We start from the raw sequence: 57,671 nt of genomic DNA on the forward strand, positions 1-57,671 counted from the left end.
TTAAGCTGGAATAAAGTTAAACAGGTAATAGCGCCCCATCCATTTTCCTTTTCCCGAGGATTTTCCTGCTCCAAAAAGGCCCATGGCTGTAATAGATCATACTGCATGCTTTGATTTTTGGGTAGGTCTTCGATAACAGCGCTCACTTTTAAATCGATCCTGTTATCGTATTTAATGCGCTGCCCTATTGGGTTTTCATCTCCAAACAGCTTTTTAGCGGTAGATTGACTAATGAGTACGTTATTAGGTTCAGCTAACGCTGTATTTGGATCTCCATAAATAAATTTGTGATTGAGGATCTTTAAAAAATCAGGATCGACATTCATTCCTTGTAATTTAAAATTATACTGGTTATGGCTATATAGCCTTTGCCCGTTATTCATCGATATGCGGGCTGCGCTTTTAATGCCCGGCAGTTCTGCAACCCCTGCTTTCGCCAATTTATTCGGAACCGCCATGGTAGTAGCCAGTTTGCCGTTAAACTTTAAATTTAAGGCAGCCAAATATACCTTATCGGCATTTTTATATTGTTTATCGAAGCTCCATTCGTAATATACATACAGCAACAACATTAAACAACAGGCCATGCCGATTGCCAGTCCGCCAACATTGATCAATGTAAAGCCCTTGTTTTTCCAAAGGTTACGCAGTGCTATTTTTAGGTTGAGTTTAAACATATTTTTGAGGTTTTAGCGTAAAGCGTTTGGCGATGGGCGAAGCATAAACGCTGATCGCCAAGCGCTAACCGCAGATATTATTCGTATTTAAGTGCATCAACAGGATTGGCATGAGCCGTTTTATAAGCCTGGAAACTTACGGTAACCAATGCCATCAATAAGGTTCCCAATCCGGCAAGTGGCATAATCCACCATGATATTTCGGTATGAAACTCAAATTTCATCAGCCATTTATTCATTAGAAAATAACTCAGCGGAATGGCGATCACAATTGATACCACTATCATTTTTACAAAAGAGAGTGATAACAACTGCATGAGGTTGAATAAGGAAGCGCCTAATACTTTGCGCACGCCAAATTCTTTTGTTCTTTGCTCGGCACTATAAGCCACCAGACCAAAAAGGCCTAAACAGGAAACGAAAATCGCCAAACCACCGAAAAGGTTAGATAGGATGCCTAAAGTTTTTTCGGCATTGTATTTTTCAGCGTATACGTTATTTAAAAAATTAATTTCTAAAGGATAAGCTGGATTTAAAGCTTTTGTAATCCTACTGATCGTTTCGATATTACTTTGGATGCTGTTGTTTTCATTTAAACGCATGGTGATGTTTCCCGTTCGTTTCTTATCAAAAAATACCACCATCGGGTTATTCGATTTGTAGGGCGAATCCCATACGTAATCATCGAAAATGCCTATAATATTAAATTTATCATCATTAATAGTAACCGTTTTACCAACCGGATTTTTATACCCAAAAATTTTAACTGCAGAAGCACTTACCATCACCGCACTGGTATCGGAAGCGAAATTTTCAGAAAAATCCCTTCCACTAGTCAATTTGATACCATTGGTTTTGGTAAAATCGTAAGTAGTAATTACCTGGTTGAACATTTGGTTATTTGTGGCTTTCAACATTCCTTCCCATTCGATACCGGAAAAATTGCGACCTCTGTGTGATAAACTTACTGACGATTGGAACATGGAGGTAACCGCACCTGATTTTAGTAATTCCGACCGCAGCAATTCATATTTTGTTTTCAGTTCGCCATCCTGTGGCATCTCAACCAGGGCATTTACATCGAAGCCCACAGGTCTGTTTTTAATATACTGGATCTGTTTGTAAATCACCAAAGTGGAAATGATGAGGATAATAGCAAAACAGAATTGTCCCACGACCAAAACCTGTCTTAAACTCACAGAAAAGAAAGTTTTCGATTTAATTTTTCTTTTTAAGGTTTGGATCGGATTAAAAGAAGATAGGTAAAATGCAGGGTAACTACCTGCAATTAGGCCAGTAGCGATAACAATCCCTAAAATACCTACCCAACTGCTGCTGTTGAAATATGATACGTTCAACCTGATATTCAGCAGGTTATTAAAAGCTGGCAAAAAGATTTCGAGAATGGCAATGGAAAAAATCACCGCGACAAAAGTCAGCATCATCGATTCGGTTAAAAACTGGACAATGAGTGAGCCGCGGTTAGCACCAATGGTCTTTTTTATACCAACTTCTTTTGCACGTTTTTCTGATTTGGCCGTTGCCATATTCATAAAATTGATACAGGCGATTAACAAGATGCCAAAAGCCAGGCCAACAAACAGATAAATCTGCTCTATAGCACCGCCAGCACTTTTACCATCTTCAAACTTGCCATATAAATGTAATTTAGCCAATGGATACAATACCTGGGTTTGCTGGTTGTTGGTGTTATTTTTTTTCTCTATCTGATTTATTTTTTGGTTAACCAGGTCTAAATTCGCATCGCTTTTTAACATTACAAGTGTTATAAAACTGTAATTGCTCCAGTTTAAATCTTTGGCGCTTTCGTCAATAGTTTCGTATAAAGCCCAGGGCATTAAATAATCAAATTTGTTTGAGCTGTTATCGGGCTGGTCTTTAATTACACCGGTAATATTCAAATCGAACTGATCTTTAAAACGCACCGATTTATTCAACACATCAGTAGTTCCAAACAGTATTTTAGCGGTAGATTCTGTTAAAATAACCGAATTAGGGCTACTCAAAGCGGTATTCTCATTGCCCTGAATAAATTCATAGTCGTACATTTTCAGGATATCGGGCTCAGCGAATTTAGATTGACGTTTGAAAGCGTTCTGTCCGTTGGCAATTAAATTTTTACCTCCGTAATCCATCCTTGCCATATATTTCAGCTCGGGCAGGCCCTGCTTAATTACCGGACCAAATGCCGTGGTTGAACCTTCAAACGTTCCTGAAATTTTACCGTTATCACCTGGAATATTGGTCATAGTAGTATAAACATCGGCCGAATTTTTAGCCTGCTTATCAAAGTTCCATTCGTAGGTAACGTACAACAGCAACGTTAAACAGGCAGCCAAGCCGATGGCCAGACCAATTACGTTAATAAACGAGCTTACCTTATTTTTCCAAAGGTTACGTAAAGCTATTTTAAGGTTTAATCTAAACATCTTTTTAAGGTTGAAGGTAGGAAGGTTGAAGGTTGGAAGGTTGAGGTGTATATACCTTCAACCTCTATTACCATCTTTCTTCTAACCATTATGTCTAATTTTAATATTTTCTAAAACCAGAAAGGTTGAGGGGCTAGGCTTTTCAACCTTCTACCCTATTACCCTCTAGCTTCGCACCATTACTCGTACTTTAAAGCATCAACAGGATTAGCATGAGCAACTTTATACGATTGTAAACTCACAATAACAACTGTAAGTAAAAGCGTAATTAATCCTGATAAAATGAAAGGCAAAACAGGCATGGCTATCCTAAAGGCAAAACCATTAAGCCATTCTCTTAATATGAAATAGGCAATTGGCCAGGCAATTAGGTTTGCCAGTACAATAAGTTTGGCAAATCCTTTATTTAATAAGCCCAGGATATCAAAAATTGAGGCACCAAGAACTTTTCTAATGTTAATTTCTTTACTTCTGCGCTGAGTGGTAAATGTGGCGATGGCAAAAATCCCCATTAAGGCAAGCGCAACCGTAATGATGGATAAAAATGCAACAACACTTCGGAGTTGCATCTGTTTTTGCAGCAGCTTTTCGAATGATTTATCCAGCAAACTATATTTAATCGGAAAATCGGGTTCGAGTTTTGTCCATTCTTTTTCTATCTGCGAAATAACTGCTGCAGATTTTTGCGCAGAAACATTGATCAAAACATATCGAAGCGGATTTCCTTTAATATATTGAAAAACAATTGGCTGATAGGCTTTTTCAGGACTATAATGGTTAAAATCTTTTACCAGGCCAACTACTTTCACATCCCTTGTATGGAATTTAAGCATTTTGCCAACAGGATTTTGAAGATTAAAAGTTTTAGCTGCAGTTTCTGTCAGTATCAGCGAATTCAGGGTATCAGTTGCTATGGCGGCACTAAACGGCCTTCCATCAACAATTTTCATCCCCATGGTGTTAAAATAATCTACATCGATAGAAATAAAATTGGCATTGTAGGTTTTTCCCTGGTTTACATAACTATTTCCACCCATATCTTCACCCGGAATATGATCGGCCCTGCTGATGCTGTTTACACCACTGATATTTTTTAGCGTATTTTTTACTTTCTGGTAATGTGCTTCACTATCATCTTGTAAATTGATGGCCATTACCTGTTGTGGCTTATAGCCCAAATCACGTTGCTGCATGTAGTTCAGCTGATTATTGATGATCCAGATGCCTGAAATAAATAAAACTGCAATGGCAAACTGAAGTACAATTAAGCTGTTTCTAATCCAATAACCATTATTGCTGTTCGCAAAATTCCCTTTTAATACCTTGGCAGGAATGATATTACTAATGAGTAATGCCGGATAAAGGCCCACAATTAAGGTTACCGTTAAAAGCAATAGTAAAACCTGGCCCGCTATCTGGCTGTAATCAGAAAAGTAATTGAGCTGGATAGATGAACCAATGGTATTATTGAAGGCAGGCAGAAAGAGTTCTACCATTATAACGGCCATAACCAGACTTATTAGGCACTGAAAGGCTGTTTCTAAAATAAACTGCATGCCAATCTGCATTTTATGTGCACCTAAAACTTTCCTTACACCAGTTTCTTTAGCTCTTTTTGTGGCAATAGTAATGGATAAATTGGTAAAGTTGACCGCAGCAATAACCAAAACGAGCGTAGCTACAATAAACATCAGGTACATGTAACGCCCCATGCCATTACCTGTAAATTCGTACTCTACATCGGCTTTGGTTAAATGTATCGCTTTTACAGGCTGCAGATAAAGTTTGTTTTGGGTAATAAATTCAGAAAAGCCACTTTTTTCTTCATTTGGTAATTTGGCCAGTTCGGCGTTTAATATTTCTGTACGGTTCTTATTTAATAAATCTGTTGTTTGCGCCAGGTTACTGTTCGCATTCAATTTTACATAAGTGTAAAAGTTATTACTGTAATAATCTTCACTGGCACTCTTTTTAAACCTCCTGATCAATTTAAAATGAAAATGTGATGGAAATTTAGCTTCATCTATCACAGCGGCTACGGTACAGGGTAATGTTTGATCGAGTAGAATGGTTTCACCAACCGGATTTACCCCAATTCCAAAAAGCGTTTCACTCATTGTTTTACTTAAAATCAACGTTTGCGGTTTGCTAAATGCAGTTTCTGCATTACCATAAACCAATGGGTAATTAAATACCTTTAAAAAATTACTGTCAGCAAGTAAAACATCGTTGATATATAAACTTTTGGTTTTTGTTTTAAGCAACAAATCTCCAAACCAGTAATCCTGTATCCGTGTTGCAGCTTCAACCGCAGGGATTTTCTCCTTACTCACGGTTGCCATATTACCAGGGCTTAAAGCAACATTTTCGGTTGTGGATTTATAATTTACGCGATAAATATGCTCATAACCCGAATTCCAGGAATCATATCCTTTTTCATAATTCGCATATAACATGGTTAAAATAAAAATGGTTAAGGCCACGGCCAAACCAAATATGCTGATCATGGCATAACTTTTATTCTTCCAAAGGTTACGTAACGCTATTTTTAAATTGAGTTTAAACATTAGGTTTAAGGTTTAGGGTATACGGCTTAGGGTGTTGGCGTACTAATCATACGCTTTACACCATAAATTCTTATACCTTGTTTATATTCTATCTTTAGGTTTAGGGTTGGCATAATATTGTTAAGCCTTATCCTTACGCCTTATTCATATTGTGTTAATTGGATTTAAGGTATAGCGTATTAACCTTAAACCTTACGCCTTATTCATACTTAAGTGCATCTACCGGGTTTGCCTTTGCCACTTTTACCGATTGGATACTTACGGTAAGTATTGCTATAATAACCGACAGGCTAATGGCAGCAATAAACGGCAATGCAGAAACTGAAATGCGGTATTCGTAACCCGAAAGCCATTTGTTAATAATAATATAGGCCAATGGAAATGCAATTATATTTGCAATAGCAACCAGTTTAATAAAATCTTTATTTAATAAAGTGAGGATGTTGGTTGTACTTGCGCCCAAAACCTTACGGATGCTGATTTCTTTTTTGCGCTGCTCGGCCATAAACAGTGCTAACCCCAGTAAACCTAAGCACGAAATAAAGATGGCAAAACCTCCAAACCAGTTAGAAAGTGTGCCTAACAGCTTTTCATTTCTGAATTTTAATTCAAAATTATCGTCTACAAATTTTATTGTTGCAGGGTAAGCCGGATTTAACCTTTTTACCGTTTCATTAATCTGGTTAACAGACGAGGTAATGTTATTTTTATCGTTTAACCGCATAATGATGGTAGTGGTACGGTTAGGGTTTTGCGCAATAAGCAGTGGTTTGGCTTTTTGATATGGAGATTCCATTACATAATCTTTTACTACGCCAATGATTCTTATGGGCTGATCCCAATCGATCATTTTACCTACCGGATTTTTCATCCCCATAACTTTAACCATTGCTTCATTAACCAGCACATTGGCTGTATCTACAAAATCTTTCGAAAAATCTCTACCCTGCAGTATTTCCATTCCGGTAGTTTTGGTCAGGTCGAGATTGGTAAACCTAAAGTTGACCAGGATTTTATCTTTTTCGTTTTTGCCCGGCCAGTTGATTCCATAAGTGTTGTTTCCGCCACCGGTTAACGACATGCTGTATTCGGTAAAGCCAGTTATAGCGCCTGATTTGAGCAATTCATCCTTTAAAATTTCGCGCTTTTCTTTTTTTGAAAATTCACCTTCGGTAGAAATCTGTACCAGGTTAGCTTTATTGTAACCGATTGGTTTATTTTTGATATAATTTAACTGCTGGTAAATTACTCCGGTACAAACAATTAAACAAGCAGCAAACACAAATTGAAAAATCACCAGAAATTTACGGATAGACAGTGTAGAGCCTCCCGAAATTTTAAATCCTTTTAAAACCTTAACCGGATCGAAAGAAGAGAGGTAAAATGCAGGGTAACTTCCGGCTATAAAAGCGGTTAGCAACGTCAAACCTAAAAATACAGTCCAGAATTTATAATCGCTATAGTTAATATCAAGGGTAATCCCCAACAGATTATTGAAATATGGCAAACTTACTTCAATCAGTACAAAAGCCACCAACATGCTCAATGTGGTTAATAAAACAGACTCGAACATAAACTGACCTACAAGATTATTTCTGGAAGAACCAATGGCTTTACGCACGCCAACCTCCCGGGCCCTCTTTTCTGATTTGGCAGTAGAAAGGTTCATAAAATTAACACAGGCAATTAAAAGGATGCAGAAAGCCAGTAAGAAAAATATCCTTAGCTGATCTATCCTTCCACCAACATTTTTGCCATTTTCGAATTTATCGTATAAATGCCATTTAGAAAGCGGATGCATAAAAGGCTCACCATTCGCTTCTTTATCATGCGCCTTGATCATACCATTTAACTGGTGATTGGCCTGATCAAAAAATGAATTGTTTTGAAGTTGCATAAACATCATACAATAATTATTGCCCCAGCCACTGTTTTTTGTCCATGGATTTAATTTTTCATACAATTTCCACGACATAATATAATCCAGTTCAAGCGTCGAATTTTTTGGCCGGTCTGCAATTACGCCTTCAACCTTTAAATTATCTTTATTATCAATCTTTATTACTTTGTTAAGCGGATCTTCATTACCAAAAAGGTTTTTAGCCAGTGTTTCTGTCAGAATCACCCCATCTATGCTATTCAAAAATGTATTGGCATTCCCTTTCAACACCTTATAATCAAACATTTTAAGAAAATCGGGATCACCAAAAACAGCATTCATTTTAAAGTTGTTCTGGTTGTAAGATAAAAGCATCGGCTCAGGATAAGATAAACGGCTTACCTTTGCTAATCCTGGTACTTTATCTTTTATTTCGTCTTTTAACTGGCCAGGGAAAGCCATAAAACTAAAAGTTTCGGAGGCTGTTTTTTGATTATTGTAAAGCACATATGTTTTATCATAATCGGTAAATTGCTTATCATAACCATATTCATAAGCAACATATAGCAACAAAATCATACAGCTGGCCAAACCAATGGCCAAGCCGCCCAAATTAATCAGGGTAAAGCCTTTGTTTCTCCAGAGGTTGCGGAATGCTATTTTTAGGTTGAGTTTGAACATAAGGTGTAGGGTTTAGGGTGTAGGGGTTATGGTCTGGGCGCTTTAACCTTACGCCCTAAATCTTCTAATCTTCCACCTTATTCGTATTTAAGTGCATCAATAGGGTTTGCTTTGGCTACTTTAACAGACTGGGCACTCACTGTAAGTATGGCAATGAGTACTGACAAAGTAACGGCAACAATAAATGGCATTGCAGATATAGAGATGCGGTACTCGAAAGCTGAAAGCCATTTATTTATAATAATATATGCTAATGGGAATGCTATGAGATTGGCAATGGCCACCAGTTTTATAAAATCTTTATTTAGTAACACGAGGATATTGCCAGTGCTGGCGCCTAAAACCTTACGGATACTGATTTCTTTTTTGCGTTGCTCTGCCATAAAAAGCGCCAGGCCTAATAATCCTAAACAAGAAATAAAAATGGCGAAACCACCAAACCAGTTTGAAAGTGAACCTAGAATTTTTTCATTTTTAAATTTTACTTCAAAAGATTCGTTCACAAATTTGCGGTTAACAGGATAATTAGGTTCCATTTGTTTTACTAAATCATCAATTTTGGCCAGTGATGAACTGATGTTTTGATTTGGATTTAAACGCGCAATGATAACCCGCGCATCGTACTTTCCATTTGACCTAAAAATCATTGGGGCCACTCTTTGGTAAACACTTTCTACCACAAAATCTTTTACAATGCCAACTATAGTCAGCTTTTTATCTCCCCAGAAAGTAATTACTTTGCCAATTGGATTTTTTAATTGCATCATTCTCACAGCCGCCTCATTTAACAATACGCTGGCTGTATCGTTAGGAAATTTCGCAGAAAACTCCCTGCCACTAATCATTTTAGTGCCAATAGTTTCAACAAAATCATACCCTATTGATCTATGGTTAAAAGAAATTTTCTCATTCGGGTTTTTACCTTCCCATTCTACCCCCGTTGTATTATCTCCTCCTTCAGTAAAATCAGTACTAAAAGAAGTAACATGAGTTGTTGCACCAGCTGCTATTAGTTGCGTTTTAAGCAATTCTAGTTTAGCGGCATCGTTCATTTGGCCAACTACTGCTATTTGCAATAAATTAGATTGATTGTAACCAATAGGCTTGTTTTTAACATAATTAAGTTGTTGATAAATTACTGCGGTACAAATAATTAAACCAGCAGCAAAAACAAATTGCCCTACTACCAATACTTTCCTTACCAAAGCTGATGAATCTGTTTTAAGGGTGAAACCTTTTAACACTTTAATCGGCTCGAAAGAAGATAAATAAAGTGCCGGATAACTACCTGCCACAAATCCGGTTAAAAACATTAGCCCCACAAGTGTTAACCAAAATGTGCCATTATGGTAATCGATTGATAAATTAATATCTAACAAACTATTAAAATATGGTAAGCTAACTTCAATTAAGATAAAAGCAAAAACTGTGGCGATAAATGTGATGAGCAGGGACTCTAAAAAAAACTGATATATTAATGATTTACGTGTTGATCCAATTGCTTTACGAACGCCAACTTCTTTTGCCCTACGTTCTGACCGTGCTGTAGATAAATTCATAAAATTTACACAGGCAATTAATAAGATGCAAAAGGCCAGTAATAAAAATATTTTAAGCTGATCTATTTTTCCACCTACCGATTTACCGTTTTGAAAATCATCGTATAAATGCCATTTGGTTAAAGGATGCAATAAAGCTACGGATGTATTATCTTTTTGATTGCGTTTGTAAATACCCTCCATCAAATCATTTGCATTATTGAAAAAGCTATTATCCTTTAACTGAACAAGTGTTAAACACATATTATTTCCCCAATTGCCTTCCTTTACCCAAGATTGGCGCTTTTCGAACAATGCCCAGGGCATAATACATTCAAAAATTAAGCTGCTGTTTGCAGGAGCATCTTCTATTACCGCTTCTACTTTTAATACTTCCTCGTTTTCGAGCTTTACTGTCTTATTAACAGGATCTTCATTTCCAAATAATTTTGTTGCAAAAGACCTGGTCAGAATAATGGTATTTACATCTTTTAAAACTGTAGACGAATTACCTTCAAGAAATTTATAATCCAATATTTTAATAAAATTCTGATCGGCAAATACAGCATTGCTATTTATCTTATTATCGCCAACGGTAATGAGTTGTTTTCTTGGGTAAGTAGTGTGAGAGGCATATTTAACCCCAGGTATTTTTTCCTGCACTTCTTTAGCCATCACATTAGGTGTCCACGCCCAGCTGAAAGTTTTACCATTTGCTACCATATTTTGATAAACTACATAAGTTTTTTCATGATTAGAAAACTGTTTATCGTAGCTCCATTCGTAGTTCACATACAATAACAAAACCATGCAACTGGCCAAACCAATAGCCAATCCGCCGATGTTGATCAGGGAGAAGCCCTTGCTTTTCCAAAGGTTACGTAAGGCTATTTTTAGGTTTAATTTGAACATATTCGTAGTATCTGGTAATTAGTATCAAGTATCAAGACGGTATCAGTCATAAAGATTCCGGGCAAAATGCTTTGGTCTTTCTTTTTAACTTTTCTTGATGCCGATCCAAAATCTCCCCATCCGGGGAAGATTGTTGGTGGCTATTATTAACTAAACTAAAATCTTTTTTGAGGTTGAAGGCGGGAAGGTGGAGGGTTAAAGGTGATACAACTCGACCTTCTACCTTAAAACCTTCAGCCTTTTGCCCTTTATATCAGCTCCTCGTTCCGGCTTTTGTTAATCTTTTCGGAAATCACATGACCATCTTTCAGGTTAATAATCCGGTTAGAAAAACTGGCATCGTGACTGGAGTGGGTTACCATTACGATGGTTGTTCCGGTTTCGTTCAACTCGCAGAGCAGTTCCATTACTTCGTTACCATGCGAACTATCGAGGTTTCCGGTAGGCTCATCGGCTAAAACCAGTTTAGGTTTGGTTACCAAAGCCCTTGCTACAGCAACACGCTGCTGTTGTCCACCCGATAACTGTTGAGGAAAGTGTCCGCTACGGTTTACAATGTTCATCCTTTCGATGATTTCGTTTACCAGTTTTTTGCGTTCGCCGGCTGCAACTTTATTGTAAATCAATGGCAGTTCGATGTTTTCAAAAACCGTTAACTCATCGATCAGGTTAAAATTCTGGAAAACGAAGCCCATATTTCGCTTACGGAAATTTGAACGTTCCCTGTCGTTTAGCGTTAAAAGCTCTGTATCGATAAACTTATAACTTCCGCTTTCAGGCTTGTCTAATAAACCCATTACATTTAATAAGGTAGATTTTCCACAGCCAGATGGGCCCATGATGGAAACAAATTCGCCTGCTGCCACATGAAGGTTAATTCCGTTAAGTGCAGTGGTTTCTACCTCTTCAGTTTTGTAAACTTTTTCCAGATTTTCTATTTTAATCATCGTATCAAGTGTTATTCTAGTTTTATATCTAGTATCAAGTATTTAGTATCAAGTATCAAGACCTGATTATATTATTATTTATTTTGGTTCATTGGTCATTAGTTCATTGGTACTGCATGATTTCAAATCACAAATCCCAATTTTTCAAAGTCCAAATCTGTTACCGGCTAATTTTAGTTTATTGGTTATTGATTCATTAGTTATTGGTCATTGTTATATTCAACTTAAAACTCCCAACTCAAAACTCCCAACTTATTTATTGATCACCACCTGATCGTATTGGTTAAACTGATCGTATGATGAGGTAATTACTTCGTCTCCTTTTTGCAAACCATCTAATATTTCATAGTAGAGGTAATTTTTTCTGCCAATTTTTACGTTTTTCTTGGTTGCTTTGCCATTGTTTACCACAAATACCCATGAGCCACCCGTACTCTGGAAAAACTGTCCTTGTGCTAAAAGCAACGATTTGCTATTATCCGACAGGGTTAACTTGGTCTGTAATGATAAACCTCTACGTAAGCCTTCGGGTGCAGGACCTTTAAACACCATCTCCACTTGAAACTGACCGGCAGTAACCTCTGGAATTACCTTGCTTACTGTTAAGTTATAAGTTTTGCCATTAAATTCGCAACTGGCAGTCTGGCCTTCTTTAACCCTGTTGATGTAATATTCATCCACACCGGCCTGAAGTTTATAACCTTGCAAAACGTCGATTTTACCGATCATTTCGTTGGAGTTGTATGATTTGCCAATTACGGGATCGTAAGACGATAATTTACCCGAAACCGGAGCTTTGATCGTCATATTTTCAATATTTTTACGGATCATTTCCAAACTTTCGTTCATTTGCCCCATTGATTGGTCGATCTGCGCCAACTGCATTTTTCTGCTCTGGTTTTCCTGCTTAATAGCCTGACGTACGATTTTCAATTTGCCCTGGTAATATTCGTAATCCTGGCTCGATTTATTAAGTTCTTGCAACGTAATTACTTTTTTGGCAAATAGCGAACTATCCAAACGGTATTGGCGCGTTGCTGTTCTCAAATTATTTTCTACATCTAAAACATCCTGATTTAATACCCGCTGGTTTTGTTCTAAATCTAAGCGTGATTTACGTAACTGATTAATCTGCTCAGTAGCAGCAGTTTGACTGGAAGTATAACTCAACATCGCATTTGAGTTCGAGATTCTTAACAAAGGCGTACCTTTTACTACCGAAGCACCATTTTCGGTAAATATTTCGGCAACCGTACCACCTTCTGATGAACTTACAATTACCGAAGTTAATGGAACAACACTGGCATTTAATAAAACTACATCTTCAAAATCGCCGTATTCTACTTTGCTGATTGTTAATTTATCGGCATCGGCGCTGTAAACTTTTTTAAGGGATAAAGTATAGCCATAAATTACAACTGCTACAAAAGCAATCGCCCCCCCTATAATGATGAGGGTTTTAGTGCTAAATCTTTTTTTCTCTATTTTCTTGTCCATGTGTTCGGTTGTACTGTTCGTTTTCCCTTATGCCAAGCTTGTGCCAAAAGCAACAAACATAATTAAAGCACTAATAATCAATTAATTAAAAGTTTTTATAATTTTTATCTGTTCATTATCGGACAGTTCGTGTGCGCGAGCGGACAGTTTTGGTATTTTTGCCCCACCCCTTCATCCCCTCCCCTGGAGGAGAGAGGGCAGGTGCAAAAACATGGTGCAGATTTTTTGAAGAGATAAATAGCCCAAAACCATTATCTTTAATAGGTTAAGTTTAGTCTATTAGATATGGCGGATTATAAGGATAACCTATTTGATGGTGCCAATTCGAAGCTTTTAGAGTTTTCGAAAGCATTAAGGAGAAATCAAACAGAGGCTGAAGAAATGATGTGGCAATGTTTGAGGAATAGAAAAATCCTGAATTTTAAATTTACAAGACAGCATCCGGTAAATAAACATATTGGAGATTTTTACTGCCATGAGCTAAATTAATCATTGAAATTGATGGATGGATACACCACAACCCCGAAAATCAACAATATGATCAAAAGCGTACTGATGAACTTAAAAAGATTGGGATAAAGGTAATCCGCTTTACAAATCAAGCTATAAATAATAACCTGGACGAGGTTATTAATGCTATTAAAATTCACCTTTCTCTTTAAAAATGGAGAAAAAAATAATAAACCCAACAAAAATTGTGGGTTTAAACCACAAAATACCGTTACCACTCCTGCAGGAGAGGGACAGCAAATATATATATATATACTAACTTTAATAGGGAGAGGCTATGCTAGACGCCACAGTTTTAATTATCGATGATGATGACGATATCCTGCTCAGTGCCCGTTTGTTTCTAAAACAGCAGGTAAAGCAGGTAATTACCTGTAAATCGCCTAAAGAAATCAATGTTTTATTGAGTAAAAATGAAGTTGACATCATTCTGCTCGATATGAATTACCAAAAAGGTGCTAGTGATGGCAGAGAAGGTTTATACTGGCTCGAGCACATTTTATCTATCGATAAAGATTATGTGGTGATCTTGATGACGGCTTTTGGAAACGTAGAACTGGCTGTTAAAGCGATAAAAAAGGGCGCTACAGATTTTATTTTAAAACCCTGGGAAAATGAAAAACTTTTCGCCACCATTTCTGCAGCATCCAAACTACGCGAATCGACCCGAAAAGTAAAAAAACTCGAAAAAATACACTCTTCCCTTCAAAAAGACCTTACCCGAGGTTTTGAAAACATTGTTGGTCAGGCCGATGGCATAAAACAGTTGCAGGCCACCTTATTAAAAGTTGCGCCGACAGATGCCAATGTGCTTATTTTGGGAGAAAATGGTACCGGAAAACAGGTTTTTGCTTATGAAATCCATGGAAATTCGCAAAGGAAAAATCAGGTTTTTATGCATGTTGATTTAGGTTCCCTGAACGAAAATTTATTCGAAAGTGAGCTATTCGGTTATGCCAAAGGTGCTTTTACCGATGCCAAAGAAGATAAACCCGGCCGTTTTGAACTGGCAGATGGCGGATCAATCTTTTTAGATGAGATTGGAAATTTAACATTACCGCTTCAGGCCAAGCTTTTAAGCGTTTTACAAAACCGCACGGTTACCCGTTTAGGCGAAAGTAAAGAGCGCAAGGTAAATGTTCGCCTCATTACCGCTACCAATATGCCATTAAACGAAATGGTGGCTAAAAACACCTTCAGGCAGGATTTACTTTTCCGGATCAACACCGTTGAATTGGTGTTACCACCTTTACGCAAGCGCGGAACGGATATTTTACTATTGGCCAATCATTTTATGCAGGTTTTCAGTTCCAAGTATCACAAAGAAATTCGTAAACTCAGCCATAAAGCCGAAGATGTGCTTTTAAATTATAAATGGCCAGGCAATGTGCGCGAATTACAGCATGTTTTAGAACGGGCCGTAATTATGAGTGATGGAACTGAAATTTCGGAAGAAGATTTACAGTTAAGCCCGCAGCGTTTTGCGCAAAATAACTCCATGCCCGATGAAATGGCTTTAGAAGATATGGAAAAAATGATGGTGCAGAAAGCAATCGACAAACACAAAGGAAACATATCAAAAGCTGCTGCCGAGCTGGGCTTAACCCGGGCCGCACTTTACAGAAGAATCGAAAAATTTGGAATCTGAGAGAGGTTTGAGGTATAAGGTTTAAGGCGTAAGGTTATAATGCCGTTCTTCAACCCTAAACCCTATACCTTAAACCCTAAACCTTAACTATGTTCTACCAACGCTTTACCTTCCGTTTAATATTCCGCCTGGTAATTATCAACCTGCTGGGCTATCTCTTATTTTACCTCATCAAAAATACACAGCTCTGGTTTACCATTATCGGTGTTGCGTTAATTTTGCTAGGCACCATTATTTCGCTTTATTATTATATCAATCAGATCCGCTCGGATATTAACCGTTTCATTTTGGCGGTTAAAACGCGAGATCATACGTTAAATTTCAAAAATAAAGTCACAAGAGGTAGTTTTCCTGAGCTTTATGAATCATTCAGTGATATCTTATTAGTCCATAAACAGATCAGACTGGAGCAGGAAGCCATGTTTCAGCTCATCAAAACCATTTTAGAGCAGGTTCCGGTTGGTGTAATTGTGGTGAATAATGCAGTGGAAGAAAAAGGGGAAGAAATCGCTTTTTTCAATCAGGCCGCTTCAAATTTATTGGCTGTGCCCGCTTACAAATATTGGCATAGGCTAAAACAACACCTTCCATCATTTGCAACAGAAATAGAGCAGATTTTAACAGGAGGAAAAAGGTTTCTTGAATTAAAAATCCAGGATAAGCTGATCCAGCTTTCTACCGAAGTGATCCCTTTAAACCTATACGGAAAGAATTATACGATTATCAGTTTCCAAAACATTAAAGACGAAATTGAGCAAAAAGAAACCGAAGCCTGGAACAGGTTGATTGGTGTGATTTCGCACGAGATTTTAAACTCGATAACTCCGATCAGTTCATTATCGGATACGATCAATAAAATGGTAACCGATAAAAAGAACCTCACGGAGGATGAAATGGACGACTTGAAAACTGCCTTACAAACTATCCAAAGGCGTTCGTCGGGTTTATTGGATTTCGTAAAAGATTACCGTTTGATTGCCGAACTGCCAACACCAAATCTCGAATCGCATACCATTGGCGAAATATTGAAACACATTAAAGTTTTGATGCAGCCATTTGCCAAGGTTAAAAATGTGGTACTGGATGTAGAGCAGACTTCTTCAAAAATCACGGTACAACTCGACCTTAAATTAGTAGAACAAGTGTTGATTAACCTGATTACCAACAGCATATATGCCGTCGAAAATAGGGAGATGCCTTATATCAATGTAAATTACCGATTGGAGAACACCAAACTCTACATTGATGTTAGCGATAATGGAAAGGGAATTGATGCCGAGGACCTGGAAAAAATCTTTGTTCCATTTTATACCACCAGAAAAAATGGATCGGGTATTGGATTAACCATTAGTCGCAATATTATGAAAATGCATAAGGGAAGTATTGAAGTCATTTCGACACCTGACAGTGGCACAACTTTTTCTTTGCTGTTTAACTACGTTTAATCATTTGAATGTTTTTTTGGGTTAAAAATCCAAACAAAACCAATTTGATATGCTTTTAATGATGTAGATACATCAAATACAAGCATGAAGACAGTTATAATATCGAACAGACTACCCGTTAAAATCATTGAAGAAAACGACGAATACACGTTTATTCCCAGCGAAGGTGGCCTTGCTACCGGCCTCGGCGACGTGTATAAATCAGGCAATTCCATCTGGATCGGATGGCCGGGAATAGATGTTCCTGAAGAACGTCAAGAAGAAGTTACACAGAAACTCGCCGAATTAAATCTATATCCCGTTTTCCTTACACAATCCGAAATCAATTTATATTACGAAGGTTTTTCTAACGAGGTATTATGGCCCGTGTTTCATTATGTGGTTACTTATGCACATTTTGAGCAGAGCTATTGGGACTGCTATAAATCGGTAAACGAAAAATTCGCGAAAAGTGCCATGCAGGTACTGCAAAGAAGGGATAAAATCTGGATCCAGGATTATCAATTACTCCTTTTACCGGGTATTTTAAGAGAAAAATTACCCAATGCCACCATTGGTTTTTTCCAGCATATCCCCTTTCCGTCATACGAAATATTCAGGTTAATCCCCTGGCGCGAAGAACTGCTAAATGGATTAATCGGTGCCGATTTAATCGGTTTTCATACCTACGATGATGTGCGTCATTTCATCAGTACAGCAACACGATTACTTCCGGTAAATTCATCATCAAACGTGCTCAACAGCAACGAAAGGCAAATTGTGGTAGAGGCTTTCCCAATGGGCATCGACTTTGATAAATTTTCGGGCCTGACTGCTTCCGACGAAGTAAAAAGAGAAATCGATTTTTTCAGAACCGGAAAAGAGAACATGAAAGTGATCCTTTCCATCGATCGCTTAGATTACAGCAAAGGGATTTTAGAACGCCTAAAAGCTTTAGAATTATTGTTGCAGCTTCACCCTGAATATATAGGAAAAATTGAACTTTTTATGATTGTGGTTCCTTCACGGGATACAGTACCGCAATACAGCGATCTAAGAGATCAGATCGATCAGTTTGTGGGTAATTTAAATGCACGCTATCGCTCCATTAACTGGATTCCTGTTAATTATTTCTACCGATCCTTTCCCATCCAGGTATTATCGGCACTTTATGCCACTGCTGATATATGCCTGGTAACCCCAATGCGTGATGGCATGAACCTGGTAAGCAAGGAATACATTGCCAGCAGGAACAATAACGATGGTGTGCTGATTTTAAGTGAAATGGCCGGTGCATCCAAAGAATTAACTGATGCGGTAATTGTTAACCCCAACAACCTTGGCGACATTATGGAGGCCATTGTTAGCGCATTAAAAATGCCATTGGAAGAGCAACAACAACGCATGAAAGCCATGCGTACCATTGTAGAAAAATTCAATGTAAAACATTGGGTAAACAATTTTATTTTAAGATTAAACGAAGTGAAAGATTCTCAAAAATCGTTATTGACCAAACACGCGGTGAATGCCATTAACGAAGTAATAGCCGCTAAATACGCTAAAACAACCGATCGTGCACTATTTTTAGATTACGATGGTACCCTGGTAGATTTTACCGGAAATATTGATGATGCCTCTCCGGATGCGGAACTCTATGATCTGATCGAAAACCTAGCCATTAACAATTCGAATACAGTGGTTATTATTAGTGGCAGAAGACACGAAACTTTGGAACAGTGGTTCGGACATTTAAAAGTAGATCTGATTGCCGAACATGGCGCATGGCAAAAATCGCATGGGGATAAATGGAATTGCCTTCCTTTACTTACCGACCAGTGGAAACAAGAAATAAGAACTTTATTAGAAACTTATACCGATAGAACACCTGGATCATTTATTGAAGAAAAAAGTTACTCTTTGGTTTGGCACTACCGCAAGGCAGAAGAGGGTTTGGGCGATTTAAGGGCTAATGAAATTATTAGCCACATGAAAATACTCGCTGCAGATAAAGGCTTGCAATTAATGCCAGGCAACAAAGTAATCGAGTTTAAAAATATGGAAGTAAATAAAGGGAAAGCAGCTTTAAACTGGCTATATGAGAAAGATCCTGATTTTATTCTCGCGCTTGGCGATGACCATACCGACGAAGATATTTTCCGGGCCTTACCAGATGAAGCTTTCACGATTAAAGTTGGCAACAACATTTCTGAAGCAAAATATTACCTCAACGATTTTAAAGAAGTGAGAAAATTGCTCTGGAGTTTGGTGAAGGAAGAATTTGTAGAGCGGGGGTAAAAATGCACTTTTTCTGTCGTTAAGACAGCGACCGATAGAGGTAACTTCCCTATGAGTTACCGTCATCCCGACCGGAGCGGAGAGATCTGCCCCGGGGCAGATCTCTCCGCTCCGGTCGATATGAAGATTCTTTTTTTGAAATAAATATAAAACCAAATCAGCATCTCCGCAGACCTTTTTTATAATAGCGGAGGTAACTTCCCTATAAGTTACCGTCATCCCGAGCGGAGTGCAACGAAGTCGAGAGATCTATCCCGGGGCAGATCTCTCCTCTCCGCGATGCTCCGGTAGAGATGACGATTCTTTTTTGAAATAAATATAAAACCAAAATCTGCATCTCCGCAGAGCTTTTTCATATAGCTTTGACAACTTTAATGTAGGTTGTTCATATTAAAGTTGTCAAAGCTTTCTTAGTTGGTCGGAATTTACAATCCACCATCTTTACAAAAATATCGGTCTATCCAGTTTAATTGCAATGCGGTAAGCTGCATTCATCAATCCCACATGACTATACGCCTGCGGAAAATTCCCCCACTGGCTACCGGTTTTGGCATCAACATCTTCGCTGAATAAGAGTAAGTGGTTACAATATTTAATGATGTTTTCAAACTCTTTAATCGCCTCATCAGTTCTGCCTACACAGGCCAGGGCTTCAACATACCAGAAAGCGCAGATTAAAAATGTGGTTTTAGGTTTCCCAAAATCATCGGCATGCAGGTAACGGTAAAAAAGTCCGTCTTCCGTTTTTAATTCCTTTTCTAAAGCAATTAGATGATCTTTTGCACGGTCTGATGCAGGGTCCAGGTAGTTCATCATAATTAATTGCAATGTGCTGGCATCTAAATGCGGACTACCAACGGCATTGGTATACACTTTTCTTTCCGGATCGTAACAAGCTTCAATATGAGCCGCTGCTTTATCAATTAAAACCTGTGCCCGTTTCTCAAAATCCTCGTTACCGATTGTTTTGGCCATTTTTAAAGCTGCCTGAGCGCCAGCCCATTGAAATAAATTGCTATAACAATGCACATTGGCAATATTCCTGAATTCCCAGATTCCGGCATCTTTTTCGTCAATCGTGCTTTCTATTTTAGAAAGCACACTTTCTATCCATTTTACTGAATCGCTGCGTTCAGAAAATACAAAACGGTGATCGGTATAAAGTGGTAGCATCGAAATTAAAACCTGACCGTAAATATCATTCTGAATGTGTTCATAAGCCTGGTTTCCAATTCTAATCGGTTGTTCACCTTTGTAACCTTCAAGATGATCTAAAGTGCGTTCGGTAATTTCCCTTTCACCTGCGATGCCATATAGCGGTTGGTATCGCGTATCCTCTGCATGAGAAATATCAGATAGGTAATTAAAATACTTCTCCATTTCTTCAAAATGCCCGATATGGTTTAACGAAGTTAATACATAGTGCGAATCGCGTAACCAGCAATAGCGGTAATCCCAATTCCGCGTACTCCCCGGCGATTCTGGCAAACTTGTGGTACTGGCCGCAATGATAGCACCTGTATCTTCATATTGATGGATTTTTAAAACCAAAGCCGAGCGGATCACAAAGGGTTGGTAAAAACCTGCGATGGAGGAGTGTTTAATCCACAAACGCCAGTAAGCAACGGTTTCACGCAGAAAATTTTCTGCAGTACTTACTACAGGAGCTTCCAGATTTTGTCCGTAAGTCATGATGAGGTATTTCGCCTCATTTAATACAAATGCCTTTTCATCGATGATGTAGGTAAGTGATATATTGGTGCTTAAACGAATATTCTCATCGCAGCCAAGATAATCGATATGATTGCTGCCCCTACTCGATTTCATTTTGCCCTTTCCGTAATCACAAACCGGTTCACATTTTATGGTAACGCGTGGATTTCCCTCCAAAGGTTCAATCTTTCTGATGAACATTAAAGGTTTAAAATAACGTTCGTAAAGGTGAAAACGCGGCGCAAAATCGGTTATGCGGTATTTACCGTCATCTGCGGTGATCTCTGTTCTTAAAACGTTGGTATTTTCGATATAATATTGCGTAGAGGTAAATTCGCCCTGAGGCAGGATCGAAAACTCCCCTCCTTTTTTCTGATCCAATAAACTCCCAAAAACAAAAGGACTATCGAAACGTGGCCAGCAAAGCCATGATATATCTGTATTTTTATTTACGTGTGCAATGAAAGCGCAATTTCCTATAATTCCTGTTTGATAAAGGTGTTGTTCGGCCATAAACTATTTTTTCGTTTATTTACAAACAAGCTCATGGGGAAAATGTTGGGTAGAAAACGAAAAAGACCTTCTAAATTTGTAGATCTTGCAGATTTTAGAAACTTGCAAGGTATGTTTAGCATGGCGAAAAGTTAGTTTTTTTTTGGAAAAGTAAGGTTCTGTGTTCATGGCGGCCAGTTGCCCTGCTATCGCTTCAAGTCCTCACTCGTACCTCGCTCCGGGCTTTCCGCTTTATCAGGTTTACGAAACAAAGGTTCTGCCCAAGCTCATTAAAGACTAAATCTATTTGAAAACGGTTTCTCTCTTGCGTTAGGGATTGTAAGGGTTTAGTACCGATTCTTCATCGGTACCGGAGCGAAGCGCAGCCCTGAAAAGCCCGCCCCTTTCCCGTATTTCCCGGGAATGGGGAACGCCCAAATCCGTTAATAATATTTCACATGCACTTCTTTTATCTGTAAATTACGAGCTGTTGATAGTCATCTCAGGGATTCTTCGTTGAACTCAGAATTACAATCAGACAATAAAAAAGCCAGTCGCGAAAAATCGTGACTGGCCTGACTAATGAGTAATGATTATCTTAAATTACTGTTCCACTTGGTACAACAGCACCTTTTTTAATTACCACGATACCATCCTTAACGGCATAAAGTTCAAAATCTCCATCTTCTAAATGGTCGCCGCCGTTAATTTTCACGTCATTACCAATACGGCAGTTTTTATCAATAATGGCATTATTAATAAAACAGCGGTCACCGATACCGATCAAAGAATTTCCTTTGCTGTTTTCTTCCTGTATCTCTTCCAAAGTCTGGTACCTATCGCTGCCCATAATGTAGGCGTTGGTAATTACCGTATCTTTTCCAATCCGCGATCTGATCCCCAAAACGGCATGTTCTACTTTGCTGGCCTGGATAATACAGCCTTCCGCAATAATGGTTTTATCTAAAGTAGTACCCGAAATTTTTGAAGGTGGCAGCATCCTCGCCCTTGTAAAAATGGCATGGTTACTATCGAACATGTTAAATTTAGGAATTTCATCAGTTAAGCCTAAATTGGCTTCAAAGAATGATGAAATATTACCAATATCAGTCCAGTAACCTTCGTATTGATAACTTAAAACCCTGCTTTGTGTAATGGCCCTTGGCAGAATTTCTTTACCAAAATCTTTTTCCTCTTCGTTCTCATTTAAGATATTGATCAGGTATTCGCGGTTAAAAACATAAATCCCCATCGATGCCAAAAAGTTACGGCCTTCGCCCTGCATTTCTTCACCCGTATCCGAAATCCAATCTTCCAAACCTGTTTTAGGTTTTTCGATAAAAGAGGTGATCATGTTTTCATCATCAGCCTTCAAAATACCAAAATCAGTCGCATCTTTTGCCGTTACCGGAATGGTAGCAATGGTGATTTCTGCATTTGCTTCGATGTGTTTTTCGATCATATCTTTAAAATCCATCTGGTAAAGCTGATCGCCGGATAAAATTAAAATGTAATCGAACTCATGCGAAACAATGTGATGCATGCACTGACGGACCGCATCTGCTGTACCCTGAAACCAACCTGAGTTTTGTACAGTTTGTTCAGCCGCCAAAATATCAACAAAAGCCGTACTAAAGTGGCTAAAGTGATACGTGTTTTTAATGTGTTTGTTTAGGGATGCCGAATTAAACTGTGTTAACACAAACATACGGTGGATGCCTGAATTGAGGCAATTGGAAATTGGGATATCTACCAACCGATATTTACCTGCAATCGGAACTGCCGGTTTTGAACGTGTTTGTGTTAGTGGCGATAATCTAGAGCCCTGGCCACCGCCAAGGATAACGCCTAAAACTTTGTCAGTCATGTTTAAGCTTATTTTAATTTTTGGTATAATTCTATATAATTTAATGCTGCCCTATCCCAAGAATGATCAATTTTCATCATCGTTTTTCTAACAGCTTTAAAGGCTTTTTTATCATTGTATAATTCAACAGCGCGATTAATGGCATGTGTAACATCCCAAATACTTGTTTGATCGTGGCAAATCCCGAAACCATTGTCGCCAATATCAACCACCGTATCCCTCAACCCTCCAACCCTGCGCACAATTGGTACCGTACCATAACGTAAAGCATATAACTGGTTTAAACCACAAGGCTCAACCCTCGATGGCATAATCAGGAAATCTGCACCGGCATACATCTCATGCGATACCTGCTCGTTATAACCGATATAAACATTGTACTTGCCGCCAAAAAGGTCCTTTAACTGGTTTAATCGTCCTTCTACCCAACTATCTCCCGAGCCTAAAACCAGTATATTGATGTTATCGCCGTGCTGTTGCAAAGCCGTATAAAAAATATCTGGTAGAATATCAGCTCCCTTTTCATCAACCAACCTGCCGATAAAAGTAAACAGGGGTTTAGATGGATCTAATTGAAAAACATTGCAAAGTGCCGTTTTGTTTGCCAGTTTTCCCACTTCAACCGTTTTTAAATTGTAATTTTTACCAAGCATCGGGTCAGTTTCCGGATTCCACACTTCGCTATCAATTCCGTTTAAAATCCCGATCGATTTCCAACGCTCCTGCCTCAGCAAACTTTCCAGTCCGCGGGCATTGCCCATCATTTCTTCCAGGTAAGTTGGCGAAACGGTGGTTACCCTCCAGGCGCATTTAATGGCCGATGCCAATGGATTTATCGCATCTTCCCAACCTAATAAACCACCTTTCCATAAATCAAAAGCTGGCAGGTAATAGAGTTTATTCCAGCCAAACTGACCCTGATATTGTGCATTATGGATGGTTAAAACAGTGGGAACGCCACTTATTGGTTTATATTTTATAGAATTTGCTACCATAAAAGGCACTAAACCAGTATGGTGGTCGTGACAATGAATTACATCCGGGCGGTGCTCCCATTGTACAATCCAATCTAAAGTAGCGATCTGAAAAGCAACAAAACGTTCCGTATCGTCGCTATAACCATATACATTTGGCCGATCGGTTAAACCCTGAATATGGATAACATATAAATCGAAACCCAGTTTATTGGTTTTTTCTTTTAAAATGCGGTATTGAAAATGGTGGTTACCATAGTTTCCCCAGGCATCGTAGGTTACTTCAAATTCACTTTCACGGATAAATTTGGTATCGTATGCAGGCACAACCACTTTAGCAATGTGGCCTAGTTTATTCTGATATTTTGGTAAAGCCCCTACCACATCGGCTAAACCACCAACTTTTGCAACAGGGTAACACTCGGCGCTTATATGTATAATTTCCATCAACTATTTGGTGTAGATAACCCAAGTAAGTTACTAATTGTTTTGAGCTTTGCAAATAATGTAAATTATATTTTTAGTTGATTATTTTAGAGAAAAAATCGTCATCTCGACTGAAGCAACGCGCAATGGAGATCTAATTTATAATTTAGGTTGTTTTTATTAGAAAGTGATTGCTCAGTTCTTGGTGGCTGCCTACAGCCCTGCTTTTCGTTGCAAGTCCTCGCTACGCTCCGGGCTTTACACTGCAATCAGGCTTAAAAACAAAGTTGGTTTCTGCTAAATGTAAAAACATATTTTCTTTTGCAATAAGCATCTTAAATCTGCGGGTTTTAGAGAAGCATCGTCATCTCGATTGAAGCAACGCGCAATGGAAAGATCTAATTATATATTGTTTCTTATTAGAAAGTGATTGTTCAGTTCTTCGTGGCTGCCTACAGCCCTGCTTTTCGTTGCAAGTCCTCGCTACGCTCCGGGCTTTACACTGCAATCAGGCTTAAAAACAAAGTTGGTTTCTGCTAAATGTAAAAACATATTTTCTTTTGGGGTAAGCATCTTAAATCTGCGGCATATAAAACGAAAAAACCGCCTAAATCCATAAGCGGTTTTTAACAACAAAACAAATATATTTTTGGTTTAAAAATATCTTAATACTCTTCAGCGATAGTCTCGTAGAAATCGCGGATGGGTTGAAACTGAGGATGAAGTGAAACCACATCACCAAAAACCAATAGCGCAGGCGCATCAATTCTTTTATCTTCAACAATTTCTGCAATGGTATCTACTATACCAATAGCAATTTTTTCCTGCGGGGTAGAGCCATTCTGGATTACCGCAACAGGCAACAGGTTTTTATTTTCAGCCTGAAAAATGGCGGCAATTTCTTTTACTTTTTCTATTCCGTTCAAAACCACAATGGTAGCTTTGGTTTTTGCAGCGATATATAAATCCTCAGAAATTTCGCCTTTGGCATTTGTTCCGGTTACTGCCCAGAAACTTTCGCTCAGGTCTTTGTAAATCATCGGGATTTTCTGCAAACTTGGTGCACCAGTTGCGCTCGAGATACCCGGGATAATTTCGGTTGGAATGCTATACGATTCTGCCGCATCAATCTCCTCATATCCTTTGGCAAAGAAAAACGGATCGCCACTTTTTAAACGTACCACGTGACCATAGTTTAAAGCATAATCAATAATCAGCTTGTTTACCGCATCCTGAGAAAAAGATTCGTCATCAGAACGTTTGCCCACATAAACTTTTGGAATACCATCTGGCGCATGACACAATAAAGCTTCGTTCACATTTGCATCGTATAAAACAACATCAGCTGTTTTTAATGCTTTAACACCTTTTAAACTAAATAAATCCGGATCGCCAGGACCTGCACCTATTAAAGTAATTCGTGGTTCAATGTTCGCTTTTTCTACTTTATTCAAAATCATAACAGATAATTTATGCTCGTTATACGTTTGTTAATTATACAAATATATAAAGTCTATGGGAATAGTAGTAATTTATTTTAAAATAATTTTATTTATCTTATTACGAATGTAATAAAATGTATAGACAGGCAATATAGCTTAGAGGGTCATCATCTCGACTGAAGCGCAGCGGAACGGAGAGATCTACCTCGATAGATTTCTCGACTTCGCTACACTCCGCTCGAAATGACGGTACCTTGTGGTGAAATGTAAAGCAGAGCTTAAAGATCCATCACTGCGTTCAGGATGACAAACTACAGGTTAATAACCAGGCTATATCTCTGTGTTTTCAGCGCTTCCTGGAAAAAATATGAGCGTTTATTTACAATTTACTTCTGCAAAAGTAAATTTACCTGCTTCGTAATTAATCGGTTTGCCTTTCACAAAATACGATCTGCCCAATGTGGTTTCTATCTGCGCAACGCCCATAACTAACTTACCATCTTTCTTTAAAAATGCCAATGGATTAGTAAACGCCTTGGTGGTATCTTTCCCTGTGTTAAATCGATAATCAACCAATAAGGTATCACCATTAAATTTACCTGTTATCTTTCCATTATTCTGGGGTTTGTTGGCATATTTAACCAATAAAGATCCTGTTACTTTACCAGACGACATGGTTTTTACAATCATGGCGGCACTGTCTTTTTCAAAAAAAGCAGCATAACAGTTTTGATTGATTACGGAATCCTTTTTTGCGGTATCAGCCTTTTTTTCTGATTGGTTACAGGCAAAAACAAATGGAACAGCGGCAAAAACGAGGTATAAAAGATTTCTTTTCATGTTTTTTGTGATTAGGATTTATATGTTAAGTGGATGAAAACTTCCAAGCATTTCCATAAATAAATATACAAAAAACCGCATAACGAAAAATGGGATACCATTTGGCATCCCATCGAAATTGCTTTCACTTTAGATGAATCTAAAGCTTTCATTATTATATTTGGTTGTGGTTCTCTACTTTAAGATTTTCAGGATTGTGGGATTTTAGAATCAATGGGTTATTTTATCATTTCTCATAAAGCTGTCGCCATTGATCATTGAAAATTGGTCATTGATTATTTTCTATTATCCATTTTTCCACAATTAAGGAGTTAAGAATATTAAGGTTTTAGCCGTATTTCATGAACCTGTCGCTGTTGATCATTGAAAATTGGTTATTAACCGTTGCCATTTTCCATCTTCCATGCTACTCCACTGCCGCTCTGAACATTAGTGCACCAACTGTTAAATTGGTACGTGCATCAACCAAAATAGCCGAACCATTTGCGCGGTTATCGTCGTATAAATCAAATGCCAAAGCATCAGCTGTTTTCACGATTACACGGCCAATATCGTTCAATTTAAATTCGTGTGCAGCGTGTTTTTCGAGGGTATTGATATCTACTTTATGCAAAATTTCGCTGATTTTACATTTGGTGATCTTGCTGTTATGCTGAATGTTGTACATTATCGAAGTATCCAATGCACGGGTATCCATCCAGCAAAGATCAGCTTCGATCAGTTTTGACTCCTGTGGCAAAGCCGATGCATTTACGATGGTATCGCCACGACTGATATCCACATCATCTTTTAAATGGATAATCACAGATTGACCAGCATGTGCGGCATCAAGTGCTTCATCAAAAAATTCTATTTTCTCTACAGTGGAGCTGGCTCCTGATGGAAGCACAGTAACTTTATCATTTAAATTAAAGGTTCCGCTCAATATCCTGCCGGCATAACCACGGTAGTCGTGCAGCTCTTCAGTTTGCGGGCGTACTACCCACTGCACAGGCATACGGGCCAGTTGCGAACGGTCTAAATGGTCGGTATCTACTTTTTCTAAAAAGTGTAATAAACTCTCCCCTTCATACCAGTCCATATGTTCAGAAGTTTGCACCACATTATCCCCTTTTAATGCACTTACGGGAATGTAGGTTACATCAGCCAGCTTTAATTGCTGCGCTAAAATTTTGTATTTATCTATAATCGAATTGTAAACGGTTTTGCTATAATCAACCATATCCATTTTGTTGATGCATACCACCACGTGTTTAATGCCCAATAAGGAAACGATATACGAGTGGCGAATCGTCTGCTCAACCACACCGTTACGGGCATCGATTAAAATAATAGCCAGGTTTGCTGTAGAAGCACCGGTAACCATGTTTCTGGTATACTGAATATGCCCGGGGGTATCGGCTATAATGAATTTACGTTTCTCTGTTTGAAAGTATTTGTAAGCTACATCAATGGTAATGCCCTGCTCGCGCTCTGCTCTTAAACCATCCGTTAAAATAGCTAAATCTATTGATCCGTCATCATTTTTGCGGTTAGAACTCTGCAAAGCTTCTAATTGATCGGCTAAAATAGAATCTGTATCGTATAACAAACGGCCGATTAAGGTACTTTTACCATCATCTACACTGCCTGCTGTGAAAAATTTTAATATGTTCATGTTATTTATAGTATTAAGATAGAAGTATAAAGTATCAAGACCTGAATGCGATCTAAAAACGCTTATACTAATTAATGGCATCAATGTAAAATATCTGTATTAAGACTCATGTCAATCTTGATACCTGATACTTATTACTTGATACTCCTTAAAAATACCCCCCTTTTTTCCTGTCTTCCATTGCGGCTTCAGAAACTTTATCATCCAAACGGGCACCGCGCTCTGAAATTTTAGACGCGCTGATTTCCGAAATAATATCATCGATTAAAGTGGCATCTGATTCTACCGCAGCAGTACACGACATATCGCCCACTGTACGGAAACGAACCTGTTTGCGTTCTACCACATCTTCATCATCCATATTTAAAAATGGCGAAGCTGCCATCAGTTGTCCATTTCTGGTGATACAATCACGTTCGTGCGAGAAATATATGCTCGGAAGATCTATTTTCTCCCTACGGATATAATTCCAAACATCAAGTTCAGTCCAGTTACTGATCGGGAATACACGGATGTTTTCACCCTTGTGGATTTTACCGTTGTAAATGTTCCAAAGTTCAGGTCGCTGGCGTTTTGGATCCCACTGTCCGAATTCATCACGAACAGAAAAAATACGTTCTTTGGCCCTTGCTTTTTCTTCATCCCTGCGTGCACCACCAATGCAGGCATCAAACTGGTGTTTTGCAATGGTATCGAGCAAAGTTACCGTCTGTAAAGCATTTCTACTGGCATTTTTACCGGTTTGCTCTACAACTTTACCCTGATCAATAGATTCTTGTACTGAACCGATGATTAATTTTTCGCCAATCCGCTCTACCATCTGATCGCGGTAAGTGATGGTTTCTTCGAAATTATGGCCGGTATCTATGTGTACCAAGGGAAAAGGAAATTTTCCCGGACGGAATGCTTTTTCTGCCAAACGAACCAAAGTAATTGAATCTTTCCCGCCAGAAAATAATAAGGCAGGCTTTTCAAACTGACCTGCTACTTCACGTAAAATGTGAATGGCTTCGGCCTCCAGTTCATCTAAATAATCAAAATTATATGTACTCATTACAATTGTTGAAATGTTAAAATGTTGAATGTTGGAATGTTCCAATCATTCAAAGTTATATTTGTTGTTGTTGTTAAAAATTGTTGAAGGTTTAAAGGTTGTAAAGTAAAGATGCCATCATCCCTTTTCCATCTTCCATTTTACATCAGGATGCTGCATGCAAACCACATTCTTTTTTGCTCTGGTCTTCCCACCACCATCTTCCGGCCCTAAAATCTTCGCCTGGCTGTACTGCTCTTGTACATGGGGCGCATCCTATGCTCGGAAAACCTTTGTCGTGCAAGGTATTATACACAATATTGTTTTCCTTAATGTAGGTTTTCACATCCTCTAAAGTCCAGTCGAAAATTGGATGGAATTTAACCATTTGGTTGCCTTCGTCCCATTCTAAATCGTGCATATCCTCGCGGTTGGCACTTTGATCGGCCCTTATACCTGTTATCCAGATTTCGTTTCCTTTTAATGCTCTTTTTAAAGGTTCGATTTTTCTGATGTAACAGCACTCTTTTCTATTTTCTACCGATTCGTAAAAGCTGCTCGGGCCTTTTGTATTTACCATATCCTGCAATAGCTCATTTTGCGGATAATAGGCGTGAATCGGTTTGTTATAAATTTCTAAAGTACGGTTCCAAACGTAATAGGTTTCTGGAAATAAACGTCCGGTTTCTAAGGTAAAAACCTTGATTGGAATGTTATTGGCAAAAATTAAATGGGTAATCGCCTGATCTTCCCAACCAAAACTGGTCGAAAATATAATACGACCGGCATATTGATCTGCCAAAAATTTCAGTTTATCAATTGTACTTAAACCTGCCAGTGCTGTCCTTATCTCTTCTAGGTTCTTCATCACTAAATTAATTTTAAAATAAACATAATCACACTGCGCAAGCTTACCAGCATTACAATAATCCCAACGGCTACCATAATGGTTTTTGCCGAAATTTTGTTCGATACTTTTGCTGCTATGGGTGATGCAATTGCACTACCAATAATTAAGCCTAAAACGGCTTCCCAGTGTTTGCCACCTAACATGGTAAAAAAGGTAAGCGAACTTAAAGTGGCAATAAAAAAACGGCTGATTTTTACCGTTCCCAAAGAAAACAAAGGATGACGGCCGCCTGCAATTAAGCTGGATAATACGATTGACCCCCAGCCACCACCAAAAGCAGCATCGATAAAACCGCCAAAAAAGCCCAATAAACCAATTTTCTTGATTTTTTGATCGGCCTTTTTCCTTTTGATGTTAAAAGCTTTCATTAAAATAACAGCACCTAAAAATAGTGTATAAACGGCTACAACCGGTTTTACATAACTGCTATAATGTTCTAACGATGATAAAATATAGGCACCCAATACCGCACCAACGATTGCCGGAAGAATTAATATTTTGAACAATTTCCAGTTCACATTTCCCATGCGGTAATGCATCCAGCCCGCAATACCATTGCTCATTACTTCCGAAATATGAATGGCCATACTTGCCGATGCAGGCGGTAAACCCATAGCGAGTGAAAAAGATGCGGTGGTTACCCCATACGACATGCCGATGGCACCATCAACTAAGGCGAATAAAAATCCTGCACCTAAAAACCAATAGAATAACGGATCGATATTGATTAAAAAAGTTTGAAACTCAGGTTCAGTATTCCAAAGAGAAAGCCCGATTGCGCCGATTAATAAAACCGAAGCCACCCAGATTAACCATTTAATATTGCGCTCTGCAAAACTTTTTTTAGGGTTAATTAAACTTTGGGTAACCTTATTCAGTTTTTTAACCTTTGCCGAAAAATCGCCGTTTAAGGTCTGGCGCAGGGCGCTCATGTTTTGTAGGGTTTCATCCAGCTCTGCCGGCAAACCTTCGTTTAAAATTTGTTTTAAACGTTTGGCAATTGTTGGCGATTTACCATTTGTAGATATCGCAATCTTCAAATCACCTTTCTGAACGATGGACCCCAGGTAGAAATCACATAATTCAGGTTTATCGGCCACATTGATCAACAGGCCCCGCTCGTGCGTAACCCTTCTGATCTCTTCATTTAGAATATTGTTATTGGTTGCGGCAAAAACGATATCAATATCATTCAAGTCATTGATATCAAAACTTTTCTGTTTAACCTTTATCAGCGGATAATTTGCAATAAGTGCATAAACCTCTGGCGATATGATCTCTGCAACGATGGTAATGGTAGCGCTATGGCTGTTATTTACAATCGCTGTTAATTTCTCGAGCCCAATATTCCCTGCCCCAATTAATAATGTACGCAGCTTATTCAGCTTTACAAAAACCGGAAAGAGCTGATTGCCCTTTTCTTCTTCCGAAAAAGATGCCGCATTATCAGGTTGGTTAGGCAATACTTGCATATTGTTTAATTAATTTCTTAAATGATGGATGTAATGATACAACTTCTCCAAAAATTAATAAAGCTGGTGCTTTAATATTTTCTTGTTGAACTAAACCTTCTATGGTTTCGACTACGCCAACTACTAGTCTTTCATCTTCTGCTGATCCATTTTGAACTACAGCAGTTGGTAGATGTTGTTTGCCCGCGGCTTTAAAAATCTCAACAATTTTTGACAATTTTTTAAGCCCCATCAATACCACTACTGTAGCGTTTGATTGGGCTGCCTGGTAAATATCTGCCGAAACTTCTCCGGAAGTGGTCGTTCCGGTGATTACCCAAAAACTTTCGCTCATCCCTCGGTGTGTAACCGGAATTTGTTGTAAACCAGGTACACCGATTGAACTAGAAATACCAGGAATTACACTTACCGGAATACTATAAGAAGCTGCATAATCCAGTTCTTCGTACCCTCTGCCAAAAACAAATGGATCGCCACCTTTTAAACGCACTACATGACCATAGTTTAAAGCATAATCGATCATTAATTTATTAATGGTATCCTGAGGATAAGAATGTTCACCAGAGCGTTTTCCCACATAAACCTTAATGGCTGCTGCCGGGGCATGCTCCAGTAAAGCTTCGTTGGTTAAAGCATCATACAACACCACATCAGCAGTTTGTAATGCCTTTACGCCTTTTAAAGTTAACAAATCCGGATCACCAGGACCTGCACCTAAAAGGGTTATTTTTGATTCTATATTTAATTTCTGATCGCTCATTTTTATATTTTAATTTTGAATGATTGAGTTTTGACTATTTAACGCTTGCAGCTCTCCAATCTCATATCTATTCTCTCCAATCTCATTTCACTAATACCGCTCTCTTTTCCTTAATCTGATTTAAAAATGCCTCAGCCTGATTGAAATAACGGTTAGCAAATTCGGCTGTTGGTTCATTTTTGTTAATCTGTAAAACCAGGTCAGAAAAATTGGTCGGTAAATTAAATTCACCGGTTTCTACATAATGGTTATCAAATTCGCGGATTACTCCAACCTGGGTACTGCTGTTTACGCTTTTATCTAACAATAAAGATTTTGCTGCGCTTACAAAAGTGCTGTAAGTATGGTAAATGGCATCAGCATAAGCTTCCTTATCTAAATTCTGTTTTGCCCAACCGAATTTTTCATCAGCCTCTAATAATAAAGTCGCTACCAAATCAATCACCACGCCGGCACATTCGCCCACACCAATTGCTGTCACAAATTCTTCTACATGACCCCAATCTACAAATTCTTCTGTTTTAAGGTTGGTTAAGTCAGCCAATGGCTTTAGTAACTGATAAAAATGATCTTTACCTTTTCTATCATAATATTGGTGGAAGTTTTCATCCTCCAGGTTATTGGCTTTAAAATCATTTAAAATGAAATGTAAAACACTTGTGGCCCTTTTAGAAGGCACTTTAATTACCCGCTCTGCAACTCTACCTACTCCGTTCCCAACTGTACCACCACCCAACATTACCTGAACGGCCGGAACAACTTTTCCTTCTGCTTTTACTGAACTTCCATGGAAACCAATTTCAGCTAAACCATGCTGACCGCAAGAGTTCATACATCCGCTGATTTTAATCTTGATGTTTTTCTCGTAGATAAATTCAGGGAAATCGGTATAAATCACCTCTTCCAAAACTTCGGCCAAGGTCATTGAATTCGAAATACCCAAATTACAGGTATCCGTGCCGGGACAAGTGGTAATATCAGCCAAACTATCAAAGCCAGCCGTGGTAAAACCTATTTTATTTAAAGCTGAATATAATGAAGGCAAGGCTTCCTTACGTACAAATTTTAATAATAAACCCTGGTTTTGGGTAATCCTGATTTCATCAGCAACATATAACCTGATGGCATCAACAAATGCCCTTGCTTTATCTGTTTTAATATCACCAACCTGAACTTTTACGTAAACGCCGTAAAACCCCTCCTGTTTCTGCTCAATTACGTTTGTAGCTAACCAATGTTTGTAATGGGCTTCATTCAATATTTCAACAGCCGGGTATTCCTGATCTAAAGGTAAAACTGGCTGCGGAACAGTATTTATATCTATTTTAAAGGTTTTTACTTTATTGGCGATGCGCTCTTCGGCAACCAAACGTAAAACTTCTTCTAAACCTAATTTTTGAACCAGGTACTTTAAACGTGCTTTGTTACGGTTGGTACGTTCGCCATAACGATCAAATACGCGAAGAACAGATTCAGTAAACGGAATTAACTGATCTTCAGGTAAAAAATCGTGTACTGCATTGGCAAGGAAAGGCTGTGCACCTAAACCACCGGCGAATAAAACTTTAAATCCACGTTCGCCGTTTTCATTAATTTTCGGAATAAAACCTAAATCGTGAATGTAGCTAAAAGCCGTATCCCGATCGCTCGAAGAAAAGGAGATTTTAATCTTTCTACCCATTTCCTGACAAATCGGATTACGCAAGAAGTAAGCAAATACAGCCTGTGCATAAGGCGAAACATCAAATGGTTCTTCAGCGTCGATTCCCGAATTTGGAGAAGCGGTTACATTACGTACCGTGTTTCCGCAAGCCTCGCGCAGTGTAATATCATCCTGTTCCAGTTTAGCCCAAAGTTCGGGCGTACGGTCTAAACTCACATAATGGATCTGAATATCCTGACGTGTAGTTAAGTGCAAATTACCACTTCCGTACTCATCAGCAATATCGGCAATACGCAATAATTGCTTAAAAGTTACCTTACCAAATGGTAGTTTAATGCGTACCATCTGTACGCCAGGCTGTCTTTGTCCGTAAACACCGCGGGCCAAACGTAGGCTCCTAAACTTTTCGTCGTGGATAGTTCCATCCCTAAAAGCTTTAATTTTATTCTCTAAATCGATGATGTCCTGCTCGACGATCGGATTTTCGAGTTCTGTTCTGAAACTTTGCATATGTGTTGTTAGCTTTATTCAAAAAATGCTTCCCTTTTACCGAGAAGCATTCAATATTTTATACATAAAATTATCTGTAGGCTCCTATTATTGCGTTTTACAACAGCACATCATTTGCATAGCGATTAATTGGTTAGGTATAAAATTGAAGTTCATACGCCAAATATATAAAGTATATAGGAATAGTCGTAATTTATTATGAAAAATTTTACATAAATAAAACGTCATTTCGACTGGAGCGTAGTCCCGATGTTAAATCGGGAGAGAAATCTATAAGTTAAATGCTCTAAGTAGTAGCTGAAAACTGCCAACCGAAAATTGAAAACTAATTTGGGCGTTACCCAATCCCGAGAATTCGGGGAAGGGTCAGGCTTTGCAGGGCTGCGCTGCGCTCCGGTACCGATGAAGAATCGGTACTGAACCCTTACAATCCCTAACGCGGAAGTATCGCTTTTTTTCATCCGTATAGTTAGATAGTCCTAGAACTAGAATCTGATGTTAAGTAAACCTGATATAGCGGAAAGCCCACAGCGAGGCACGAGCGAGGACTTGCAGCGGTAGCAGGACTACCCTAACCGAAACGTACAGAACCCTGCTTTCCAAAATAATATTGGCAAGCTAAGTCAACTGTGATTTCAAACCTGATAGGTTTCTTGAATATTACAAATTAATGATACCGATTTTTAGGTTATCCTCTCTACCGATTACATCAGCAATGCTGGTTTCGCTCAAAACTTTCAGCGTAGCATCTCTAACATCAATAAATGCACTTCTAATGCCACAAGTTTTTTCATCTTCGCATTCATCACATTTGTGGTAGAAATTTAAACTTGCGCATGGAACCATAGCAATCGGGCCGTCGGTTACACGCATTACATGTACCAATAAAATCTCTTCAGGTTTCTTATTTAAACTATAGCCACCTCCTGCGCCTTTTTTACTGTATAAAAAGCCAGCATTACGCAGATCAAGAAGAATTTGTTCTAAGAATTTTTTCGGGATATGCTCCTCCTCTGCAATTTTCGAAATTTGCATAGGTGGTTTATCTAAATTTTTACCCAGCGCAACAAGCGCTTTAATGGCATATTTTGTTTTTTTGGACAGCATATTCGCACAAAGCTAATAAAAGAAAGTAAATTATAAAATATGCAACACGAAGTTGATTTTAATTCAACATACTATCATATTTATAAATATAACGCATAATTATATGAATTACATTAATCAAACGAGCGTAAAAATAATCGCTAACCGTAACAGTAAGCAATTATCGGCGTTTAAATTCTATTTTTACCATATATACTGATTACAGATTCTTAACAATGAGAAGAAAACTCAATCTATTGCCGCTCCTTATAGTCGCAATTATATTTTTTGCCTTAAACGCCTACGTTTTATCCGGCTTAGGCACCATTAACCAATCTAGTTTACTCAGTCCTGTTTTCTGGGTATTTATCGTTGGTTTAACTTTTGCTTTGTTTTTTGCCATTCAGCAGATGCGCCTTCAGGGCGTTAACCGGTTTTTCCAGATTGTTAGTCATGCTTTTTTAATTGTTTTTACTGCCGAAATTGTTTTTGCTTTTTTTCTGCTTCTTGGCGATATTTATCGTTTACTACTGGGTTTGGCCACTAATTTTGAGCCCGGCGGGTTTCATATTTTAGGCCGCAGCAGCTATTGGGTAGATTTTGCCTTCATCATGTTTTGTTTAACCATTGCCTTGTTTGCTTACGGCATTACCCAGGGAAAATACGCCTACCGGGTAATTAAACACACTTTGTATTTTGATGATCTGCCGGCCAGTTTTGATGGTTTTACGCTCACCCAAATTTCGGATATACACTCAGGAAGCTTTACGAACCCTAAAGCCGTACAAAAAGGTATTGATATGATTAATGCTCAAAAAAGCGACCTTTTTGTTTTTACCGGCGATTTAGTAAATAATGCCTCTTCTGAAATTGTGCCTTATATTGGCCATTTCTCGCAGATTAAAGCGCCGTACGGGCAATTTTCTATTCTTGGCAACCATGATTATGGCGATTACATTAAATGGCCAACAGAAGAAGCTAAAACACAGAATTTAAACCAGTTAAAAGCATACCACAAAGATTTGGGTTTTAAACTCTTACTGGATGAACATGTAGAGCTGCATAAAAATGGAGAGAAAATTATCCTCGCTGGTATAGAAAACTGGGGAGTTGGCTTTGGAGAACGTGGCGATCTGAATAAAGCTTTACAAAACACCAACACCAACGATTTTAAAATTTTGTTATCACATGATCCTTCACATTGGGATGCGCAGGTAAAAAATTATCCTTCAAAAATCCAGCTTTCTCTTGCCGGGCATACCCACGGTATGCAGTTCGGTATCGAAGCCTTCGGGATTAAATGGAGTCCGGTAAAATACCGTTACAAACACTGGGCAGGCATTAAAACTGAAAATGGCCGGTATTTAAATGTAAACCGTGGTTTCGGATTTCTTGGCTTCTCGGGGAGGATTGGGATCTGGCCAGAGATTACGGTAATTGAATTGAAGAAGAAATAAACAACAAATGCCCCGAGTTGGGGCATTTGTTGTTTATAGTAGTATCGTCATTGCGAGAAGGCTTTTTCAGCCGACGAAGCAATCTTAATGCGCTCGCTAAAGCGATATTTGTAAGATTGCTTCGTCGTTCCTCCTCGCAATGACGATTTAGCTTAAAAACTAATAATTAAGCGTATACGTTAAATTATAAGTACGGCCGCGGCCTGCATAATAAAAGGTTTCTGGTTTGGCCAATGCTGCATACAAAATTGTTGAACGCTGACTCCAAACCGTTTGGTAATTTTTGTTCAGTAAGTTTTGTACACCGATTGACAGGCTTCCGGTAAATATTTTAACCGATCCCAATAAATCAACAGTCGTATATCCTTTTATTTCATATTCTTTTGGTATAGCTGGCTTGGTATCAATACCTTTCGAATCAAAAGAATGGAAAATCTGCGCTTTTAATCCAAATACTTTACCGTTATAACCTAAGTAACCGGCAATTTTCGACGGACTGGCAACGGTTACATCCTGTAATGACCAGGTACCATCGGTATTTTGTTTCTGGGTTTTAATGTATAATCCGTTAGCTCCGGCTTCAAAACCATTTTTCAGGTTTAAAGATAATGAACCTTCAGCACCAATGTTTCTTACTTTTTCGTCAAAAACTTCGATATTAAATGTGCTGTTGGTTTTTACGTTTTTGTCTGACAGGGCATAAAAACCAGCTACCTGCGCATTAAATATACCTGTGCGGTAACGGTAACCAGCTTCATACTGTTCTGTTTTAATACCGGTTAATGGAGAACCCGCTACATTGATTGAGTTACCTAAATTAAAATTGGTACCTACCAAAGTATAACTTCCCTGTCCGTAATATTTTGCCGGATCTGCTAAGTTAAATCCTTGCGAAAAATTAACCCAAACCTGTTGCGGTGCATTGATTTTAACCACTAAACCACCATTTAGCAAATTTACATCATAATGGTTTTTGCCACCTGCAATAGGCGTAGCAGTTCTGCCCACCCCATAAGCCAAAGGTACAGAAGCACCAGTACCCACAAAATCGCCAACTTTAACAAACATACGTTGCTGACGCACACCTCCTGATAGGCTTAAAAAATCGGTTACCTTAACCTGTGCCTGTAAAAAGCCCGATAAACCATTTACCCTGAAATTAGGATAACGTGTAATAGTTGCAACAGTATTATTGATAAGTCCACCCGATGAAGCTGCTTTTACCCTGTCGAATAAGGCTTGCTGTGCATTAAAGTTTTCGTTGTCGGCATCTAAACCATAAGTTAGGTTAACCCTGTTCCAATCTTTATTCAATACCAATTTTAAAGCACTGTAATTGGTATTTTGAATAGATGATCCGCTATAAAGTACGCCTGGTATTAAAGCCTGCCCTGGAAAAGGGTGAAAACTGAATTGCTCATTTCTGGCCGCAGCCTGTATGTAAAGCGTTTGTCCGCCTAATATTTCACTAGCCTGGTAATTTGCGTTGATATTCGCTCTGCTTGTTTTCGGGTCAACGTCAGATGAATAACCATTTCTCATTTCAAGAAGATTGGCATTTGATAACAAACCAGCATAATTTGTACCTAAAAACAAATCTTTATCGCCACGGTAACCTGAGTTATAATATTGTGCATTTACCGATAGTTTCTGGTACTCAGTCAACTTAAATTCGGTGCTTCCAAAGAAATCGAACGATTGGTTGTATTGTAAATCGGTTTGGGTAATATCGGTAAAAATCTGTTTTCCATCAGCACCATAAGCGGCGTTGTTTTTCTGAAAAGCCATACCAATACGTCCGTTCCAATCTTTACTACCACCCGAAATGGCCTGCGCCACACGTACATCGTGGTCGCTTTTTTCTTTCAAACCACTGCGTACACCAACTTCTGTAGTGAAACTTGGCTGACTGTCTTGTCCTTTTTTAGTAATGATATTGATGATACCACCTGTTGCGCCGCCGCCATAAACAGCACTTGCTCCAGATAATACTTCAATTCGCTCAATGTTAAAAGGATCAATCGATTCGAACTGACGGCTTACCCCACGGGTACTGTTTAACGATACGCCATCAATCATCACCAATGCATCTCTGCCACGTTGGTTCTGCCCGTAATTGGTACGCCCTTCCGGACCAGCATCCAAACTTGGGATTAATTGAGCTAATGCCACTTTAAACGGAATCCCTGCCCTGGCCTGTTCCTGAATTTTAGCACCATCCAGAACCCAAACCGTACCAGGTATTTCGCTGATTTTGGTCGGTTTACGTGATGATACTACGACTACTTCCTGCATGTTTGAAGTTGGGCTCAAGCTAATGGTTAAGTTAACCGTTTGATCTTTAGCTAAATTCACTTTTTGAAATACCGTGGTATAACCTACATAACTTACCTGTAAAATGTAAGCGCCTTCCGCTAGTTTTAATTCGAAAGTACCATCTGTATTTGTTGTAGCAGTGGTGCCTTTGCCTTCCACTTTAATATTAGCCCCGGCTAAGGGAGCGGTTTCCCCAAGCACTTTACCTGTTACGGTTTGCGCCTGGCCTGTAAGTATAAACCCACAGATTAAGATTGCAATTAAGTATAGATTCTTCATTAATAATTATTTTTTTTGCGCAAAGCAATCATTAATTTAGATTAAATCCAAATAAAATAAATTTATTTTTAATTGAACAGCCTACTCAAACGTTTGATAGAGTGCATGTAAAACACTTACTAACAATATGTTAAAAATATTTTAAATATTATTTTTAATCAATCTAAATAAAAATATACCTTAGCAGTCGTAATTATCGATAAAAATCGCTCGCGTTTAAGTATCTCAGCTAACCAGATTATGATTAAAGAATATCGGCAATAAATGCCTGATATGTTAGTGCCTTTTACCATTAAACTTTTTGAAAAATTGAAAAACTAATGTTTACATCAGACCTAGAAAAACATGAACTTATCGATTTCCTTACGGAAAGTCCGACAAAGGAAATCTTTCACCACGAAAACGAAGAAGAATACCTCCATGCTGTTGGCAAGGTTACCCAGGCGGTAAAAAAATTCCTTCACCACAACCAGAAACCTTTTAGCGGCGTATCGCCTGCCCAATTGAAACCTTTGTTTGATGCGATTGAATTTGAAAAAACGCACGACAATTATGATGCAATGCTTAAAGAAGTAGAGCAACTTTATACCAACCATGCGGTTGCCTTTCATCATCCGGCCTACATTGCCCACTTAAACTGTCCGATTGTAATTCCGGCAGTTGCCGCAGAAATGATGATCTCATCGATCAACTCTTCTATCGATACCTGGGATCAAAGTGCCGGCGGCACGCTGATTGAACAAAAGCTGATCGAATGGACCTGCGACCAGATTGGCTACAGCAAAAAAGCAGACGGTATTTTTACCAGTGGGGGTACGCAAAGCAATTTAATGGGACTTTTATTGGCCAGAGACCATTATGCCATTACCGTTTTAAACCACAACATTAAATTAAATGGTTTACCTCCTGAAGCTTCCCGGTTCAGGATTTTTGTTTCAGAAAAGGCACATTTCAGCATTCAGAAAAATGCTTCATTGCTAGGTTTGGGCGAAAAATCGGTGGTCAAAATTAAAACCGATCGCAGTTTCAGGATGAATACCGTTTTGCTGGAAGATGCCATTAAGCGTGAAATTGCCCAGGGCAATATTCCTATTGCAGTAGTGGGCACAGCAGGTACTACCGATTTTGGAAATGTAGATCCCTTAAAAGAACTTGCTTCGATTAGCAAAAAATACCATACCTGGTTCCATATTGATGCTGCCTATGGCTGTGGGTTATTACTGACCGATAAATACAGAGGTCTCCTAAACGGAATTGAGCTGGCCCATTCTGTTACGGTCGATTATCATAAATCTTTCTTCCAGCCGGTAAGCAGCAGCGGTTTCCTGGTAAATGATAAAAAATATTTTAACCTGATTACCCATCATGCTGATTACTTAAATCCTAAAGACCATGATGAAGATGGTTTGCCGAACCAGGTAAATAAATCAATACAAACTACCCGCCGTTTTGATGCTTTAAAACTCTGGTTTACATTAAGAATGATGGGCAGAGATAAACTGGGCGGTTATTTTGATACCATTATCGAAACGGCAGCCAAAATTGCAGACCGGTTACATTTAGACCAGGATTTTGAACTAATGAACGAATCGGATATCAGCGCCCTGGTTTTCCGTTACCGCCCTAAACATGTACAGTTCGATGTTTGTGCAATGAACCAGTACATTAAAAAAGCCCTGTTTAATGAGGGTAAGGCACTAGTTGCCGGCACCAAGATTAACCAACAATTCTACCTCAAATTTACCCTACTTAACCCGCTTACTACCATGAGCGATATTGAAAACATTATTAAAATTATTAAAAAACATGGAAACGAATACGTTAGACTTAATCAAGCTTCAGCAGATTTCAGAAGAAACTAACTTTAATGCTCTCCTAAACAGTTATTGCAGGGAGTTTAGCAACTGGAGCCGTTATGCAGGCATCCCGAAATATGATGCTCCACTGGCCGAGTACCTGAATACAACAACTGACCGGCTGCACATCAGGTTCGATTTCAGCGCTATTGGTTCTGAAGTATATGCACCTTTAAAATTTTATGCGGATAGTGGCCGCCATGTATTTAATTTTCCGGTAATTGAACGCCATATTGCCACAGATGAGATCAAACCGATTAGCATTTACCGTTTTATGGAACTGGCTATTCAGTTTAGTACAGAAGAGTTTCCTGATGCAAATGCCAATGTGGTTAATCAACGTTTAACCAACAGTGTTGACAACCTTGAGGCATTTCTTTCTTATTTTAAACAAAATGGCAAACCGGTAAATTTTGCCAAAATGAGTTTTATTGAGGCAGAACAATCTTTGTTCTTAGGTCATAATGCCCATCCCCTACCCAAAGGCCGTGCGGGCTTTAACAGCAGGGAAGAACTCTTCAAGTTTTCTCCAGAAACACAGGGTCAGTTTCAGCTGGCCTATTTTTTAATTGCTGCAGATAACGTTGTAGAGAAAAATGCAGAAGGTTTTGACAGCACAGACCTTTTCAGGATTGAGCTGTTAGAAAGTAATCACACGGATACTATTGCTTTATTAGATAAGCACGCTGGTTATAAAGTTGTGCCTATGCACCCATGGGAAGCAGATTATTTGCTTAACCTGCCCGAGGTACAAGCAATGGAATCAGAAAATTTATTGTTTTATCTGGGCCATTTTGGAGCGCTCTATACCCCTACTTCTTCTGTAAGAACCGTTTATAATGCATCAAGCGACTGGATGTTTAAGTTTTCATTACATGTAAAAATAACCAATTCAGAAAGGGTTAACCTGGTTCGCGAGCTTCACCGCGGTTATGATGTGAGCAAACTCTTAAAAACAGCATATGGCAAAGCAGCGAAATCCGAATTCCCTGAAATTGAATTTATTACCGATCCTGCATTTATTACGGTAAATTATAAAGGCGAAACCATTAATGGCTTTAATATCAGCATCAGGCATAACCCTTTTAAAGGCGATGGAGCAGAAAAAAATGTAACCTTATTAGCTGCACTTTGCCAGGATGGATTATTGGGACAAAAACCCAGGATTGTGCATGTGATTGAAGAAGCATCGATCAGTAAAAATAAAACGGTTGCTTATACTGCTGTAAGCTGGTTTAAACAATACCTGCACCTTTGTGTGTCGCCAATTGTTGGTCTTTATAATAATTTTGGGATGGCTTTTGAGTTCCATCAGCAGAATGTAATGCTCGAGCTGGACAAAGATTTTTATCCGGCTAAACTTTATTTCAGGGATAACCAGGGTTATTTTTTTAGCGATACCAAAGCCGAAGCATTGAAAGCGGCTTATCCCGGAATAGCTGCCGAAAGTGGTTCAATTGTCCCGAATAACTACATTATTCCTAAATTAACCTATTATCTGCTCATCAACAACATTTTAGGCGTAGTAAATGCCATTGCCAGCAATGGTTTGGCTGATGAAAAAACCCTGATTGACCTGGTTTACCTTGAATTTAAACAATTCGAAAACAGCGATACCACCGGGCTTGTAGATTATGTCATCAACCGCCGCAGCTGGGAAGTAAAAGGTAATTTATTAACCAATCTATGCAACATTGATGAAGCCAGTGCCCCTATCGATAATCCGGCTATTTACCGTGAGTTTCCAAATCCGCTATCTAAATTTTTCTTTTCTGAAAATCTGATCAAACCCAAAACCAACGAGGTATTATACAGCAGGTTTTTCCCTAAAGAAAATGTAACCATCAATATCCGCCCGTTTAATATTGACCGAGATTTGGAAATGGTGCACGATTGGTTTAACCAGGAACATGCTAAACCGATCTGGAAAATGGATGGACCAATTAAAGGCCTGGAGTTATTTTACCGGACATTATTACCTAACGATTCATCACACAGTTTCATAGGTGAAATAAATGGGGAACCAACTTTTACCATTGAGCCTTATTGGCCTATGCGCGATGGTGTAGGTGCCTGTTATGAAGCCTTAACCACTGACTATGGCGCCCATTTATTGATCGCCCCGACAGAAAAGGACAAAAAATTCAGCTTTGAAACCGGACAGGCTTTAATGGATTTCATTTTCGAACAACCGGAAGTAGGCAAATGCATCGGTGAAGCAGCGGTTGAAAGTCGTGCGATGCACATTTTTGTAACCAGATTGGGTTTCAAATTAGAAAAGGTAATTCAAATGCCTTATAAAATGGCCAACCTAACGTTTTGTTACCGCGATTGGTATTGGGACAAATACCCTGAAGCAAAGGCATATGCTATGATTAAGTTAGGACAGTTTGAAACGGAGGAAATTTAAATGCAGAACCCAAAAACATACGACATTGTAGGCATCGGTATAGGTCCATTTAACCTGGGTTTAGCTGCCTTATGTGCGCCCATCAATAGTTTATCTACTTTATTTTTAGATCAGGCGAGCGAATTTAACTGGCATCCGGGTATGATGCTGAGCGATGCCACTTTACAGGTCCCTTTTATGGCCGATTTGGTTACCATGGCCGATCCAACGAGTTCATACAGCTTTTTAAACTATTTAAAGCAAACCGATCGCTTATATAAATTTTATATCAGGGAAGATTTTTTTGTATTGCGCAAAGAATATAATGCTTACTGTAAATGGGCCATCACCCACCTGCAAAACTGCCAATTTGGACAAAAGGTAACTCAGGTGAATTACCTTGATGGCATTTACCAGATCGAAAAAATAGATCAGCTAACCGGAGCAACGGAAAACATCTTCGCTAAAAAAATAGTACTCGGAACAGGAACAGCACCCAAAGTACCTGCTTTTGTAAATCCAACCGTTCATCAACATGCCATACATTCTTCGGAGTATTTAAAGTTTAAACAGACTTTACTGGAGCAAAAAACGATAACGGTTATCGGTTCTGGACAAAGTGCTGCTGAGATTTTTTACGACCTTTTACCGGAAACTGAAAATGGCTTAAAACTGAAATGGTTTACCCGCCCGGATCGTTTTTTCCCCATGGAGTATTCGAAATTGACTTTAGAACTCACTTCACCTGAATATGTAGATCATTTTTATAATCTAAGTGATGCCAAACGAAAACAACTTTTAAGTAAACAGAATTCGTTGTTTAAAGGCATTAATTTCGAATTAATTAACCAGATTTTCGATAAATTGTATGAAATGAGTGTTGATGGAGAAAAAATCAATGCCGAATTGATGCCGAACTGCCAATTGAACAACCTAAGTGTAAATAACGATGGCAGTTATCAACTTGATTTTTACCATACAGAAAGCGAAAAGGATTTTACGGTTGATACAGATGCAGTGGTATTGGCTACGGGTTATAAATATAACGAACCGGGCTTTTTATCAACAATTAATGAACGTATAACCCGTAATGCCGACGGACTTTTCCAGGTACATCGCAATTATGCCATTGATATAAACGGGGACGAAATTTTTGTTCAAAATGCCGAATTGCATACGCATGGTTTTGTAACGCCTGATTTGGGAATGGGGGCTTACCGTAATGCTTCCATTATCAACGCCATTTTAGGCTTCGAAATCTACCCGGTGGAGAAACGGATTGCCTTCCAGCAGTTTAGCGTAAATGGTGAACAAGAGATCAATGGACAGGCTCATGATTTCATCCGGAACTGTCACGTTGAGCCTGTCGAAACGCCTTAAACCTTATGTTGTCCTTCGACAAGCTCGGGATAACGGAGCATGTTGGTCGGGATTTGTAACCCGATCATTGAGAACTGGATTTAAAATCCAGTGTATAACAAGCCCAGATTACAAATCTGGACTAACAAAAAAACACAACACCATGAATTACAACAACTTTAATAACATAAAACCTTTAAAAAAAGAAGTTTGGGATAAAGTAAACCTAAACTATATTGCAAAATCGATAGTAGAGCTCATGCACGAAAAATTGGCAGAGCCGACACTTATAAACACCAATGAACAAGGGGTTTCCGATTTCCGTCTTACAACAGATACTGATCATATTTATTACACTTTTTCAGGTCAGCAGCGTGCTTTAGATTATCTTCATATTGATAAACAAAGTATCAAAAAATTCGTAAATGGTGAAAGTGTAACGGTAAATAATGCACCTGCCTTTTACACGGAACTACAGCAAACTTTCGGCATTAAACCGTTTACGCTTGCTCATTTTGTTGAAGAAACCTTAAACACCCTTTATGCCGATGCCTATATCCACGAAAAAGGAAGGTTATCTGCTGATGAACTGGCCAATGCTGATTACCAGACTATCGAACATCAAATGGATGGCCATCCCTGGGCAACCATTAATAAAGGTAGAATTGGTTTTAACCATAGCGATCAGGGGAAATATGCCCCAGAAGCTGCGCAAAAAACACAACTGGCCTGGTTAGCCGTACATAAATCGAGGGCACAGTTTAAAAGTGTAGAAAGCATTTCCTCATTTTCTTTTTATAATGAAGAGCTGAGCCTGAAACAGGTTCATGATTTTAACCAGGTATTGATACATCAGCAATTAGATCCGGAAGATTATTTCTTTATCCCGGTACATGAATGGCAGTGGAACAATAAAATTGTATTGCAACTGGCGCATGATATCGCCCATCAGCTAATTATCCCTATTGGTATTGGAACGGATGAATACATGTGCCAAAACAGTATCCGTACCTTTTTTAACGTAAGTGAGCCCAAAAAACACTATGTAAAAACAGCTATCTCGATCTTAAATACTTCCATTTTCAGGGGCTTATCGCCTAAAAAACTGGCCATTGCACCAAAAGTAACCCAATGGGCAAAAGATATGTTACAAGGCGATGAATACCTGAAACAAACCCGGGTGGTGCTTTTAGGCGAAGTGGCAACCGTGGCTTATACACACCCACAATACAGCGAAATACCGGGCTCTCCTTATCAATATCAAGAATTTTTAGGTGCCATTTGGCGCGAAAGTGCTGAAAATTACCTGCTGGAAGGCGAAAACATCATGACAATGGCCAGTTTGCTTTATGTAGACGACAATGGCAAAAGTATGGTACAGGCTTTAATTGAAAAATCCGGACTGGATGCTGAAGCCTGGTTAAATGCATATTTATCGGCTTACTTGAAACCGGTATTGAGGATTTTTTATAAACATGCTTTTTTCTTTAGTCCACATGGTGAAAACACAATTTTAGTCATGAAAAATGGCGTACCGGAAAGAATTATCATTAAAGATTTTGTGGAAGAAATTGTGCTAACAGAAGAATCGAAGGCAAAATTACCGAACGATCTGGTCGATATTTTAAGGGAAATTAATGACGAATTGGCACCATTATTTATTCTTTCGGGCATATTCGATGCCGTATTCAGATACCTGAGCAATATTTTCCACAGTTATGTTGGATTGGATGAAAAGCAGTTCTGGCGTCAGGTGGCTGATGTGATTTTAACATTTCAGCAGGAAAACCCTGAATTAGCTTCAAAATTCGAAAAATTCGACTTGTTTGTGCCAGAATTTATCAGGGTTTGCATTAACAGGGTAAGGTTGTTAACCCATGGTTATAGCGAAAGTACCGATGTACCGGTGCCTGAACTGATTGGTACCCTGGTTAACCCTGCGGCAGAGGCATTGAAAGAGAATGTTTTGGCGTAATTGAGATAAATCGTCATTGCGAGAAGGTTTTTTTAGCCGACGAAGCAATCCTAAAGCAAACGCTAACAGCGATGGTTGTAACATTGCTTCGTCATTCCTCTCCGAGAAGTCGGAGCTGGCACTCGCAATGATGCTCCTTTGCAACCAGAGTTGTCAACTTTCTAGCGAAAGCCTATAAAAGTTGACAACTCTTTTAAACTACAAAAATAGTTTATATTAATAAAATCATTATCTTGCTTCATAAATTACCTGAAGCATGAAAACATTATTATTTCTCTTTTTATCAATTTTTCTATTCGAAACACCAACAATTGAGAAAGACCGCGATCGTTGGAAACCTTATTATACAGATACCGCTCCTGCAAAAACTGCAGATCAATGGTTTCTGCCTTTCGATGTAACCAACCGAAAAAAGATCAGCAACATCAAAATCATCAGCATTTTTGGCGATCACCGCGATAGCTATGTTAAAGGGCATATCCACACGGCTATCGATATTAACCCTACACAAGCCAAAGCCAAACTGGTTAGTGTTTATGCCATGGCCAATGGAATAGTTTGTTCTGTCCATTTAGGCGAAAACCAACGCACAGTGGTGATAAAACATAAATTGCCAGGCGGACAAACTATGTTTACCTCCTATAAACACCTGAAAGAAGTTTATGTAAGCAACGGTCAGCAGGTTGATCAGCATACCAAACTGGCCCGGTTATTCACCCCACAGGAAAGTAAAAAATATGGCGGCGATTACCATCACCTTCATCTGGAAATCAGGAAAAAGTTTGATGATTATGGTTGTGCCAGCTGGTTAACGTTTAATAATACACAACTGAACGAACGGTTTTATAATCCTCAGAATTTTATTAAAGAGCATGTTAAATAAATAAATTTTCGGTTGGTGAGACACCAACCGATAGAAAAAAACTGAAACCAAACCCCTGTAAACTTGTTAATAAAATATACGCTCGTAACTAAAAATTGATTGTTATGTACGTAATCTTGGGTGCGTCTGGTCAGGTGGGATCAGCAATTGTAGATCATCTATTAGCTAAAAAACTTCCCGTTAAAGCAGTTATCCATAATCCGGAAAAAGCTTCGGAAGTTAAAGAAAAAGGAGCTGAAGTAGCGGTAGCAGATGCACTGGATTTAAATGCATTAACTGCAGCTTTTGATGGTGGCGATACCCTTTTCGCTTTAACGCCAGAAACCGGAAAAAGTAAGGATGTATTGGGCGAAACCAAAACCATTCTCGAAAATTATCATCAGGCCATCCGTAAATCATCCATTAAAAAAGTGGTGGGTTTATCGTCAATTGGTGCACAATACAGTAAAGGAACAGGTAATTTATTAATGTCGTACATGCTGGAACATGCTTTTAAAGATCTTGAAATTCCACAGATTTTCGTTCGTCCGGCATATTATTATAGCAATTGGTTAGCGCAACTGCCTGAAGTTAAAAAAAATGGCGTGTTGCCAACATTTTATCCGGCTGATTTGGCAATCCCAATGATTTCACCTATGGATGTAGCTTCATTTGTAGCTGATGTACTGACAAATGACGATCAATCTAAAATTTACGAAATTACCGGGCCTGAAAAATTAAGTTCTGATGATATTGCCGCAACACTTTCAGCAATATTGAAGAAAGAAGTAAAAGCGAAGCAAATTCCACACGAAGATTGGGATACAACCTTACAAAAAATGGGTTTTTCGCCTGATGCACGGAAAAATTTTATCGAAATGACAGAAACAGTTGTAAACGGCGATACCGATCCTGTAAATAAGGGTACTACTGTTGTGAAATTAAAAACGCGCATTTCCGAATACTTCGAAAATACGCTACGAGACAATTGATTCAATGTGGTGTCAGATGTTTCCATCTAACGCTGTTCAAATCCAAAAATTAATTGATTTCGGGTGGTGTGGATACCAACCGATAATATTCAGCTGTTAAGTTTGCGTCAATCGCCGTTTTGCATGGGTTCATCGCCATCTTTATGGCCCCAAGTTAAGCTTATAATCAATACTACGGAGGTTAATATATAGAGCATGCGTTTAAGTGATTTGGTTAATTTAACCATAAACGAATGTTATAATGAAAACGCTACAGCAGTATATATGCCTTTTATATTAAGACCTATGAGGTTTTTAAGCAATGTGCTTATTCAAACCTCATAGGTCTCTGGAGAATTTTAAAATTTAATCTTTAACGTGCACTTTTTTCGGGTTTCATCATTGGTTAATCCATCTGGAAGCGTAATCCGTAAACCTTTAGCATTTTGCTTCCATTTAACGGTAAACTCTTCATCTTCCATAAATAGTTGCTTTACTTTTAATACGGCTGTAGATAATGATTTAATAATCAGTTCACCATAGTTAAATTCTAAAAGTTCGATATTAAGTTCGTCTGCCTCACCAGAGTAAAATATAATCGGATTAACCTCGTAAATATGAAGTTGATTACCGCTTTGCTCATCGGTTTTTAAAGCAATTTTTCTGCTTACTGCCATCTTGGTTGATTTGAGATAATTTAGGCGTGAGGGATTAATTTACAGGTGGAAAATTATAAGGTTTCCATGAAGGGAGGCTTATCAGCTCTTTCTGTGTTTTTTCACTGATATCTACTCCCCAGGTATTAAAAAATGGCGCAAGATTTCGCTTTACCACATTAGAATAGGTTTTTACCCATAAATCGCGTTTCTCCTGATCGTTTAACCTGCCGATGCCTGGTCCTATTTTTTGATATTCTTTAAAGAAAGCTTTAAAACTTTCCCATCCAAAACCTTCCTGCATCTGGCGAAACATAATCAAACCTAAAAAAGGATCACTTTTCCATTTTTCGTAACTCGCACCTTCGGCGAAATATTTTTTCATCATTTTTTGCGTATTGGCACTTGAAACGGCAGCATGCGAATCGTCTCTTCCGCCCATTAAACGATCGAACATATAAAGCGAAAAGAAATTGTTGCTGACTTCGGTAGTCCCGCCAAAAACCCAGTTCAAATTCTGCATATTATGACCAATTTCGTGGAAGAAACCCCAGTTTGCACCGCCTTTACTGGGTTTCATCAACAATTCGGGATTGGCCATGATCTCGTTTGAAAGCATTTTTCTTGAAGGAGAATGATGGATCATGATCGGATAACCGCTGTGCATATAACCGCCACCAATATGTTCATCGGGCACCATACGCTGCGCCCTGTAAAATGGAGCAGGCATATTGGCCAGATCTAATTCGCCAAGCACCACCAAATCCCATAATTTTAATACTTCTTCGGGCTTTTTAATGGTTTGCAATACACTATCGGGCAAGGTTAAAATTACATTTTCAGTAGCCATTTCGCCCCATGGTGCTTTATTGTTTTTTAACTGGTTTTCCCAATCGCTTTGCGTGCTTTTACCCAATACAAAAAGTGGTGCAGCTATAGCATGACTGATTTTGAAATCAATTTTTCTGCTTTCTGCCTTTGGCTTGATGTCAATGTAAATCAAACCTCCAAAGGGCGAAGCCAATCTGTTTTCTCCGATAACGAGTTTTTGCTTTTTGGTAATAATGGGCATTCTGCGCCAATCTTCTTTACCGGCCACCCAATAATTCAGGCGATCGCTATGTGCACCAATCTGAACTTCAAGATCGGTGATATCTGTATTTTTAGGCACATCAATTTCAATATATTCACCCGCTTTTGCATATAAACCCGTGCTGTACATGGTGGCATTATCATAGCCAGAATATCCTAAGGTAGATACGATGGGCACCAGACTATCGGCCATTTTTTTGTGTTCGATGCTTACCGTTTTATTGATAAACTGAAAGCCTGCTTTTACTGCACCCGGAAAAATATCAGATGATGGCTGTGCTTTAATGTTTTTGTAACCGGTACTTTTTAAGGTTTCATCGCTCCATTTGGCTATGACCTTTCTAAAAACCGTATCACTTTTCGAAAGTGTATGATCTGGTGAGATCAGAATTGTTGCGGGATCTTTTGGAGCATTCTGAGCAAAGGTGGTTAATCCTGTGGCTACTAATGCAAGGGATAATAGTAACTTCATTTTGTGTGTTTGGTTTGTTTGTATGATTTTTTTAAGCTTGTTTTTTTACTTTATACTTTTTTCAATCGGAAAACCCTGGTTTCGTGAGCAGTTACCTCACCAGCCCATTTATTGTTTTTGCCGATAATCTTATGTTGCCATAAATCTTTAATTTCGTATCGATCAGTTAGGCCCAGCTCAGCAAAGCTTATTTTTGCATTTTGGGCAGCTGCCGATTTATTTAAAATCGCTATAGCGAAATCACCGTTTGCCAATGGGCGCACAAAAACATCCCATATGTCGGTTTTGATTTTTCTTTCGGCCTGTTTACCCAAAGCATCCTGGTTTAAGGCAATTACTTCTTCATTGGTAAAAATAGTTTTGGCTTCATCATCCATCTTACGGATATCGCAGCTTGCATATAACGGCGAATTAAGCATGCTGTACAAACTCATTTGGCTTTGGTATTCGGCTTTTGTACATCCTATACCTTTAAAAGCAGAGGATGGACCTTTTGTACCATGTAATCCGGCTACCAACATATCGCCGTCGTTCCATTTACCGGGACCTGAAAAACTTGCGAGTCCGGCCATTTTATCTACTACGTTGTAGATTCCTACTCCACCTTTGCCTTCAATATCTAGCCATTTATCTCTAATGTCGAAAGTGGTGCGCCAGCTTTGTCCACCTACCTGTGCGCCCCAGTTCCAGGGTTCTCTTGGGCCCCACTCGCAAATTCCTAAAACAATATCCCTCCCCGATTTACGTAAGGCCTGCGCTATGGTACTGTAACGTTTTTTTGCCGTTTCTACATCTTCCGGGGCATTACAATAATCATATTTCAGGTAATCGATGCCCCATGAAGCAAAAGTTTTAGCGTCCTGCTCTTCGAAATTTAAACTCGCGGTATAGCCACCACAGGTTAATGAGGCAGCATCAGAATAAATCCCCAGTTTCATGCCTTTATTATGCAGGTAATCGGCCAGGGCTTTAATGCCCGAAGGAAACTTTTTTGGATCTGCAATAATATTGTTTTTATTGTCGCGACCACCCTGCCAGCAGTCGTCTAAAAAGATATATTGATAACCAGCTTTTACCATGCCGGTGTTTACCATAGCATCGGCCATTTCTTTAATATCTTTTTCGTTCGGGTTTTCGGACATGATGTTCCAGCTCATCCAGCCCATTGGTGGTGTTGCAGCTAGTTTAGGCGCTTGAGCAAAGTTAATTTGTGAAAGTAGCAACAGACTGAAACAGATTTTTATAAATTTCATATTATCTTGGTTAGCTAATGTTAGTTTGATTAAAAAAGAACGGTCGTCATTCCCATGCAGGTGGGAATCTTAATGCTTTTGGTTTAAGATTCCCAATCAAGTTGGGAATGACGAACCGCCCGTATTACTTTATTGGTTTGATATAGTAACTGTACTGGTAATCTTTAAAAGGAATCTGATATTGAATTAACGGCATAGAACCCCAGCTATCAATACCCTGTACACCCAGTTGTTGCATATCCATGTGCAGATAAATCTGGTTACGTTTTACCAGTTCTCCAGAGTGATATTGTTTTTTCTCAGCTTCTGGGTCTAAATCTTCTACCGAATATGGTAGGGCATTAAAACTTAACAACTGGTCTGCAAATTCGAAACGTAAGCCTTTACCAGCCTTATTGGTGAAGGCTACCCAACGTACATCGGTTTTATTGCCACTTTCCTGCGGTCGGGCATAAGCAAAATACTGATCTGCAACGTTTGATTTATAAATACCAATTAACGAAGCTGTTTTTCTGTCTACATAGTTTTCGCCCGGGCCACGGCCATACCATTGGATATTGTTGTAATTGTTTTTTAATTGCAGATCGTTACCGATACGCATTAAACTTTTGTAATTACCGGTAACCGCTTTAAATTGATTGCTTACTTTGATGGTTCCATCGGCCAAGACATTAAATTCTTGTGTGATTTGGGCATCGCCTTTAAGCAAAGTCGATTTAACGGTCAGGGTAAAACCATCAGCAGTTGAATTTACGGTAGATTTTATATTGGCTGCATCATTATCCTGGTATACATTGCGCCACATGCGTAATTTTGTATTTATACCTGCACCGATATCGTTATCGGTTGGTGCACGGTAAAAACCGGGTTGCGGGCCAGAAGCCAGCAATTCTTGTCCTTTAGCAACGTAACTGGTTAATGTTCCTTTGGTTAAATCGAAAGTAATGGTGAAATCGCTGCCTTTAACTACCGCTTTTTCAGCTGTCTGTTCAACTTTTAAAACTTTTTTATTGGTAGCATAAACATTGGCCTTTGGCGTTCCGGCCAATGCAATCTGTTCGTAAGCAATTTCATAACCTTTTTCTAAAAACGGTTCAGGTGTTTTTAAACGGTAACGAACGTTTAAGAAGTATTCTTTGCCCGCAGCATAACTGGTTTTAAACGGAAGTGACAACATTTGTGTTTGTCGCGGTGCAATGTTAAGATTTGCAACTACTCCACTTTGAATGATTTTCCCATCTTCTACCAGTTCCCAGTTCAATTGTACATTGCTAATATCTTTAAAGAAATAACTGTTGTTTACATTGATCTGGTTGGTGCCGTTAAAGGTAGTTTTGATGTATTGATGTACTTTTTTCAATTCTACTGCCATTGGTGTCATACCACGGTATGCAGTTACTACACCTTTTACACAGAAATCGTTATCGCTAAAGTTTTCGTCAACGGTGCCATTCAATGGGAAATCGCCGCCATAGGCCATAATGCGTTTGCCGTTTTTAACAGTATCAATAGATTGATCGATCCATTCCCAAACAAAACCACCCTGTAATTTCGGGTTGTTCTCAATAGCATCCCAATATTCTTTAAAATTGCCCAAACTATTACCCATAATGTGCGCATATTCGCTCATAATAAACGGACGGGTTTCTTTTTCTTGTTTCGAATAACGTGGAAGGTAATTTGGCGAAGGGTACTGTGGAACTATCATGTCGGTATTAAAATCGTTTTCTGCCCTTTCGTACTGCACCGGACGGAAATCTTTGGCTTTAAGCCATTGATAAGCCTCGTAAAAGTTAACGCCGTTACCAGCTTCGTTGCCTAATGACCAGGTGATTACGGAAGCATGGTTTTTATCTCGTTCGTACATCCGGGTAATGCGCTCGAGGTGCGGGATTCGCCACTGTTTATCGTTGGCAAAAGTGGTTTCTAAACTGTAATAACGGCCATGCGATTCGATATTGGCTTCGTCTATCACATACAAACCGTATTCATCACAAAGTTCCATCCAGTAAGGATCAGGCGGATAATGAGAATGGCGCACGGCATTTACGTTTAACTTTTTCATCATTTCCATATCTTTTTCCATATCGGCATGGGTTAAAGTATGGCCCTGGGTAGCGTTGTGCTCGTGGCGGTTCACTCCTTTTAAGAACACACGTTTACCGTTAACCAATAAATCGCTGCCTTTAATTTCTACCGATCGGAAACCCACACGTTGTGGTATTACTTCGATAATTTTATTGTTTTTATCTTTTAAAGTGATGTAAAGTGTATATAGATAAGGAATTTCTGCCGACCAGTTTTTTACATTGCTGACCTGAGCTTTGAAGGAAAGATTAGTCTTATAATTCCCAAGCACTTTTTGAATCGTGGTTGCATCTTTCCAAACGTTATTTCCTTTGGCATCAACCAGATCGAGTGCTACATAAAAACTATCCGGACGGCTGTGGTTGGTACGCTGATCTATTTTATAATTTTCTACAGCTAAATCTACATTCAGTAATCCGTTGGTATAACTGGCATCTAACCCACCGATAACTTTAAAATCGCGGATATCTAATTTTGGAGTGGAATACAAATACACTTCGCGTTCTATCCCCGAAATGCGCCACATATCCTGGCATTCTAAATAACTACCATCGCTCCACCGGTAAACCTGTAATGCAATGGTGTTTTCGCCTGGTTTAACATATTTGGTAATATCGAATTCTGCAGCCAATTTACTGTCTTCGCTGTATCCTACTTTTTTACCGTTTACCCAGATGTAAAAAGCAGATTTAACTGCGCCTAAACTGATAAACACTTGTCTGCCATCCCAATTGGCAGGTATATTGATTTTTTTTCGGTAAGAACCCACGGGATTGTTATCTGCAGGAATATCGAAAGGAGGATTCATTTTACCCCCGGTTAATTGCCGGCCAGCAAATTCATAAGGTTGATTTACATAAATCGGTGTACCATAACCGTTGGTTTCCCAGTTGGCAGGAACTTTAAAATTATCCCATGTTTTATCGTCGAAATCTACTTTGTAAAAATCAGTCGGGCGCTTGCGCGGATCTTTTACCCAGTTAAATTTCCAGGTACCGTTTAGGGATAAAAAATAGGTTGATTTTTCTTTGGCTCTTTTAGCTGCTAAATCCTGACTCTCGAAAGCAAAAGCGGATACACGCATGGGTAAACGGTTTACCGAAACTATTTCTGGTGTTTGCATTTCGGAGGGTAGATCCTGCGCCAAGATTTGCCCTGCAATAGATAATAGTGTAAATAAAATGGTTAGTTTTTTCTTCATTTTGTGTGTTTAAATTGGTCTTATGGCTCCAAATTACTGATGATTAGTATAGGATAATGAAATTGTTTCTGCGCAAACGTTTGAGTTTTAAAGATGTTACCAAGCTGTTAATTTGAGTTGTATTTTTTACCACTGAGTATTTAAATGGCTTTTTTATACCATAAGCAGTTAAGAAAATTAAGTTTTATTAGGTTACAACTTATAACCCTGTAAATACGGGCAGAATGAAGTTTACAGTAAATAGTATAATTCTTAAAACAGAAAAAACCCGTTGCCACCAATTGGCGGCAAGGGTCTCACTAACTAAACTAACTACTATTTTAAAAATTCTAATTCGAAGTTTTTAAGGTAAGGTTTACCATCAAAACCGAAATCGGCAAGGATATTAATGTTCATCCAATAGAGTGCAAGTGCAGATACATCGCTTACTGTTGAAGGAATAGACAGAGTTGATGTAATAGGCTCAGGTGTTGTACCAGGAGGGTAAGCACTACCTAAATTAGCCCAGCTATAAACTCCAGAGAGCGACATATTATAACCAACAGGTAATTTATTAAAAAACGTTGCTTCTGTTCCCTCATCCATAGGCCAATAACCAATAAGATTTGCATAATTACTATGCTTGGTAATATCTTTTAAACTTAAATTACTGTTAATTACGGCTTCACTTAATGCAGTATTAAAATAAGATAAATTAGCACCATAAAAAGATGTAGGGGTATCATTATCCCCGGTTCTATGACCTACCCTAAACGCCTCTGTTGTGCTTAAGCTTTTGTTAGCACTAATGTTTGTCGCGGCTGTGGTTTGACGCTTACCATCAATGTACATATTTAGGTTTCTAGTGGTTGAATTGACATATTCTACGGTCATGGTTAATTTATGCCAATCTGTTCCGGGAGCATCTGCTGATGCCGTCTCGGTTTTTCCTTTTCCTCCATTTAGGCTTCCTCCAACAGTAATAACCCATTTACCGCCAGGATATAGCGCCCATTGCCAGCCTGTAATCACCTGACTACTTAAATTAGTACTTTTACTAAAAAAGCTCGCGTATCCAGTTGGTACTGAATTAAATTTTACATCCATTTGTACGGTAAAACTTTTGGTTTCCCCGGCATCGTAAAGATTATTATCATTACTCAATGTAGCTCTACCTGAATTATTATTGAATAAAACAGGATTAAAGCCTGATTTTTTCAATTCAAAAGGTTTAAAAACAGGATTATAAACTAAGGTAAATCCATTGGTTGGATTGGCACTGCTACCACCATGGTTACTGGTTACAATCACCAACCAATCTTCATTGGCATAGTTTTTTCTCGCTTTTAAAGCGGTTAAAATATTACCTACATATTCATCGGATTTTACTATGGCATTTTTATAATTGGCATTGGTAGCCAGATAACCTCCATTATCACCTGCGGCTTCTACATCTCTAAAATTAACAACCATAGTGCCTAAGGCCGTTTGGCTATTCAGAATACTAACTGTACTGTCTTTTACAGCTAAATCAGTTGATACAACAGGTAAAAAATCGGCATTTTTCATGTAATTCCGCAGGTTAAGCCACGGGGT

At 38.7% G+C, this 57,671-nt stretch carries 35 protein-coding genes and 1 pseudogene (2 of these 36 cut by a window edge); 11 read left to right on the forward strand and 25 right to left on the reverse strand.

Features of this window, described 5'->3' with window-relative positions:
• The 7 genes from R2R28_RS21820 to R2R28_RS21850 all read right to left on the reverse strand — a co-directional run.
• On the reverse strand, positions 1-677 hold the beginning of the coding sequence (locus R2R28_RS21820; RefSeq protein ID WP_316827772.1) for an ABC transporter permease. 1,705 nt of this gene lie to the left of the window's left edge; 677 of the gene's 2,382 nt are visible here — the first part of the coding sequence; the start codon lies at positions 675-677; the stop codon falls past the left edge of the window.
• 77 nt (positions 678-754) lie between these two features.
• Positions 755-3,127 (reverse strand): ABC transporter permease, encoded by a 2,373-nt coding sequence (locus R2R28_RS21825; RefSeq protein WP_316827773.1) that lies wholly within the window; start codon positions 3,125-3,127, stop codon positions 755-757.
• A gap of 179 nt (positions 3,128-3,306) precedes the next feature.
• Complete coding sequence (locus R2R28_RS21830) at positions 3,307-5,694, reverse strand: ABC transporter permease (protein WP_316827774.1); 2,388 nt, start codon at positions 5,692-5,694, stop codon at positions 3,307-3,309.
• 199 nt (positions 5,695-5,893) lie between these two features.
• Positions 5,894-8,254, reverse strand: a complete 2,361-nt coding sequence (locus tag R2R28_RS21835) for an ABC transporter permease (RefSeq protein ID WP_316827775.1) — start codon at positions 8,252-8,254, stop codon at positions 5,894-5,896.
• 77 nt (positions 8,255-8,331) lie between these two features.
• Positions 8,332-10,704, reverse strand: coding sequence for an ABC transporter permease (locus R2R28_RS21840; RefSeq protein WP_316827776.1), 2,373 nt, complete (start codon positions 10,702-10,704; stop codon positions 8,332-8,334).
• A gap of 248 nt (positions 10,705-10,952) precedes the next feature.
• Positions 10,953-11,651 carry an ABC transporter ATP-binding protein gene (locus R2R28_RS21845; protein ID WP_025142969.1) on the reverse strand — a complete coding sequence of 233 codons (699 nt, stop codon included), beginning with the start codon at positions 11,649-11,651 and terminating at the stop codon, positions 10,953-10,955.
• 252 nt (positions 11,652-11,903) lie between these two features.
• Positions 11,904-13,148 (reverse strand): efflux RND transporter periplasmic adaptor subunit, encoded by a 1,245-nt coding sequence (locus tag R2R28_RS21850; protein WP_316827777.1) that lies wholly within the window; start codon positions 13,146-13,148, stop codon positions 11,904-11,906.
• A gap of 384 nt (positions 13,149-13,532) precedes the next feature.
• Between R2R28_RS21850 and R2R28_RS29225 the strand changes: the two are divergent.
• The 4 genes and pseudogenes from R2R28_RS29225 to R2R28_RS21870 all read left to right on the forward strand — a co-directional run bounded on the left by R2R28_RS29225 (position 13,533) and on the right by R2R28_RS21870 (position 19,025).
• Positions 13,533-13,810 (forward strand): annotated as a pseudogene (locus R2R28_RS29225) (endonuclease domain-containing protein).
• 125 nt (positions 13,811-13,935) lie between these two features.
• Positions 13,936-15,306, forward strand: a complete 1,371-nt coding sequence (locus tag R2R28_RS21860; RefSeq protein WP_316827779.1) for a sigma-54 dependent transcriptional regulator — start codon at positions 13,936-13,938, stop codon at positions 15,304-15,306.
• 89 nt (positions 15,307-15,395) lie between these two features.
• A complete protein-coding gene (locus R2R28_RS21865) occupies positions 15,396-16,751 on the forward strand; it encodes a sensor histidine kinase (RefSeq protein WP_316827780.1) in 1,356 nt (451 codons plus the stop codon).
• Positions 16,752-16,835: 84 nt separating this feature from the next.
• Positions 16,836-19,025, forward strand: a complete 2,190-nt coding sequence (locus R2R28_RS21870; protein WP_316827781.1) for a bifunctional alpha,alpha-trehalose-phosphate synthase (UDP-forming)/trehalose-phosphatase — start codon at positions 16,836-16,838, stop codon at positions 19,023-19,025.
• Between the two features lie 441 nt (positions 19,026-19,466).
• Here the strand turns inward: R2R28_RS21870 and R2R28_RS21875 are convergent, their stop codons facing one another.
• The 12 genes from R2R28_RS21875 to R2R28_RS21930 form a co-directional block, all read right to left on the reverse strand.
• On the reverse strand, positions 19,467-21,251 hold the full coding sequence (locus R2R28_RS21875; RefSeq protein ID WP_316827782.1) for a glycoside hydrolase family 15 protein: 1,785 nt from the start codon (positions 21,249-21,251) through the stop codon (positions 19,467-19,469).
• Between the two features lie 577 nt (positions 21,252-21,828).
• A complete protein-coding gene (locus R2R28_RS21880) occupies positions 21,829-23,097 on the reverse strand; it encodes a glucose-1-phosphate adenylyltransferase (RefSeq protein ID WP_316827783.1) in 1,269 nt (422 codons plus the stop codon).
• 8 nt (positions 23,098-23,105) lie between these two features.
• A complete protein-coding gene (locus R2R28_RS21885) occupies positions 23,106-24,518 on the reverse strand; it encodes a glycogen synthase (protein ID WP_316827784.1) in 1,413 nt (470 codons plus the stop codon).
• A gap of 644 nt (positions 24,519-25,162) precedes the next feature.
• Positions 25,163-25,957 carry a uroporphyrinogen-III C-methyltransferase gene (gene cobA / locus R2R28_RS21890; RefSeq protein WP_316827785.1) on the reverse strand — a complete coding sequence of 265 codons (795 nt, stop codon included), beginning with the start codon at positions 25,955-25,957 and terminating at the stop codon, positions 25,163-25,165.
• Between the two features lie 357 nt (positions 25,958-26,314).
• A complete protein-coding gene (locus R2R28_RS21895; RefSeq protein ID WP_316827786.1) occupies positions 26,315-26,779 on the reverse strand; it encodes a hypothetical protein in 465 nt (154 codons plus the stop codon).
• A gap of 406 nt (positions 26,780-27,185) precedes the next feature.
• Entirely contained in the window at positions 27,186-28,436 is a 1,251-nt protein-coding gene (locus tag R2R28_RS21900; RefSeq protein ID WP_316827787.1) for a sulfate adenylyltransferase subunit 1, read from the reverse strand.
• A gap of 148 nt (positions 28,437-28,584) precedes the next feature.
• Entirely contained in the window at positions 28,585-29,490 is a 906-nt protein-coding gene (cysD, locus tag R2R28_RS21905) for a sulfate adenylyltransferase subunit CysD (protein ID WP_316827788.1), read from the reverse strand.
• Between the two features lie 145 nt (positions 29,491-29,635).
• A complete protein-coding gene (locus tag R2R28_RS21910; protein ID WP_316827789.1) occupies positions 29,636-30,337 on the reverse strand; it encodes a phosphoadenylyl-sulfate reductase in 702 nt (233 codons plus the stop codon).
• A 2-nt stretch (positions 30,338-30,339) separates the two neighbouring features.
• The gene (locus R2R28_RS21915) at positions 30,340-31,851 is read right to left on the reverse strand and encodes a TSUP family transporter (protein ID WP_316827790.1); all 1,512 of its coding nucleotides are present in this window, start codon (positions 31,849-31,851) and stop codon (positions 30,340-30,342) included.
• Positions 31,835-32,611, reverse strand: coding sequence for a uroporphyrinogen-III C-methyltransferase (gene cobA, locus R2R28_RS21920; protein ID WP_316827791.1), 777 nt, complete (start codon positions 32,609-32,611; stop codon positions 31,835-31,837). The genes R2R28_RS21915 and cobA (R2R28_RS21920) overlap by 17 nt, the downstream gene beginning before the upstream one ends.
• Before the next feature lie 82 nt (positions 32,612-32,693).
• Positions 32,694-34,784, reverse strand: coding sequence for a nitrite reductase (locus R2R28_RS21925; RefSeq protein ID WP_316827792.1), 2,091 nt, complete (start codon positions 34,782-34,784; stop codon positions 32,694-32,696).
• 660 nt (positions 34,785-35,444) lie between these two features.
• Entirely contained in the window at positions 35,445-35,891 is a 447-nt protein-coding gene (locus R2R28_RS21930; protein WP_316827793.1) for an Rrf2 family transcriptional regulator, read from the reverse strand.
• A 215-nt stretch (positions 35,892-36,106) separates the two neighbouring features.
• Here R2R28_RS21930 and R2R28_RS21935 point away from each other — a divergent pair, with 215 nt between their 5' ends.
• Positions 36,107-37,327: a metallophosphoesterase gene (locus R2R28_RS21935; protein ID WP_316827794.1), complete on the forward strand. Its 1,221-nt coding sequence runs from the start codon at positions 36,107-36,109 to the stop codon at positions 37,325-37,327.
• A 159-nt stretch (positions 37,328-37,486) separates the two neighbouring features.
• On the opposite strand, the gene R2R28_RS21940 is transcribed toward R2R28_RS21935, so the two are convergent.
• The gene (locus R2R28_RS21940; protein WP_316827795.1) at positions 37,487-39,922 is read right to left on the reverse strand and encodes a TonB-dependent receptor; all 2,436 of its coding nucleotides are present in this window, start codon (positions 39,920-39,922) and stop codon (positions 37,487-37,489) included.
• Positions 39,923-40,242: 320 nt separating this feature from the next.
• Here R2R28_RS21940 and R2R28_RS21945 point away from each other — a divergent pair, with 320 nt between their 5' ends.
• The 6 genes from R2R28_RS21945 to R2R28_RS21970 all read left to right on the forward strand — a co-directional run bounded on the left by R2R28_RS21945 (position 40,243) and on the right by R2R28_RS21970 (position 49,355).
• Complete coding sequence (locus R2R28_RS21945) at positions 40,243-41,784, forward strand: aspartate aminotransferase family protein (protein WP_316827796.1); 1,542 nt, start codon at positions 40,243-40,245, stop codon at positions 41,782-41,784.
• Positions 41,729-44,188, forward strand: a complete 2,460-nt coding sequence (locus R2R28_RS21950; RefSeq protein ID WP_316827797.1) for a GNAT family N-acetyltransferase — start codon at positions 41,729-41,731, stop codon at positions 44,186-44,188. The genes R2R28_RS21945 and R2R28_RS21950 overlap by 56 nt, the downstream gene beginning before the upstream one ends.
• Complete coding sequence (locus tag R2R28_RS21955) at positions 44,189-45,547, forward strand: lysine N(6)-hydroxylase/L-ornithine N(5)-oxygenase family protein (protein ID WP_316827798.1); 1,359 nt, start codon at positions 44,189-44,191, stop codon at positions 45,545-45,547.
• A 142-nt stretch (positions 45,548-45,689) separates the two neighbouring features.
• On the forward strand, positions 45,690-47,501 hold the full coding sequence (locus tag R2R28_RS21960; protein ID WP_316827799.1) for an IucA/IucC family siderophore biosynthesis protein: 1,812 nt from the start codon (positions 45,690-45,692) through the stop codon (positions 47,499-47,501).
• 256 nt (positions 47,502-47,757) lie between these two features.
• Entirely contained in the window at positions 47,758-48,384 is a 627-nt protein-coding gene (locus R2R28_RS21965) for a M23 family metallopeptidase (protein ID WP_316827800.1), read from the forward strand.
• 104 nt (positions 48,385-48,488) lie between these two features.
• Positions 48,489-49,355 (forward strand): NAD(P)H-binding protein, encoded by an 867-nt coding sequence (locus R2R28_RS21970; RefSeq protein WP_316827801.1) that lies wholly within the window; start codon positions 48,489-48,491, stop codon positions 49,353-49,355.
• A 338-nt stretch (positions 49,356-49,693) separates the two neighbouring features.
• Here the strand turns inward: R2R28_RS21970 and R2R28_RS21975 are convergent, their stop codons facing one another.
• The 5 genes from R2R28_RS21975 to R2R28_RS21995 all read right to left on the reverse strand — a co-directional run.
• The gene (locus R2R28_RS21975; RefSeq protein WP_316827802.1) at positions 49,694-50,011 is read right to left on the reverse strand and encodes a hypothetical protein; all 318 of its coding nucleotides are present in this window, start codon (positions 50,009-50,011) and stop codon (positions 49,694-49,696) included.
• A gap of 34 nt (positions 50,012-50,045) precedes the next feature.
• Positions 50,046-51,554 (reverse strand): M60 family metallopeptidase, encoded by a 1,509-nt coding sequence (locus tag R2R28_RS21980; protein ID WP_316827803.1) that lies wholly within the window; start codon positions 51,552-51,554, stop codon positions 50,046-50,048.
• 50 nt (positions 51,555-51,604) lie between these two features.
• Entirely contained in the window at positions 51,605-52,807 is a 1,203-nt protein-coding gene (locus R2R28_RS21985; RefSeq protein WP_316827804.1) for a glycoside hydrolase family 27 protein, read from the reverse strand.
• A 124-nt stretch (positions 52,808-52,931) separates the two neighbouring features.
• Positions 52,932-56,096 (reverse strand): glycoside hydrolase family 2 TIM barrel-domain containing protein, encoded by a 3,165-nt coding sequence (locus tag R2R28_RS21990; protein WP_316827805.1) that lies wholly within the window; start codon positions 56,094-56,096, stop codon positions 52,932-52,934.
• Positions 56,097-56,411: 315 nt separating this feature from the next.
• On the reverse strand, positions 56,412-57,671 hold the 3' portion of the coding sequence (locus R2R28_RS21995) for an alkaline phosphatase family protein (RefSeq protein ID WP_316827806.1). Its footprint extends 438 nt past the window's final position; only the last 1,260 of its 1,698 coding nucleotides appear in the window; the start codon falls outside the window, past its right edge — the gene reads right to left on this strand; its stop codon occupies positions 56,412-56,414.

The organism is Pedobacter miscanthi, assembly GCF_032678605.1.
GTDB lineage: Bacteria > Bacteroidota > Bacteroidia > Sphingobacteriales > Sphingobacteriaceae > Pedobacter > Pedobacter miscanthi_A.

Bases quoted from the DNA above. Each gene is read 5' to 3' on its own strand.
- R2R28_RS21825 (WP_316827773.1), bottom strand. From the start codon at position 3,127: ATGTTTAGATTAAACCTTAAAATAGCTTTACGTAACCTTTGGAAAAAT.
- R2R28_RS21830 (WP_316827774.1), bottom strand. From the start codon at position 5,694: ATGTTTAAACTCAATTTAAAAATAGCGTTACGTAACCTTTGGAAGAAT.
- R2R28_RS21835 (WP_316827775.1), bottom strand. From the start codon at position 8,254: ATGTTCAAACTCAACCTAAAAATAGCATTCCGCAACCTCTGGAGAAAC.
- R2R28_RS21840 (WP_316827776.1), bottom strand. From the start codon at position 10,704: ATGTTCAAATTAAACCTAAAAATAGCCTTACGTAACCTTTGGAAAAGC.
- R2R28_RS21845 (WP_025142969.1), bottom strand. From the start codon at position 11,651: ATGATTAAAATAGAAAATCTGGAAAAAGTTTACAAAACTGAAGAGGTA.
- R2R28_RS21850 (WP_316827777.1), bottom strand. From the start codon at position 13,148: ATGGACAAGAAAATAGAGAAAAAAAGATTTAGCACTAAAACCCTCATC.
- R2R28_RS21860 (WP_316827779.1), top strand. From the start codon at position 13,936: ATGCTAGACGCCACAGTTTTAATTATCGATGATGATGACGATATCCTG.
- R2R28_RS21865 (WP_316827780.1), top strand. From the start codon at position 15,396: ATGTTCTACCAACGCTTTACCTTCCGTTTAATATTCCGCCTGGTAATT.
- R2R28_RS21870 (WP_316827781.1), top strand. From the start codon at position 16,836: ATGAAGACAGTTATAATATCGAACAGACTACCCGTTAAAATCATTGAA.
- R2R28_RS21875 (WP_316827782.1), bottom strand. From the start codon at position 21,251: ATGGCCGAACAACACCTTTATCAAACAGGAATTATAGGAAATTGCGCT.
- R2R28_RS21880 (WP_316827783.1), bottom strand. From the start codon at position 23,097: ATGACTGACAAAGTTTTAGGCGTTATCCTTGGCGGTGGCCAGGGCTCT.
- R2R28_RS21885 (WP_316827784.1), bottom strand. From the start codon at position 24,518: ATGGAAATTATACATATAAGCGCCGAGTGTTACCCTGTTGCAAAAGTT.
- cobA (WP_316827785.1), bottom strand. From the start codon at position 25,957: ATGATTTTGAATAAAGTAGAAAAAGCGAACATTGAACCACGAATTACT.
- R2R28_RS21895 (WP_316827786.1), bottom strand. From the start codon at position 26,779: ATGAAAAGAAATCTTTTATACCTCGTTTTTGCCGCTGTTCCATTTGTT.
- R2R28_RS21900 (WP_316827787.1), bottom strand. From the start codon at position 28,436: ATGAACATATTAAAATTTTTCACAGCAGGCAGTGTAGATGATGGTAAA.
- cysD (WP_316827788.1), bottom strand. From the start codon at position 29,490: ATGAGTACATATAATTTTGATTATTTAGATGAACTGGAGGCCGAAGCC.
- R2R28_RS21910 (WP_316827789.1), bottom strand. From the start codon at position 30,337: ATGAAGAACCTAGAAGAGATAAGGACAGCACTGGCAGGTTTAAGTACA.
- R2R28_RS21915 (WP_316827790.1), bottom strand. From the start codon at position 31,851: ATGCAAGTATTGCCTAACCAACCTGATAATGCGGCATCTTTTTCGGAA.
- cobA (WP_316827791.1), bottom strand. From the start codon at position 32,611: ATGAGCGATCAGAAATTAAATATAGAATCAAAAATAACCCTTTTAGGT.
- R2R28_RS21925 (WP_316827792.1), bottom strand. From the start codon at position 34,784: ATGCAAAGTTTCAGAACAGAACTCGAAAATCCGATCGTCGAGCAGGAC.
- R2R28_RS21930 (WP_316827793.1), bottom strand. From the start codon at position 35,891: ATGCTGTCCAAAAAAACAAAATATGCCATTAAAGCGCTTGTTGCGCTG.
- R2R28_RS21935 (WP_316827794.1), top strand. From the start codon at position 36,107: ATGAGAAGAAAACTCAATCTATTGCCGCTCCTTATAGTCGCAATTATA.
- R2R28_RS21940 (WP_316827795.1), bottom strand. From the start codon at position 39,922: ATGAAGAATCTATACTTAATTGCAATCTTAATCTGTGGGTTTATACTT.
- R2R28_RS21945 (WP_316827796.1), top strand. From the start codon at position 40,243: ATGTTTACATCAGACCTAGAAAAACATGAACTTATCGATTTCCTTACG.
- R2R28_RS21950 (WP_316827797.1), top strand. From the start codon at position 41,729: ATGGAAACGAATACGTTAGACTTAATCAAGCTTCAGCAGATTTCAGAA.
- R2R28_RS21955 (WP_316827798.1), top strand. From the start codon at position 44,189: ATGCAGAACCCAAAAACATACGACATTGTAGGCATCGGTATAGGTCCA.
- R2R28_RS21960 (WP_316827799.1), top strand. From the start codon at position 45,690: ATGAATTACAACAACTTTAATAACATAAAACCTTTAAAAAAAGAAGTT.
- R2R28_RS21965 (WP_316827800.1), top strand. From the start codon at position 47,758: ATGAAAACATTATTATTTCTCTTTTTATCAATTTTTCTATTCGAAACA.
- R2R28_RS21970 (WP_316827801.1), top strand. From the start codon at position 48,489: ATGTACGTAATCTTGGGTGCGTCTGGTCAGGTGGGATCAGCAATTGTA.
- R2R28_RS21975 (WP_316827802.1), bottom strand. From the start codon at position 50,011: ATGGCAGTAAGCAGAAAAATTGCTTTAAAAACCGATGAGCAAAGCGGT.
- R2R28_RS21980 (WP_316827803.1), bottom strand. From the start codon at position 51,554: ATGAAGTTACTATTATCCCTTGCATTAGTAGCCACAGGATTAACCACC.
- R2R28_RS21985 (WP_316827804.1), bottom strand. From the start codon at position 52,807: ATGAAATTTATAAAAATCTGTTTCAGTCTGTTGCTACTTTCACAAATT.
- R2R28_RS21990 (WP_316827805.1), bottom strand. From the start codon at position 56,096: ATGAAGAAAAAACTAACCATTTTATTTACACTATTATCTATTGCAGGG.